This is a genomic window from Klebsiella sp. 141240 (genome assembly GCF_050600805.1).
Lineage (GTDB): Bacteria > Pseudomonadota > Gammaproteobacteria > Enterobacterales > Enterobacteriaceae > Klebsiella > Klebsiella aerogenes.
This window is the reverse complement of the sequence record NZ_JAQIRK010000001.1, coordinates 456990-514660: the sequence shown is the minus strand read 5'-3', so window position 1 is coordinate 514660 and position 57671 is coordinate 456990. Positions and strand designations below refer to the sequence as shown.

The window sequence follows — 57671 nt, the reverse complement described above, 5'->3', positions numbered from 1 at the left end:
GCGGGGCGATACCGGTGGCGAGGATCGTCTCATCGAACGCCAGCAGATCGTCTGCCGTGACGCGGGTGTTCAGGCGTAGATCGACACCATGAAGATCGAGCATGGTGCGGTAGTAACGCAACGTCTCGTGAAACTCCTCTTTGCCGGGGATCTGTTTGGCGATATTAAACTGGCCGCCGATCTCAGAGAGCGCATCGAACAACGTGACGTGATGACCACGGGCGGCGGCGTTAACGGCGAAGGCCAGACCGGCAGGCCCGGCGCCGACGACCGCCAACCGTTTAGGCGCGTTGGCGGGCTGGACCGGCATCAGGGTTTCATGACAGGCGCGCGGGTTGACCAGACAGGAGGTGACTTTGCCGACGAAGATCCGATCGAGACACGCCTGGTTGCAACCGATGCAGGTATTAATCTCCCCGGCGCGATCGCGCTGCGCTTTCGACATAAATTCAGCGTCTGCAAGGAAAGGGCGGGCCATCGATACCATATCGGCATCGCCGCGGGCGAGAATATCCTCTGCGACCTGCGGATCGTTGATGCGGTTGGTGGTGATCAACGGGATCGACACCGCGCCCTTCAGCTTGCGGGTGACCCAGCTGAAAGCTCCGCGCGGTACCGGCGTGGCGATGGTCGGAATGCGCGCTTCGTGCCAGCCAATCCCGGTGTTGATAATTGTCGCCCCCGCCGCTTCAATCGCTTTGGCCAGTTCGGTGACTTCCGCCAGCGTGCTGCCGCCGTTGACCAGATCGAGCATCGACAGGCGGTAGATGATAATGAAATCGTGGCCGGCGCGCTGGCGCACCGCCTTAACCACCTCTACGGCGAAACGCATGCGCCTGGCATAATCGCCGCCCCAGTGGTCGTCGCGCTGGTTGGTGCGCGTGGCGAGAAATTCGTTAATCAGATAGCCCTCAGAGCCCATCACTTCAACGCCGTCATAGCCCGCTTCGCGCGCCAGCTGGGCGCAGTGGGCAAAATCATCAATCAGCGTCAGGATCTCATCGTGGCTCAGTTCATGGGGCGTAAAACGGTTAATCGGCGCCTGTAGCGCCGAGGGGGCCACTAGCGCGGGCTGGTAGCTGTAGCGCCCGGTATGCAGGATCTGCAGGGCGATTTTGCCGCCTTCCTGATGGACCGCGTCGGTAATATGGCGATGGTGCGCCAGATGGCTGGCATCGTTGAGTACCGCGCCGCCGGCCATGGTCACCCCGGAAGGCGCCGGAGCGATGCCGCCGGTGACGATCAGCGCCACGCCGTGACGGGCGCGTTCGGCGTAAAAGGCGGCCAGCCGCTGCGCGCCGTCCGGTAACTCTTCCAGGCCGGTGTGCATTGAGCCCATCAACACGCGGTTTTTGAGCGTTGTGAAGCCCAGCTCAAGCGGGGCGAAAAGCGACGGATAGCGGCTCATAGTGGCTTCCAATGTAAAATTATTGTTATGTGGTCGGATGAGTTACTAATTTAGCCGTCGCGGAGAAAAAGGGAAAAGGGGAGTGCGGTGATTGTGATGGGATTCAAAGAACGGAACACGTTGTCCCTCACCCCGGCCCTCTCCCAAAGGGAGAGGGGGAAAGGCGGATCGGTACCGGTGGTTAGGGTGACGGGGAAGACGCTACGCGCTGGCGGCGCTCCAGGCCCGGTGCCTGCCACATCGATGTTGTCAGCCCGCTATCGACAAGGCCAAGCTGATCGGCGTACACCGTCTGCCACTTGCTCATCATCTCCTGATACAGCTCGCGATGCTGCGGATTTGGGGTGAACTCGCGGTGCCAGCTCACTAACCGTTCTCCTGTACTGGCCATATCGCCATACAGTCCGGCGCCGGTTCCGGCGGCGATGGCGCAGCCCAGAGCGGTGGCTTCGCGGACGACCGGCACCCGCACCGGCAGGCCGGTGACGTCGCTGAGGATCTGGCTCCACAGCGCGCCTTTAGAGCCGCCGCCGGCAAACACCAGGCTCTCGAATGTTACCCCGGAGAACTGCGAAATCTGGGCCAGGTTGCAGGCGGAGACAATCGCCGCGTTCTCCTCCAGCGCGCGGAACAGGGTCGCTTTATTGCACTTTTCCGGATCGATGGAGAGGTTAATAAACGACGGCGCGGCGTGGTACCACTGCTTAAAGTGCATGGCGTCGGAAAAAATAGGCATCACGCCGTGGGAACCGGCGGGCACGCGGCTGGCCATCTCCTCCAGCAGCGAATAGGCATCGACGCCGAGCCGCTCGGCAATCAGTTTTTCTTCAGCGCAGAAGGCGTCGCGAAACCAGCGCATGGTCAGCCCGGTAAAGAAACTGATCGATTCCGCCTGCGCCATGCCGGGAATGACATGAGGATTGACGCGAATATTCATCTGCGGATCGGTACGCACCTGCGGCAGGTTGACCACCTGCTGCCAGAAAGTGCCGCCGAGTACCGCGGTTTGCCCTGCGCGCACCACCCCAAGACCCAGGCAGCCGAGCTGGACGTCGCCGCCGCCCATCACCACCGGTGTCCCGGCGCGCAGGCCGCTCTGCTGCGCCGCCGCTTCGGTGACGGCGCCCAGCAGGGTACCGGTCTCTTTGACCGGCGACAGCATATCGGCGCGCAGCCCGGCCATATCCAGCAGCGCCGGGCGCCAGTCGCGGCTGAACAGGTCGAGCATGCCGGTGGTGCCGGCGTTTGACGGGTCGACCGCCAGCTCGCCGGATAGCTTCGCCGCCAGCCAGTCGCTGATCATGGTGATGGTTGCCGCTTTGCGGTAGATATCGGGGCGGTGGTGCGCCAGCCACAGCAGGCGCGGCATGGCGCTAAGCGCCAGGGTTTGTCCCGAGACCTCGTATACCTCGGATTCAAAACGATAGTCGTGGATCTCCTTAAGCTCCGCCACTTCGCGGCTGGCGCGGGCATCGACGTTGGCGCAGGCCCAGATGGCCTCGCCGTTGCGGTCATAGAGGACGATCCCTTCGCGCATCGAACAGCAGGCGACGGATTGAATGTCGGCGGCAGAGAGCCGGGCGGCGTCGAGCGCCTGGCGAATGCACTGGCAGGCCAGCTGCCAGTTGGTGGTAAGGTCGAACTCCATTGAGCCGGGGACGTTATCGACGCTCAGGTGTTTCCATTCGGCCTGGCCTACCGCCAGCTGGCGGCCATTAAGATCGAAAATGACCGCCCGAATGCTGCCGGTCCCGGCATCTAACGCTAACAGGTAACTCATGACATGCGCCTCGCTGTTGTCGCGCGGCGCCAGGCCGTCAGGAGGCCAGTGCGAGCACCGCGCGTGCTGTTGTCTCTTCCGTTACCAGGCCATTAATGCGCTTGCCGATCAGAGCGGCATGAATCGCCTGCGCTTTTTGTTCTCCCCCGGCGACGCCGACGATGGTTGGCAGCTGCGCCAGCTCATCCAGGGTTACGCCGAGCAGTTCCCGATGGATCTCCAGTCCTTCTACCGGCCGGCCGTCGGCCTGCAGGAAATAACCTAAAATGTCGCCGACCGCGCCTTTGCGCGCGTACATCAGCTGTTCGCCCTCGCTGATATAGCCGGAGCGTAAAATGGTGGCGTCCCGCCGCTGATCGATGGCGCCAATGCCAACCACCGCCGCGTCCGCCGCCGTCGCCGCCAGCATCACGTCGCGCACGCTCGACTCGCGTCGCAGGATCTCGGCGACCTCCGCCGAAGAGACCCGCAGCGGCGCCGGAATAATGCTGACGCTGCAGGCGGCATCAAGCTGGCCGATGCCGGTCATATAGGGGCCGACGCCGCCGGAGAGGGTCACCAGCCGCACCTGCTGCGAGCCGATAAAGCCGCTGAGATGCTGCAGGCAGCTCATGGTGGCTTCGCCGAAACCGACTGCCAATAATTGCCCCGGTTGCAGAATGCCCATCAGAGACTGCGCCGCGCCGATACCCAGCCGGGTATTCATCGGCGGGGTGTTGAGCGCCGGCAGCACGCGGGCAATCTTGAGGCCAAAACGCTGCTGGAGTTCACTTTCCAGCGCCAGACAGCCCTCATAGCGCGAGTTGATCTGCACGCGGATCACCCCGGACTGACGGCCTTTCTCCAGCAGGCGAGAAATCTTCAGTCGCGGCAACCCTAAACGCTCGCCGATGTCATTTTGCGTCAGGCCGTCGTGGTAGTAGCACCACGCCACCCGCGCCACCAGCTCTTCCTCGGCTAACGCCAGCCCGGCGTAGCGGTTCTCTTCCGTAATGCGTTTTTCGCTCATAAATTGAACTCTTATAAAAATTTAGATCATATGTTCGCTATTGCGCGGTCGGAAAGTGTGAGCCGACTGGCAAAATGGATCTTTCATCGCTGGCGCCTTTTTTCCTGACGATCTAAAGCGCCAAACTGTGATCTTCGCACGGTTGTAAATATAGTTCACGGTCTACGCTTTTGAACATTATTAAATCTAAAAATCATTTGTTCAATCGAGGCGCGACGATGAAGCCACTGCTTGAAGCTCGCCAGATTTGCAAACAGTTCTCCGGCGTTGCGGTGCTGAAAGGCATCGATTTCACGCTAGGCGCGGGACAGGTGCATGCGCTGATGGGGGGGAACGGCGCGGGTAAATCGACGCTGATGAAGATCATCGCCGGTGTTGAAACGCCGGACAGCGGTGAACTGACGATCGGCGACCGCGCGTTTGCGCGCCTCAGCCCGGCGCTGGCGCACCAGCTTGGCATCTATCTGGTGCCGCAGGAGCCGATGCTGTTTCCCAACCTCAGCGTGCGCGAGAACATTCTCTTCCGCCTGCCGAAGCGGGCGGATACCGCCGCGCGGTTGCAGGACAAACTGCAGCAGCTGAACTGCCAGATCAACCTCGATGCCAGCGCCAGCACGCTCGAAGTGGCCGATCAACAGATGGTCGAGATCCTGCGCGGGCTGATGCGCGAGGCCAGGATCCTGATCCTGGATGAACCCACCGCCTCTTTAACGCCGGGTGAAACCGAGAGGCTCTTTAGCCAGATCCGCGCGTTACAGGCGCTGGACGTTGGGATCGTCTTTATCTCACACAAATTGCCCGAAATCCGCCAGCTTGCCAGCCATATTTCGGTGATGCGCGACGGCGCGGTGGTGCTGAGCGGCGAGACCGCGGCATACCGCGACGAGCAACTGATTAACGCGATGACGCCGGTCAGCCGCGACCATACGCTGAGCGACACGCAAAAGCTGTGGCTGTCGCTACCGGGTAACCGCCGTACGCAACCGCAGGACTTTCCCGTGCTGCGGGTGGAAGATCTCACCGGAGAAGGTTTTATCGATCTCAATCTGGAGATCCGCGCCGGAGAGATCGTCGGTCTGGCCGGGCTGGTGGGATCCGGGCGCACCGAATTTGCCGAAACCCTATACGGCCTGCGCCCACCGCGCGCCGGGCGGATCTGGCTGGAGAACCGCGAGATTAGCCGCGACAGCACCCGCGCCAGGTTGGCCAGCGGACTGGTTTATCTGCCGGAAGACCGTCAGGTCTCGGGGCTGTTTCTTGATGCGCCGGTGCGCTGGAACACGGTGATGTTCAATCAGCCGTCATGGTGGCAGCAGGGGAAACGGGAGGCGGCGGTGGTTGAGCGCTATCACCGGGCGCTGGGGATCAAGCTGGCCGATGGCGATCGGCCGGTGCGCACGCTCTCTGGCGGCAACCAGCAGAAGGTACTGCTGGCTCGCTGTCTGGAAGCTAATCCGTTGCTGCTGATTGTCGATGAGCCGACGCGCGGCGTGGATGTCTCAGCCCGCGCCGATATCTATCAACTGCTAAAAAGCGTTGCCGCGCAAAACGTGGCGGTGCTGATGATCTCCTCCGATCTGGATGAGTTCGTCGGCCTTGCCGACCGGGTGCTGGTGATGCATCAGGGCCGCTACAGCGGCGAGCTGGCGCGGCAGGCGGTGACCGTCGATCGCATGATGACCCTGGCCTTCGGAGGGCAGGCATGAAAACGTTACTGAAGAATCGCGAACTGAGCGCCTTCTTTGCCATCGTGGCGCTTTTTATCGTGCTGGTGGCGCTCAATCCAGCCTATTTCAGCCTGCAGACCCTGGCGATGATTTTCGCCAGCTCGCAGATCCTCTGCCTGCTGGCATTGGGCGCGACGCTGGTGATGCTGACCCGCAATATTGATGTGTCGGTAGGCTCGACCGTTGGGCTGTGCGCCATCGCCGTCGGCGTGGCGCTGAACAACGGTTACGGGCTGGCGACGGCTATCGCCTTCGCGCTGACGATTGGCGCGCTGGCCGGGGCTTTTAACGGCCTGCTGGTCGTGGGGCTGCGCATTCCGGCGATCGTCGCGACGCTCGGTACGCTGGGGTTGTATCGCGGAGTGATGTTGCTGTGGACCGGCGGGAAATGGATCGAGGGCTTGCCCGACAGCCTGAAATCGCTCTCGGAGCCCGCGTTTATTGGCGTGTCGCCGCTGGGCTGGCTGGTGCTGGCGCTGCTGCTGGCGGGCGGCTGGCTGCTGTCGCGCACCGCCTTTGGTCGTGATTTTTACGCCGTTGGCGATAATCTCGCCGCCGCGCGTCAGCTGGGCGTGGCGGTCAACCGCACGCGGATGCTGGCCTTTACCCTCAACGGCATGCTGGCGGCCTGCGCTGGGATCGTCTTCGCCGCGCAAATTGGTTTTGTGCCTAATCAGACCGGCAGCGGGCTGGAGATGAAAGCCATCGCCGCCTGCGTACTGGGCGGGATCTCGCTGCTCGGCGGCACCGGTACGCTGCTCGGCGCGTTTCTCGGCGCCTTTTTCCTCACCCAAATCGACACCGTGCTGGTGCTGTTCCGCCTTCCCGCCTGGTGGAATGACTTTATCGCCGGCCTGGTGCTGCTCGGCGTGCTGGTGCTTGATGGCCGCCTGCGCCAGGCGCTGGCCCGCCATCAACGGGCGCTAAAGTACAGCCGTTTCCAGCCCGGTAACAAAGGGGGCAAACAGATTGCCCGCTTTCCCGAACGCAAAAGCAAAGAGGTGGCTTAAATGAAGCTGAAGCTTAACTGGGAAAGCGCGCTGCTGGCGTTACTGATCGCGGAAATCCTGCTATTCGGCGCGTTGAATCCGCGCATGCTGGATCTCAATATGCTGCTCTTTAGCACCAGCGACTTTATCTGCATCGGCATCGTCGCGCTGCCGCTGACGCTGGTGATCATCAGCGGCGGGATCGATATTTCGCTGGGCTCGACCATCGGCCTGTGCGCCATCGCCCTCGGGGTGATGACCCAGGCGGGCTGGCCGCTGTGGCTGGCGGTATCGCTGACGTTGCTATTGGGGCTGCTGTGCGGGTTACTCAACGCCGCGCTGATTCACTACACCGGCATCAGCCCGCTGGTGATCACCCTCGGGACGCTGTATCTGTACGGCGGCGGCGCGCTGCTGCTTTCCGGCATGGCCGGCGCGACCGGTTACGAGGGGATTGGCGGCTTCCCCGATAGCTTCACCGCCTTCGCCAATTTAACTTTCACCGGACTGCCGCTACCGCTAGTGCTGTTCGCGATTATCACCTTTTTCTTCTGGCTGCTGGCCCATCGCGGTCGCTTTGGCCGCCATCTCTTTTTACTCGGGCAAAATTCGCGCGCCGCGCGCTATGCCGCGCTGTCGGTGAACGGCATCCCGTACGTGCTGTATGGCCTGGTTGGCGTCGCCTCGGCGGTCGCGGCGCTGGTGATGGTCTCCTATTTCGGTTCGGCGCGTTCGGATTTAGGCCGCGACCTGCTGATGCCGGCGCTGACCGCGGCGGTGCTCGGCGGGGCCAATATATACGGCGGTTCGGGATCGATACTGGGTACCGCGCTGGCGGCGTTGCTGGTGGGGTATCTGCAACAGGGTTTACAGATGGTCGGCATCCCCAACCAGGTGTCGAGCGCGCTGTCAGGGGCGCTGTTGGTTGTGGTGGTGATGGGGCGTTCGCTGAGCCTGCACCGTGAATGGGGGCGCGCGACCTGGCGGCGTCTTTTCTCGCATAAAACAATCGGAGCATAAAATGAAATTAAAACTGATCGTGCTGGCGTTGGCGATGAGCGTAGTCACCGCCCAGGCGGCGGACCGCATCGCCTTTATTCCTAAGCTGGTCGGCGTCGGCTTCTTTACCAGCGGCGGCAACGGCGCGAAAGAGGCGGGGAAAGCGCTGGGCGTGGATGTCACCTATGACGGTCCCACCGAGCCCAGTGTCTCCGGCCAGGTGCAGCTTATCAACAACTTCGTCAACCAGGGCTACAACGCGATTATCGTCTCCGCCGTCTCGCCGGACGGCCTGTGTCCGGCGCTGAAGCGGGCGATGCAGCGCGGGGTGAAAGTCCTGACCTGGGATTCCGATACCAAGCCGGAGTGCCGCAGCATCTATATCAACCAGGGCACGCCGCAGCAGCTCGGCGGCCTGCTGGTCGAGATGGCGGAAAAGCAGGTCAGCAAACCTGCCGCCAAAGTGGCGTTTTTCTACTCCAGCCCGACGGTGACCGACCAGAACCAGTGGGTGAAGGAAGCCAAAGCCAAAATCGAAAAAGAGCATCCGCAGTGGCAAATCGTCACCACCCAGTTTGGCTATAACGATGCCACCAAATCGCTGCAAACCGCCGAGGGGATCTTAAAAGCGTATCCGGATCTCGACGCCATTATCGCGCCGGATGCCAATGCGCTGCCGGCGGCGGCGCAGGCGGCGGAGAACCTCAAGCGTCAGGGCGTGGCGATCGTCGGCTTTAGTACACCGAACGTGATGCGCCCGTACGTTGAGCGCGGCACGGTGAAAGCCTTTGGTCTGTGGGATGTGGTTCAGCAGGGCAAAATTGCGGTTAACGTCGCCGATCGATTGCTGAAAAAGGGCGATCTTAACGTAGGCGACAGCGTTGAGGTGAAAGATATCGGCCCGCTTAAGGTCGAGCCGAACAGCGTACAGGGTTACCAGTATGAGGCGAAGGGCAACGGTATCGTGCTGCTGCCGGAACGCGTGGTGTTCAGCAAAGAGAACATCAACAACTACGACTTCTGACGGAGGATGAGATGGCTGATTTAGACGACATCAAAGAGGGTAAGGACTTCGGTATCGACCGCCCGCAGCAGAACACGCTGTATACCCTGAAAGGCTGCGGCTCGCTAGATTGGGGCATGCAGTCGCGGCTGGCGCGCATCTTTAATCCGCACAGCAATCGCACGGTGATGCTGGCCTTCGATCACGGCTACTTCCAGGGGCCAACGACCGGGCTTGAGCGTATCGACCTGTCGATTGCGCCGCTGTTTGCCGACACCGACGTGCTGATGTGCACCCGCGGCGTATTGCGCAGCCAGGTACCGGCGGCCACCAATAAGCCGGTGGTGCTGCGCGCCTCCGGCGGTAATTCGATTTTGAGCGAACTCTCCAACGAATGCGTGGCGGTGGCGATGGAAGACGCGCTGCGTCTCAACGTTTGCGCGGTGGCGGCGCAGGTCTATATCGGCAGCGAATACGAACATCAGTCGATCAATAACATCATCAAACTGGTGGATGCCGGTAATCGCTACGGTATGCCGGTTCTGGCGGTTACCGGCGTCGGCAAAGAGATGACCCGCGACGCGCGCTACTTCTCGCTGGCCAGCCGGATTGCCGCCGAAATGGGGGCGCAGTTTGTGAAGACCTATTTCGTTGAGGAAGGCTTTGAAAAAGTAACCGCCAGCTGTCCGGTGCCGATCGTCATCGCCGGCGGTAAAAAACTGCCGGAGCATGAGGCGCTGGAGATGTGCTGGCGGGCGATCGACCAGGGGGCGTCCGGGGTGGATATGGGGCGCAATATCTTCCAGTCCAGCGCCCCGCGCGCGATGCTGAAGGCGGTGAAAAAGGTGGTGCATGAGAATCTGAACGCCCGCGAAGCGTATCAGTTCTGGCAGGAAGAAAAACAGGGAGAGCTGAAATGAACGTCACGCTGGTGGAGATCAATATTAAACCCGAGCGGGTGGATGAATTTCTCGAGGTGTTTCGTGCCAACCACGAAGGCGCGCTGCGGGAACCGGGCAACCTGCGCTTTGATGTCCTGCAGGATCCCGAGGTGAAAACTCGCTTTTTTATCTACGAAGCCTATAAAGACGATGAGGCGGTGCTGGCGCATAAGAAGACGCCGCACTATTTAGCCTGCGTCGAAAAGCTGGAGGAGATGATGTCGCAGCCGCGGCAGAAACGCAGCTTTATCGGCTTGTTACCGGCGGTGTGAGGTTCCCTCTCCCTGTGGGAGAGGGTTAGGGTGAGGGGAAAACGCTAAGGCTTACGGAAAAACTCGTTATACAACATATATAAATGCGCCGCGCTCCATGAGAAGTTGGGCGCGCCCTGCTGGGCGCCAGTCAGCGGATTGTAGTTCTCCTGAATCGGGCCATCGGCGGTTAATCCTTTGGCGTGCTGGAAGAAGGCGTCCGCCAGCTTCAGCGCCTCATCGCGATGGCCGTAGCGCTCCATTCCCTTCAGGCCGAACCAGAACTGATCCACCCACACTCGTCCGCGCCAGTAAATATCGGCGCCAAAGGCCGGGTTGGTCAGCGCGGCGGTACCCAGCGGCACAAAGGTGTTGAACTCTTTCGGGTCGAGCATCACCGAAACCACATCGTCAGCATGTTGTTGCGTCGCCGCGCCATTAAACAGCGGCGACCAGCCTTCCGGCCCTTTGCCGCGCTCGACGATCGGTTTACCGGCGCAGCCGTTGGCCAGCGGTTGTTCTTCGATACGAATGTCGTAATAGAAACGAGTCTGCGGGTCGAACATGCAGGTATTGATATAATCCGCCAGCTTCGCCGCCAGCGCCTGATAGCGCTTTGCTTCCTCCGCTTTGCCAAGAATCGTCGCCATCTGCGCCAGATAGTGGTTATCGCTGTACATATAGCTGGCCTGATCGACCGATTCCTGGAGCAGCGAATACCCCAGCAGGTTGCCGTCACGGTCGCGGTTTTCGGCGAATTTCACCGTCCAGTCGCTGCGTTTGCCGCCGTTGGCGACGTATTTATCCAGCTGTTCTTTATCGATAAAACCAAATACCGCCGCATCGTCGCGCCCGGACTCCCACGACGCCGCTACCTGCGCCGGAATTTCGAGGCTGTCGTAATCGCCTTTGGCCGTCACCTGTTCGTAGGCGCTAAGGCCGGAAAGCGTCTGCTCGGTTTGCCCTTTTTTCACCGTGAACAGCATGGCGCCGTCGGCGGTGTTGTGCGCCTTATCGCGGGTCGCGCCATATTCCGGCACGCCGTTACCGTTATGGTCGCGATTGCGCAACCACCAGTCGTGATAGGCCACCAGCTTCGGATACATCTCTTCCAGCCACGCTTTATCTTTGGTGACGTTATACACCTCCATTACCGACCAGGCCGCGAGGCTTGGCTTGGTGTTGCGTTCGTTCCAGTTGCCGCCGTCGCCGCCGCGCTCAGGGCTCAGGTTCCAGGCAATCAGGTCGGGCACAAATCCGGCATCCTGCGGGCGCACCTTATCATTGGCTTTAATCTGCCAGGAGAAGACGGCGCGGATATTCTCTTTGGCGATATCCGGGTTGAAGTGGGCCATGGCGTAGGCCTGTTTCCAGGTATCCCACGGCCAGGTCTGGTTGCCGGAGAACCAGCGGCCGGTCACGGATGGGGTGACGGTGTGGTAATGCACCGCGCCGCCCGGCGCGCGCCAGTTGCCGTTGAGCGTCTCAATGGCTTTCACCGCAACACGGGTCTGTTCGGCGGTAGCGTCGGGGTTGCTGAGCCCTTTTTGCAGATAGCCGTCCCAGCGCTGTTCGGAGGCGGTGAGATAGTAAGCCGGCCGCGCCAGAATATCGCGGATCTGCGCTTTTTCCCGCCGCGCTTGCTCCGCGGTGAGCAGGTGCGAATAGGTGGTGTAGAGGGTGGTGGAGCCGCGGATCTCCGCGCTGCTGGTAAAGCGGTGGCCGTCGATACGGGTCTCGGTTACCAGCGAACGGTGGATCTGATACTGCGATTCGCCGGAGGTCATCAGGTCGGAGGCGGCGCGAACCTTGCCAAAGCTGACCGTCAGGCCGTCGGGCGTGGCGCTCAGACGGCGCTGATAGTCCGGGAAGGCTTCATCAATGGTTTTGTTCGATAGCGCTTTACCCTCTTTGGCGGCCAGTTTTTCCAGCAGTTCGCCATCCCACACCAGCTTCAGCGGTGTGTTGCTGGTGATTTTGGTCTCCAGCAGTGAAGTGTGGGCGCTGGCGAAGCGTAGCGTCATCTCCACCTTCACGCCGGGGGCGGTCAGCGTTTGTTTCAGCGCGCCGGGCAGGCTCCAGGCCTGCAGGGTGAAATCGACTTTTTTGCCGTTCTGATACACCGTCAGGCGATCGAAGTTGGTGGCCATAAAGTTGATGTACTCTTCGGTCAGCAGCGCCGGGCCGGGGAAGCCGCCCATGGTCGCCGGGCCGTCGGGCAGCAGGTGGCCGTGCCACGCCCCGAGGTCGAAAAAGGGGTTGAAGCGCTGGTGGTCGTCGGCGTCGAAATCCTGCATATACTGCGGCGCGCCGCTGCGGTCGATGACGTTTTTAAACGCCTGCGCGGTGACGGCGTGGGCGGAAAAACTCAGCATCAGCGCGCAGGCCAGCGGCGTCAGCGTAGTGGTGAGGTTCATGGTATCTCGGCTCCTTGTTACCAGTAGAAGTATTGCATCAGGAAAATTTTGTCGCTCGGGTCGCCGCTGGCGTTGCTGGTGTAAAAACGGCTGTCGGCGGCGGTGGCGAAACGCCCGCCGCCGTATTCGTACCAGATGCCAAATTGCATAAATGCGGTGGTTTCATCAGCGGCGTGGTCCGGGCGGTGTTTGGCGTAGCTGTATGCGGTGGAGAAGTAGAGCCCGCTTAAGGCTTCATACATGGCGCTGGCCATAAAGCCGGTTTCACTGCCGGGAACATCCAGCCCTTTGGCGCGGCCGGTATGGTGCCAGGCGCGGAAGGCCAGATTGGGCGACAGAACGCCGGTCAGGAATAGCTGTCCGGTGCCGTCGGTCACTTCAAGGCCGTTCATCCAGGTGACATCTTTGACGATGTCGTACTGCACGTAGCCGTTGACCATTGCCGGGTAGGTGTACTTATCGTCATAGCGATCATATTTGCCGAAGTGCAGCCAGGCCTTGCTTTCATCGTGATGCCCGGCCGGCGTGGCGGTGACGCTATAGCGGAAATCGCCGCTGCGGTTTTGTACCTTCAGCGCGTACATGATGTCGCGGGTATTGGGGATCACATAACCCAGATCGGGGGTAAAGTCGCCCCACCACTGCAGGTCGTCCAGCGACGAGTCCTGGCGCAGGCTGAGCATGATCTCGGTGTTGTTATCGGTTTTATAGCCGCCATAGAGGCGGTTAAGGCCGCCTTCCACGCCGCCCCAGCTGTGGCCGGGCGTCCAGGCATTGCCCTGGCTATCGGCCTGTACCGTCCAGGCTTCGCCGTAGATCAGCCCGAACCAGTGGCCGTTTTTGACCTCCAGCCCGCCCTCGATATAGGTGCCATCGCTGTATTTATGTTTGTCCTCGCCTTCTAAATCCATGTAACCGCCAACCCCCAACTCGCCGTAAAAGCGATAGGAGGTGGTGGTTAATTCCGGCGTTTTGGTATCGTCGTGCTCGGCCGGATGGACGGTCTCAGCGGCCGCCGCAGGGACGCAAAAAGCCAGGGCAACGAGTGCCCCGTATAAGTAAGTGTGAGTTTTCATTTTTTTAAGGTATTTAAGAGGTATGGGAAGCCGGAGCCGCTTCTATTTGTTGTTGTTCCTGGGTTAATCCTTTGACGTATTTGCTGTATTTCCACCACGCGAAGCCAAGGAAAATCACGATCCCGCCGACGTTGTAGAAAATAATGGTCAGGATGTTGCCGCCGGTTGGGAAGGTTGAGGCGACGAAACCGATGGCGAAAATCACAATCAGCATGGATACCACCACGATGCCGGTAGTACGCGAGCCCATGCGGAAATCGCGCGGCAGATGGTCGAGCTTGCGGCGCAGGTTGAGGTAGGCCAGCATGATGAACAGCGGCGGCAGCATGGAAGCGGCGGCGGTCATGTTGATGATGGTGTTCATCAGATCCTGCACGGTGTTGGATCCCAACGTCGGGATGATCATCAGCGGAATGACGATCAGATACTGGATCCAGGCCGCGCGCGCCGGGACGCCGTTCTCATTGAGCTCGACGGTTTTTTTACCAAAGATGCCGGAGGGAATTTCCGAGAAGAAAATTTTAACCGGGGTGGCGGTCCACATCAGCAGCGAGCCAAACATCGCGGTAAACGAAACGAGGCCGACGAAGCGGTTCATCAGAATTTCCGGCAGGCCAAAATAAGCCGCCAGGCCGTGGAACACCTGCACCGATCCGCCGGTAAACTTCAGCTCTTTGCTGCTGACGAAGACGTTGATCAGTACGGAGGAGATCGAGTACAGCACGCCGATAAAGATCCCGGCGAGAATGATCACTTTGACGAAGGATTTAGAGCCGCCTTTCACATCGTTGACGTACACCGCCACCGATTCCGCGCCGCCCGCCGCCATAAAGATCCACGTGGTAATACCGAGGAACGCCCAGTTGAAGTTAGGGATCATCGCCTCGACGGTGATCGGATCCGCTGGCTGTACGCCGCCCGCCAGCGCGGTACCGGCCAGCAGAATATAAGAGAGCGTCAGCAGCAGCATCAGCGATGAGGTGACGGAGGTGATAGGCCCCAGCATTTTCGCGCCGTTGGTGGAGATCCAGGTGGAGAAAGCGAACAGCGCCATGCTCAACACGGTGGTGGCGAACGGCGTCAGAATGTATTCGTAGCCGAGGAAGGCGTAAGAGGCATAGGCGATTACGCGCGGCAGCAGCGAGGTGAAGAAAAACAGGTTTACGAACCAGTAGGTATAGGCGGTGATAAACGCCCAACGGCCGCCGAGCGAACTTTTCACCCAGGCGTAAACTCCGGCCTCGGAGTTTTTATTCAGTGATACGAACTCGGCGATAATCAGGCAAAACGGAATGAAGTAGAACAGGGTGGCGAGGAAGAACATCGGCGCCGACGCCAGCCCCAGTTCGATATTGTTGTTGATGACGTTATTGAAACTGTAAACGGCGGCAAAGGTTAGCGATAACAGGCCGAACTTGCCGATGGTATTACGTTTAGTATCAGACATAACACATCTCCACACATTGTCCTTCAGAGGGTCGCTGAAGGGGGTTGTGTTGTTTGTAGGGTAGAGGTAGTTAAGAATTAATGTCGATTTTAGTAAAAGTTTTAGTAAATAGAAGTAAAGAAACCGAATAGCTTTAACTCGATCACGAAAAAGGTTGAGTAATACGTAATCAGGCGAGGGATAAAAAAATCCCGCCAGCCGACGAGGGGCTGACGGGACGACAGGAACGTTATTTACCGGCGGCAGCAGCGTTAACCGGCGCCGCGGCGCGCAGACGTTGCTGCTTTTTTTCAAAGCGGGTGATCCACCACCACGCCAGGCCGGAGAAGACCGCGGTCATAAAGACGTTGATAAAGAAAGCGTTAACCAGATCGACGCCCGGCGGGAAGGCCGAAGCAGTCATGCTGATGACGAAAATGACCATCAACATGGTGACTATGCTCATGCCCACTTTTCTTGAGCCCATACGGAAGTCGCGCGGCGTGTCATCGTGTTTCCAGCGGAAGACGAAGTAGGCGGCCATGATGAACAGCGGCGGCAGCATGGCGGTACCGGCGGTGAGATTAATGGCGGTGTTCATCATCTGCTGCACGCTGGCGGAGCCGAAGCCGTTAACAATCAACATCAGGAAAACGAACAGGAACTGCCACCAGGCGGCGCGTACCGGCACGCCGTGGGCGTTCAGCTCGGTGGTTTTCTGGCCGTAGATACCCTTCGGGATTTCCGAGAAGTGGATTTTGACCGGCGCGGCGGTCCACATCATCATGCTGCCGAAGATAGCGATAAACAGGATGATGCCGACGAAGCGGCCCATCAGCGCTTCAGAAATGTGGAAGTAGGCGCCGAGACCGGTAAAGATTTCCACCATTCCGCCAGCGTAGGTCAGGTTTTCACGGGCGACAAAGACGTTAACCAGCAGCGAACCTAAGGCGTACATACCGCCAATCAGCACCCCGGCGGTGATGATGACTTTAATAAAGGATTTCTGCCCGCCCTTGGTGTCGTTGAGGTAGGCGGCAACGGTTTCCGCGCCGCCTGCGGCCTGGAAAATCCAGCACATAATACCGAGCGTCGCCCAGTTGATGGTCGGCTCCATCGCCGCCAGGGTAATCGGCTGCGCCGGGACGTGACCGGAACCCAGCGCGGTCAGCGCGCCGACGACGTAAATCGCGAACAAAGCGAACACGCCGTAGGCCACACATTCGGAAATTTTCCCCAGCCAGGTCGCGCCCTTGGTCGAAATGTGGGTGGCCATGGCGAACAGCACGATGGAGATAAGCGAGGTCACCATTGGCGAGAAGGGGATCGCGTAACCGGTGATCGCATACGAGGCGTAGGCCACCACGTTCGGCAATAGCGAGAGGAAAAAGAACAGGTTCACAAACCAGTAGAGGAAGGAACCAAGATAGGCGGCGCGGGTGCCCAGCGGCTGCTTCAGCCACGCGTACATCCCGGATTCAGAGTGTTTATTGGCCGAGACGAATTCGGCGATGATAAACACGAACGGGATAAAGTAAACGATAGTGGCAAATAAGAAGATAGGCGCGGAACTGAGCCCTAACTCAATGTTATTATTGACGATATTTCGCACGTTAAAGACGGCGGTAAAGGCCATCGATAGCAGCGCGAACTTGCCGATTTTGGCACGTACAGATTCGGACATACGTCCTCCAATCATTCATCTACCCGCCGCAGCGGGCTGGAACCGAAAGGCCAACGGGCGTACCCGTTGACCTCCCTTGTCGCTTAACGCGGGTTTACTTATTGAGGAAGTAGCCGTCTTCAACCGTGACTCGCAGCACCACTTTTTTTACCGGCGCATCGCAGATAAAGCGGTAGGCTTCGTCGATATCGCAAATCACCATCTGCCCTTCATGAACCTTCACCGTTTCACCGATCCCTTTCAGGTATTCGCGATCGGTTTCGTCGCGGTAGCAGGCGACGGTTTGCAGATTTTCTTTGGCGGCAAACTCGATTTTCTGCTGCCCTTGCAGGTAATAGTGCACCTCAAAGTAGCGGCGGTTGCCGACAAATAGCGCATCGGTCGTACTATCGGTTTCCACCCGATAGGAGAGCGAATCGCCAATGGAATGCGCCACGCCCGGGCGGATGTTGTCGATGTTATTGATGGCTTCCACGCAGCGCTGCCATTTGCGGCCGCTATGATAAACCTGCTTAAACTGTTCTAAATTATCGAGAATTCTCATTGTTCAGCCTCGCTGTGTGCAACGGGGGAAAAGAAACCGGCGCCGAAGCTATGGTTCGCCAGTACCTGCGAGGTGCCGCATCCGCCCTCCAGCGGCAGCAGCGTAAAGCCATAGTTGAAGGTGTTGAGCCAGACGCGCCAGCTATCCAGCACTTCGCTGCCCCAGGAGTTGGAGCCGAGGCCGAGCAGTTGCGCATCGATATTCAGGGTGATGTCATCACTGCGCTGCAGTTCGTTGCAGTGCTGGGCGGCGTGCAGGTTTTCTGCCGTAAAGTGCCAAGCGCTGACGTTGAGCGGATTGCGCGGAACGACCAGCAGGCCGCTGCCGTGGCGGTCGCTGAACGATGCCCAGCGCACGTGCTGACGATTACCGTTGTTCTGCGGGAATGGATAATTGACGAACATATCGTCGACGGTGGTATGCCAGATATCAATGATGTTGCTTTGCTGGCTGTCGGCGTAGTTCTCGCCCGGCCCGCGGCCGTAGTAGTTCACCTGGTCGAACTCACCGTTAATGCCCAGCATAAAGCCGATGCACGGGACGATGTGCGGATAGTCGCCGTAGCGCTCGCCGGCCAGCTCAACGTTGATGTGGCCCTGCGGGGTAATCTGCCAGCGATAGGTACAGCGCATACCGAAGTCGAACACCGGCGGCGCAATCACGCTGCGGGTGGTGATCACCACCGTTTCGCCCTCTATTTCAGCGCTGAATTCGCGAAGATGCTCCTGCATTATCTGCAGGTGGGCCGGCTGCCACAGCCCTTCGTATTCCTGTTTATGGTTGTCAATCATTGGCTTGAAGAAGTTAATCTTCGGCTCGCGGGTTACCTGATCGACGCCGTTGACCTGCCATTCACTGAGTTTGCCGCTGACCTTGCTGAATACCACGCGGAAGTTATGGCCGCTGATGGTGTAGTTCAGGCGTTCATCGGCAATCTGCAGCGGGGTGGCGCTGGCGTTTAACAGCGGAGTTCGCGCGGCGGTCCGCGCCTTAAGCGGGAACTGATAGACGGCGATATCGTGATTGGCTTCGCTATACGGGGTGCGCGAATCTTTGGTCACCATGATGTTGACGAAAGCTTCACGCTCGTCGAGTTGCGGCAGGGCGATTTGCAGGTCGCGGCCGCTGTTCGGCGCCAGGTCTTTCACTTTCAGCAACTGGCTGGAGAGCGTTTCGCCCTCGGCGCGGACTTCTACGCGCAGGGTGTAGTCATCGAGAGTGGAGAACCACAGTTTGTTTTCCACCCGCAATTCGCCGCGGCAGATATCCCGCGCCTGTACTTTTACCGGGGCGATGACCTGTTTATATTCGCGCAGGCCCGGCCCCGGCGTTTGGTCGGAGAAAATCAGCCCATCAAGGCAGAAGTTGTAGTTGTTCGGGTAGTCGCCGTAATCGCCGCCGAATTTGTACCACACCGCGCCGTTATCGTCGGTGGCCTGAATCCCGTGGTCGCACCATTCCCACACGTAGTGGCCCTGGATACAGTCGTGCTGGTAAAAAACGTTCTGATATTCAGTTAATCCGCCGGGACCATTGCCCATCGCATGGGCGTATTCGCAAATAATGCGCGGTTTTTCATGCGGATGCTCGCCGAATTCGTTCATCAGCGGTACGCGGGTATACATCGTGGAGATAATATCCACTACTTCGGCATCGCGGTCCTCTTCGTAGTGCACCAGCCGGGTATCATCCAGCGCTTTGGTGGCGTGGTACATAGCGTGGATGTTGCAGCCGTAGCCGGATTCATTACCCAGTGACCAGATGATGATAGACGGATGGTTTTTCTGTGCGTGAACGTGGCGCACGATGCGCTCAACGTAGATATGTTCCCAGGCCGGATCGTCGGTGATGGCGCTGAGGTTGCCGACGTTGGCGAAACCGTGGGATTCCACATCGGTTTCCGCCATCACGAACAGCCCATAAATGTCGCACATTTCATAGAAACGCGGGTCGTTCGGATAGTGAGCGGTGCGCACCGAGTTGATGTTGTGCTGCTTCATCAACAGCAGATCTTTTTCCACGCGATCCATGCCGACCGCGCGGCCTTTCAGATGGTCGTTATCGTGGCGGTTTACGCCGTGCAGCATTACGTAGCGGTTGTTGATGTAGAACAAGCCGTCACGCACTTTGATATCGCGGAAACCGACGCGCTGCGGAATGATTTCCAGCACCTCGCCGGCGGCGTTCTTTAACGTCAGCACCAGATGATAGAGATACGGGCTTTCCGCCGACCACTGCTGCGGCGCGCTCACATCAATCGTGAAGCCGGTGTTTAGCTGCTGGCTGACCTGCAGTTGACCAACGTTGCCCGAATAAAGCGCCTTTTCGCCGTCGAACAGAGTATATTCCAGCGTCGCCGCCGCCGTCTGCGGAGCCAGGTTTTCCAGCGTCAGCTGGCAGGAGAGGGTCGCGTCGATGTAGTCATCGTTAAAATCGGTGCGCACGGTGAAATCCTGCACGTGCAGCGGATTTTTCCCCACCAGATAGACGTCGCGGAAAATGCCCGCCGACCACCACATGTCCTGATCTTCAATATAGGTGGAGTCCGCCCACTGCATCACGCGCACGCACAGCAGGTTGTCGCCGGTTTGCACCACCGCGCTGATATCGAACTCGGCGGTCAGGCGGCTGCCTTTGCTAAAGCCGATGTACTGGCCGTTAACGTAAACTTCGAAATAGGTTTCGACGCCATCGAATTTGATGATGGTTTGTTTGCCCTGCCAGCCGTCGCCGAGGGTGAACAGGCGCTGGTAGGCGCCGGTCGGGTTATCGGTCGGGACATAGGGCACGTCGATGGGGAAGGGGAAACCTTCGTCGGTGTACTGCAGCTGGCCGTGGCCTTCCATCTGCCACATGCCCGGTACGGTAATCGGCCCCCACTCGTTCTGATAGCATGAGGTAAAGCTCTCCGGTACCAGCAACGGGTTGGTGAAGAAGCGGAAGTTCCACTGCCCGCTGAGGGACAGGAAGCGGCTACTGGTTTCGCGGGCGAAGGTCCGCGCCTGGGCCAGTGAGTCGTAAGAGAAGAAATACGCCCGCGGCGGCAGCCTGTTTTCATGAGTGAGTTGAAGGTTTTCCCAGCGATTCATATCGCCTCCCTGAACGGCTTAATAAGATAAAACTCATTTTAGTAAAACTTTTACTAAATAAAATCGCCAGGGATGATTTACTTTAACTCGATCACAAAATGAACCGCTTTGTGTCGGGTAGCGGCTTCGCCTTACCCGACCTACAGAATGGCGTTCCGACCAGGGCTGGTAGCCCGGCCAGGCGCAGCGCCGCCGGGTAACAAGATGCGGGTAGCAGCTTCGCCTTATCCGACCTACAGAATGGCGTTCCGGGCAGGAGCGGTAGCCCGGCCAAGCGTAGCGCCGCCGGGATGTGGTTGGATTAACGGGTGGTGCCGCGCAGCTTCAACACGCTGGGAACAAAAACGTTAAGCGGCAGGGCGCGGCCATCGCGGGCCTTCTCTATCAGCAGGTTCACCCCCTGACTACCCATCATTTCGGAGTGGATCCGCACCGTTGACAGCGGCGGGAAGGTAAAGCGCGCGGTGGGGATATCGTTGACGCTAATCAGCGAAATATCTTCCGGGATCGCCAGCCCGCGTTCGTGAATGGCGCGCAGCACGCCGATGGCGATGGAGTCCGAGGCGACAAACAGCGCCCGCGGAAACTCCGTTTGCGCCAGCATCTGCTTCGCCAGCTCATAACCGGAAGAACTGGAAAAACCGCCGCGCCAGATATCATCGGCTGAAACCACGCCCTTCAACTGACCGTACTCCACAAACGCCACTTCGCGAATATCGGCCTTGCCGGGCTGGTCCTGGCCGCCGATAAATCCAATACGCGACGCGCCCTGCTGGATAAAGAAGTCGACCACCTCTTTAGCGATACGTACCAGGTCGATATCCACCGCATCGTACGGGCTGCCGGCTTCGTGGAAATCAATAAAGCAGATATTGTCGGTCAGCGCGCTGGCGGTTTCGCGCAGCTCGCGCGTCGGCTGGCCGATAATCAATACGCCAGTGACCTTTTTCAGCTCTGGCAGGGTGTTATTGAGATAGCAGTTGGTGAGTTCGATAGCGAGCTTTTCGCACTGTGTTTCAATACCGTGGCGAATGGCGAGATAGTAAGGGTCGTTAATTTCCAGCTCTTGCTGGTAGCTGTACAGCGCCAGGATATGATGATGGCCGACGGGTAGGACCTGCGTTTTACGCGCGCTGCTGCTTTTATACTCCAGCTTCTCCGCAATCTCGAGAATGCGATGCTTGGTCTCTTCTTTTACGTTCAGGGTGGGATCGTCGTTTAACACCCGGGAAACCGTCGCCAGCGAAACACCCGCTTCGGTCGCAATGTCTTTTAGCGTTGCCATCTTTTTCCTTTATCGGACGTTGCCCATGTTTGCTCATCTATTGTAAAGCAAGCGTCGCGTCCTGCACCTTATTTCAGTAAAAAACGCCAGCGCGCGAGGGCCGTTTTCCCCGGCGATAGCGTGACAGAAGTAGCATTATTATCAGCATTATGCAGACGAACGGCAAAAACTTGCTATCTTTTAGTAAAAATTTACTGGAGGTGAGAGATGGATACCGTAGCTTACGCTGATTTTGCCAAACTGGAGATGCGCGTCGGCAAGATTGTCGAGGTGAAACGCCATGACAATGCCGACAAGCTGTATATCGCGCGGATTGATGTCGGCGACCGCACGCTGCAGACGGTCACCAGCCTGGTGCCCTACTATAGCGAAGAGGAACTGCTGGGGAAAACGGTGGTGGTGCTGTGTAATCTGGCGAAAGCCAAAATGCGTGGCGAAACATCTGAGTGCATGCTGCTATGCGCGGAAACCGAGGATGAAAGCGAAAGCGTGCTGTTGACGCCGGAACGCGTCATGCCGGCGGGCGTGCGGGTGGTATAACGCGAAAATACCCTCTCCCGACGGGAGAGGGTCGGGTGTGAATTATGTCTCTTCGACCGAAACGCGCAGTGCCGCCAGCGCCTTGCGCGCTGCCTTCAGTACCTGCTCGCACTGCTCGAGGGTGAGCGTCAGCGGCGGTTCAACGCGGATCGTCTTGGCGTTGTTTAACGTCCCGGCGACCAGCACCCGCTGTCTGAACATCTCGCTGGCAAAGTTGTAGCCAATCTCGTTATCGACAAACTCAATGGCCATCAGCATGCCTTTGCCACGGACTTCATTCACCAGATCCGGATATTCGCGCGCCAGTTGACGGAAGCCGTCCAGCAACAGATCGCCTTTCTGCTCAGCCTGCGCCGGCAGGTTCTGTGAGAGCAAGACGTTGATCGTCGCCAGCGCCGCCGCGCAGGCCAGCGGGTTGCCGCCGAAGGTGGTGGTGTGCAGGAATGGGTTATCGAACAGCACCGAGAAGACCTCTTCCGTCGCTACCGTCGCGCCGATCGGCATTACGCCGCCACCGAGCGCTTTAGCCAGACACAGAATATCCGGCTGCACGTTTTCATGCTCGCAGGCGAACATTTTGCCGGTGCGGCCCATGCCGGTCTGTACCTCGTCGAGGATCAGCAACGCGCCAAACTCGTCGCACAGTTTACGGACCGCCGGTAAGTAACCCGTCGGCGGCAGGATCACGCCGCCTTCGCCCTGGATAGGCTCAAGGATCACCGCCGCGACGTCATCACCGGTTTTCTTGCATTCGCTCAGAATGGAACGCATGGCGTTAATATCGCCGAACGGCACGTGACGGAAGCCCGGCAGTAGCGGCATAAACGGTTTACGGAAGGTCGATTTCGCGGTGGCCGACAGCGCGCCGAGCGATTTACCGTGGAACGCGCCGCTGGTGGCGACGAAGGTAAATTTGCCGCGCGGAGACTGATAGGCTTTTGCCAGCTTCAGCGCCGCTTCCACGGATTCCGTGCCGCTGTTGCAGAAGAAACTGTATTTGAGCTTACCGGGCGTTAAGGCCGCCAGCGTTTTCGCCAGCATCGCCCGCAGCGGGTCCAGCAGCTCCTGGCTGTGAAGCGGTTGTTTCGCGAGTTGATTTTCGACGGCGGATACCACAACTGGATTACGGTGCCCTACATTGAAGATGCCAAACCCACCAAGGCAGTCGATAAACTCCTGTCCCTGGGTGTCGACAAGCGTATTTAACCCTCCCGCTTGCCACTCTACGGCTCCGTAATCCCCGCCGGCTGTGACCGATTTTCTATACTCCAGAAACCCCGGGTTCACATGTTCTTTAAAGTATTCTCTCACCTCCTGGTTCAGTGCTTTCATTTCGTCATGGGAGAGCGATTGCTTCTCAATGAGATTCAGTGCGTGCGCGCTGCAGGCCAGAGCCGATGCGCTGGAAGGTAACCTGTTCAAAATGTGCTCCTGGGGGGGGCGTATCACATGATACTGAATTAAGTATTGCAGGGATTACGCCAGCCTGGCAGCGACGATGAAAATCGGGATAAACGCAAAGTTAAGGCGCAAATGTGCAAAATTTAATCTCATAACTTAATTATTGGCACGTTTTATTCCTGAGGCCGCAAGATAAACTGCCGTTGGGGTGTGAAGCGGTATGAATTGGGGTGGTGCAGGCTGCCGCGTGATGGAGCAGCCTGGGAACTATTGTGGTGCGAGAGGTTAATCGAGCTGGGAAATTTCCATCGCCGCGCGGTCAATCACGCCGATAATCTGTTTCAACTGCGCGTCGCTGATGCTCTGCTGGTTGACCTTCAGGTCCAGCACCGCTTTAAAGTTTTCCAGCGCGCGTTTCATCTGCGGATTTTTGCGCAATTCGCAGCCGACCATGCGTTCCTGCAGGCGCGTCTGAATTTGGCTTAACTGTGCGCCGCTTTCGGCGCACAGGCGGCGTCCCTCTTCGGTGATAGCGATTTTTTTACGCCCATTTTCCTCTTCTACGCTAATCAATCCCTGATCCTGCAGCAGGTCGAGCGTCGGATAGATAACGCCGGGGCTGGGGCTGTAATTGCCCTGCGTCAGCGCCTCAATCTCTTTAATCAGCTCATAGCCGTGGCTGGCGTTGCGCGAAAGGATATCGAGGATCACCAGGCGCAATTCGCCGTGGCCAAAGAAACGCTGGCGGCGTCCGCCGCCGCGACGGCCCTGTTCGCCGTGGCCCTCTTCGTGATGATGTCGCATCGATACCTCCTGTCTTTTTGATATATCTAATTTATATCTAAAAAATAATAAAAGACAATATTTTATTTTTAATTGATTGATTTAAATGAATTTGTTTTTGATTTTTGCTTTATTGTGACTTTCTCTCGCTTTATATCAAAAAAAACTTGCCATTTTTATTAATGGCAATCATTATCATTTGCACTGAGTTTAGATATATCTATTTACCCTTCACCAAGGCGACGACGGATGACCACAATTAATCAAGTAAAATATCCGCAGCGCGTGCGTAACGAACTACGTTTTCGCGAATTAACCGTGCTGCGCGTTGAGCGTATCGGCCAGGCGTTCCAGCGGATCGTGCTGGGGGGCGAGGCGCTGGATGGCTTTGTTTCACAAGGTTTTGACGACCACACCAAACTGTTTTTCCCGCAGGCGGGCAGCGTATTCACGCCGCCGGAAGTGACCGACGAAGGCATTAACTGGGGCGAGGGCGTGCGCCCGGCGACCCGCGACTACACGCCGCTGTACGATGCCGAACGCCATGAGCTGGCTTACGATTTTTATATCCACGATGGCGGTATTGCCAGCCGCTGGGCGCTGGAAGCCAACGTCGGCGATAAGCTGGTGATCGGCGGGCCGCGCGGTTCGCTGGTGGTGCCGGAAGATTACGCCTGGCAGCTTTACGTCTGTGACGAGTCGGGCATGCCGGCGCTGCGCCGTCGCCTGCTGGGATTACGTCAGCTGCCGGTAACGCCGCAGGTAACGGCCATCGTCACCGTCGCGGATGCTTCGTATAAAGATTATCTGGCGGATCTCGACGGCTTTAATATCGAATGGGTGGTGGGCCACAACCCGGGGTTCGTTGCCGAGCGTCTGGCACAGGTTAAGGTGCCGTCAGACGATTATTTTATCTGGCTGACCGGAGAAGGCGCAGTGGTGAAATCACTGCTGGCGCGCTTTGAGGAGCCGAGTATCGATCAGCAACTGGTGCGCTCGCAGGCGTACTGGCATAGCAAATAATAGATAGAACGGTAAACCCGGATAGCGGCGCGTTGCGCCTTATCCGGGCTACCTTTCAGTGGTGTTATGTCGCCCCGGTAAGCGCAACGCTACCGGGTGAGGCTTAGCGTTCAGCCAGCGCTTTAAACACCATTGCCACCGCGTGGGCGCCGGGGTCCATATTGCCGAGCAGGCTCTCGCTGTTGAGATAGGAGGCGCGCCCGGCGCCGGCTTTGCTCGACTGGCAGGTGCGATCCGCGCCGGCCTGCGCCGCGACGAAAGCGGCCTGCAGATTATCCGGCTCGGCCAACAGCGCCGCCAGCGCCGGCTGCAGGGCATCAATCATCGTCCGGTCTCCCTCATCGGCGCCGCCGTAAAATTTCATCTGCCCCAGACCGGCATTCAGCGCTTCCGCCATGCTGGCGCCTTGCTCCAGCTTCTGTCCGGCGGCGGTGAAGAAAATCGACATCAAGACGCCGCTGGAGCCGCCCATTACCACCGTCAGGCGTTCGCCAATCAGTGCGAACAGCGTGGGTAAATCATTTAACGGCAGTTGCTGGCGTTGCAGCAGAGCGGCAATCTCGCGCGCGGCGGCGGCGAAAGTGGAGCCGGTATCGCCGTCGCCCACTTTGGCGTCCAGCGCGTTGAGATGGGCTTCGAGGCCGGAGAGGGTGCTGGTCACCTTCGCCACGTAATCGCCAACCTGCGGGTTGGTCGATGGCGTAAAGGCGACGCGTGCGCTGGCGAGCGCGGATGGCATGACGTTAACAGCCCGCGGCTGCACCGGCTTCTGCCAACTGGCGGTTTCGACATCCGACAGCAGCGCCTTTTCAATACTCTCTTCCAGCACGATAGTCGTCAGCGAGAAGCCTTTCATATCCAGCGCCGTTACCAGTGAAGCCGGGCCAATCAGCCAGTCAACGCGCGCGTGCAGCGGGGTATTAGCGAGTTCGCGGGTCAGGATCGCCATCTCGGCCACCGACACGCCGCCGAGGTTATTGAGCATCACCGCCAGCCGGCCGGTTTCGGGTAGGGCGGCGGTCAGCTTCTCTACCATAATCTGCATGATTTCCGCGCTGTTATGGGTCGCGATCGTTGAGGCCCCCGGTTCGCCGTGGATGCCCATCCCCAGCTCGGCGTGGCCGGGCTGATGGCGCGGCGCGCTTTCCGCTTCCTGCGGCAGGTGACAGCTGGCCAGCGCCACCCCAATGCTGGCGGTATGGTTGGCGGCGTATTGCGCTTCACGCAGGACGGTGGCGAGGTTGAAGCCGCGCTCGGCGAAATAGCCCGCCACTTTATGCACCAGAATGGTCCCGGCGATGCCGCGCGGCTGTTTGTTATCCGGCAGCGAAATATCGTCGCCGACGATCAGCATCTCTACGTTGTAGCCAAGACGGCGCGCTTTCTCCGCCGCGAGGCCGAAGTTAAGCCGATCGCCGGTGTAGTTTTTAACGATCAGCAGACAGCCCGCCTCGCCGGTCACCGCCTGAATCGCGGTGAGTACCGCGTCGACGCTCGGCGAGGCGAACAGATCGCCGCAGACCGCGGCGGTCAGCATGCCTTTACCAATAAAGCCGACGTGCGCCGGTTCATGGCCGGAGCCGCCGCCGGAAATCACCGCCACGTTGTTTTTATTCAGATCGCGGCGCACCACCACGCGGATCGCCGGGTCGCTCTCCAGCCTGGCGAGGTTGTTCCACGGGCTGGCAATAATGGTTCCCTCGATCACGTCGTTAACGAGGCTGGCGCGCTGGTTAAAAAAGAATTGAGACATAGTGGTTCCTGATCAGTAAGCGAAAACTCACCCTCCGGAGGTGGGTCTCCGGAGGGGTAATGGTCAAAGTGGATTTAGCGACGAATAAGACGTTGCTGACGCATATCGAGCGTGATGGCTTCGCCAGGCTCAATATCATTCAGCGCTTCGCCCTGCTGGCATAGCCAGGCGATCCCCGCCGCGCGGGCGATAATCGCGCCGTGGGCCTGTTCGCTGCCGTCGCGCAGGCACAGGCCGGTGATCTTGCTGGCATCCAGTTGGAGTACGGTCGAGGGATAAATATTGTCGGCGATAATAATCGTCGGCTCACTGGGAGTTGGCAGTATTTCCTTAATACCCTGCAGATGGCGTAGCGTGCGCTGCAGAATATCTTCGATATCGATATAGCGCGCCTGCAGGTAGGCGTCATCCAGCTGGCGATACTGTTGGCTGAGCTCCATCAGCACCTGATGCCACGCCCATTCCGCCGAGCACTGTTCGGTGAGCAGGCGATCGTTGGCGGCATCAAACAGATCTTCATCGTCGAGCAAGGTGTGATGGCCGGCGAAGATCGCCGCGATATCGGCGTTAAATTTGTTTTCCGCCAGCTCGGTGAGAGCATTGAGATCGACCAGCGTCTGGTCGATCGCCTGGCGCAGGCGCTGCTGCTCGCGGGCGATGTCGGCCGCGGTGGGGAGCGCCGGTTGGATCGCCGCCAGCGGATAAAGCAGGGCGACGCCTTCAACACGCGCAGGTATGGCGGGTTCCGCTGTCGGTTGCGCCTCCGGCGACTCGCCGAAGTTATCGGCGGCCAGCGCCTGAAACGCCGCCAGCGCGGCATCGGCGTCCGGACCACGAGCCAGCAGGCGCAGCTTATCGTGGCGGCGCACCTGCAGCAGAGCGATTTGATTCAGACTGTCCGGGGTGACGCATTTGCCGTTTTTCTCCAGTACCAGGTCGGCGTTAAAACCCGCCAGCGCGGCGACCAGCTTTGATGCCGGACGCACGTGCAGGCCGTTGTGATTGTTAATAATGACTGAAACCGATTTAGCGTCGCCGTCGTCAGCAAACGTTGGGGCGGCGGCGTCAGGCGTGTGCGAAGGTAAACCCAGCTGAACCCGCTTAGCTTCCAGGGCGTTCATGGCATCGGCGATAACTTTGTCGATTCCGGCGCCGGAGGCGGCGCTGACGGTGGCCGCCAGCGTCCCTTCGACCAGCGGCGCGGCGCACAGCCGCACTTTTGCCGCAATCGCCGGATCGAGTAGATCGAGGGCGGTTTCGGCGCTGAGCAGGGCGCTGCCGATATCCATCATCACCAGTACATGGTCGGTGTCGGCGACGGACTCGATCGCCTCCATGACTTTAATCGGATCGGTGCCGATGGGGCTGTCGGGATCGTCGATCCCGGCGGCGATCGCCAGTTTACAGCCATCGTTCATTAACATCTGCCGGGCCAGTTCTCCGACACCTTCGCCCAGCCGGGCGCTATGAGAAACAATAACCAGGTTTACCATCGCGATTTCCTTACTCTTTGGCGGCGGCAGCCAGCATCTGAACCATAAACAGCACCGAGGTCGCGCCGGGATCCTGATGCCCGATGCTGCGCTCGCCGAGATAGCTGGCGCGGCCTTTACGCGCCTGCATGGTGATGGTGGCGTGGGCGGCGCGCTCGGCCACTTCACAGGCGGCATCCAGCGCGGCAGGGATAGACAAATGCTGCTCGCTGGAATGACGCAGGGATTCCACTACCGGCAGCCAGACGTCGCACATCGTCTTATCGCCCGGCTCCGCTTTACCACGGTTGACGACGCCGTCCGCGCCTTCGCGGATCATCTGATAAAGTTCGTCGAGGGTCAGGCTTTGATGCGCCTGGGTGACCTGGGCGGCGCGGATAAAGAAGGTGCCGAACAGCGGACCGCTGGCGCCGCCGACGTTGGAAAGCAGCGTCATCCCGGTATTCTTGAGAATAAAACCAATGTCTTTATCGGCGATCGACGGCAGCTTTTCGACCACTTTGCTGAAGCCGCGGTGCATATTGAGGCCGTGGTCGGCATCACCGATCTCTTTATCAAGGCCGGTGAGAAAATCGCTCTGTTTGGTGAAAATGTCGCCGCAGCGGTACAGCCAGTCGACGATTTGCGTTCTGTTCAGTGACATGTCGTGCTCCTTATTTTCCCCAGTTCAGCGCCGGGGTATGGACCGGGGCGTCCCATAACGCCAGCGTGTCATCATCCGCTTTCAGCAGGGTGATGGAGAAACCCGCCATATCCAGCGAGGTGCAGTAGCTGCCGATGAGGTTGCGTTCAATCACAATGCCGGAGGCTTCGCAGCGCTGGGCGAGGCGGTTGTAAACGCCGTATAGTTCGGAAAGCGGGGTGGCGCCGAGGTTATTGACCAGCGCGATAACCCGATCGCCGTTTTGCAGCGCGGTTTTGCTCTGTTTCACTTCCTGCCACGCTCCCTTGACGTTATCCCACTGGCGCAGCGTGCGGCTGTATACGCCGTTTTCCAGCAGGGTATCGAACATCTCATCGACGGTTTGGTCGAGCGAGCTGAAGCGGCGGCGGTCGATACCCGGCTCGCCATGGATGCCGACGCCGAACTCCATCTCATCGTCTTTCAGGGTAAAGGAGGGCTGTCCGGCGGCCGGTACGGTGCAGGCGCCCAGCGCGATGCCAATCGAGTGGCCAAGGTTATTTAAACGGCGGCCCAGTTCAGCGCAGGCTTCCAGCGAGTCGCCGCGTTCGGCGGCGGCGCCGACCAGTTTTTCAATCAGCACGGTATTGGCGACGCCGCGGCGTCCGGCGGTATAGAGACTATCTTTTACCGCCACGTCGTCATCCACCACGACGGTGGTGACCTTAACGCCGCTTTCGTGCAGCAGCTCGGTAGCGGTCTCAAAATTCAGGATGTCGCCGGTATAGTTTTTGATAATCAGCAGGACGCCTTCGCCGCCGTCAATCTGCATCGCGCATTCGAACATTTTGTCCGGCGTCGGCGAGGTGAAAATTTCCCCCGGGCAGGCGCCGGAAAGCATGCCCTGGCCGATGTAGCCGCAGTGCATCGGTTCGTGTCCGCTGCCACCACCGGAGAGCAGCGCCACTTTGCCGGCGACCGGCGCATCGGCGCGGGTGACATAGACCGGGTCCTGGTGCAGCGTCAATTCAGGATGCGCCTTCGCCAGGCCGATAAGCTGTTCACTCAGTACATCTTCCACACGGTTAATCAGTTTTTTCATTGTTTATGCTCCGTAGGGTAGGGGAGGTCGCCTGTCTATAAGGGTAGCCCGGCGATGTAATGATTCTGGCTGAGCGGGCGCAAAATAAAACGCTGTCAAAATGAGTTCCATAACGGAACGTAGAAAATGATTTTTGTTCCTTTATGGAACGTTATTCGCCGATAAACAGGAAAATTGCGAGCCAGCGCTAATAATGTGGCCGTGTTTTTCTGCTATCAGAGCGGGGCTGATGATGATTTTTTTCGCTATTGCGCCGCATTGAGGCGATTTTGTGCGTTAAAGAGGGGAGACGATAGCGGCTTTTTAGCCAAAATGAGCCGATCGCGATCGCAATCCGATCGCTTTCTCAGTCACATTGTTTCAATGTGAAACGCATTATTTTTTTATCTGTTTCAGAAGAGAACAAAAAAGGGAAAAATTTTTTTCGCCGTGGCTCGCCCTACAGTGGTTGCATCGCTCCGGCAGCGTGGCTGTAAGCGCCATTGATATCAGGCGCCGCGGCATGACGGCCTGGGCTCACGTGTCAACATACGCACTTATTTGAGGGTGAAAGGAATGCTAAAAGTTATTCAATCTCCAGCCAAATATCTCCAGGGACCTGATGCCGCCATGCTGTTTGGCGAATACGCTAAAAACCTGGCCGACAGCTTTTTTGTTATCGCCGATGACTTCGTGATGAAGCTGGCGGGCGACAAAGTATTGAACGGCCTGCATAGCCACAATATTAGCTGCCATGCGGAACGGTTTAACGGCGAGTGCAGCCATGCGGAAATCAACCGTCTGATCGCCATTCTTAAGCAGCACGGCTGCCGCGGCGTGGTGGGTATCGGCGGCGGGAAAACCCTCGATACCGCGAAGGCTATCGGCTATTACCAGAAGCTGCCGGTGGTGGTGATCCCGACAATTGCCTCAACCGATGCGCCGACCAGCGCGCTGTCGGTTATCTACACCGAGGCGGGCGAGTTTGAAGAGTATCTGATCTACCCGAAAAACCCGGATATGGTGGTGATGGACACGGCGATTATCGCCAAAGCGCCGGTACGCTTGCTGGTGGCCGGGATGGGCGATGCGCTCTCCACCTGGTTTGAAGCCAAGGCCTGCTTCGATGCGCGAGCCACCAGCATGGCGGGCGGGCAGTCCACGGCGGCGGCCTTGAGCCTGGCGCGCCTGTGCTATGATACGCTGCTGGCGGAAGGCGAAAAAGCACGTCTGGCGGCTCAGGCTGGAGTGGTGACCGATGCGCTGGAGCGCATTGTCGAAGCCAACACCTATCTGAGCGGTATCGGCTTTGAGAGCAGCGGCCTGGCCGGCGCGCACGCGATTCACAACGGTTTCACCATTCTTGAAGAGTGCCACCATTTGTATCACGGCGAAAAAGTCGCCTTCGGCACCCTGGCGCAGCTGGTACTACAAAACAGCCCGCTGGAAGAGATCGAAACCGTGATGGGCTTCTGTGAAAAAGTCGGCCTGCCGATCACCCTTGCGCAGATGGGCGTGAAAGAGGGTATCGAAAGCAAAATCCACGCGGTCGCGAAAGCCACCTGCGCGGAAGGCGAAACCATCCACAATATGCCGTTCCCGGTCACCGCGGATAGCGTCTATGCCGCCATCCTTACCGCTGACCTGCTTGGGCAGCAGTGGCTGGCGCGTTAATTCGTTTTCGCCTGACCGAGACGCCGCAGCATAATGCGGCATGAACTTTCCCCTCCGGCACCCGCTGCCGGAGGGTTTTGTCGTTTTAACTGTGTTAACTCCAGCGGAAAAGGGATATGACAGCTCAGACTCAGGGCGCGGAAAATGAAGTTTCAGCCGTTATCAGCCAGTCGTGGCATCGCTGCAGCAAATTTATGCAGCGGGAAACCTGGCAGGCGCCGCATCAGGCACAGGGGCTGACCTTTGAATCGATCTGCCGTCGCAAAACCGCGCTGCTTACCATCGGCCAGGCAGCGCTGGAAGATGCGTGGGAGTTTATGGCCAACCGCCCCTGCGCGCTGTTCATCCTTGATGAGTCGGCCTGTATTCTGAGCCGCTGTGGCAATCCTCAGACCCTGGAACAACTGGCGGAGCTGGGATTTCGCGACGGCAGCTACTGCGCGGAGAGCATTATCGGCACCTGCGCGCTGTCGCTGGCTTCGATGCTCGGACAGCCGGTCAACACCGCGGGGGACGAGCACTTTAAGCAGGCGCTGCGGCGCTGGTCGTTCAGTTCGACGCCGGTGTTCGATAACCATGGCCGTCTGTTTGGATCGATTTCGCTATGCTGCCTGCGCGAAGAGTGGGCCCCGGCGGATCTGTCGCTGACGTTGGCCATCGCCCGCGAAGTGGGTAACTCGCTGCTTACCGACAGCCTGCTGGCGGAATCTAACCGCCACCTTAATCAAATGTACGGCCTGCTGGAAAGTATGGACGACGGGGTGATGGCGTGGAACGAGCAGGGAGTGCTGCAGTTTCTCAACGTGCAGGCGGCCACGCTGCTGCATCTCGATACCCAGGCCAGCCAGGGGCGAAATATCAATGAGCTGCTGACCCTGCCGGCGTTGCTGCGCCGCGCGATTAAACAGGCCCGCGGCCTTAATCATGTGGAAGTGACCTTTGAGAGCCAGCATCAATTTATCGACACGGTGATCACCCTGAAGCCTATCGTGGAGGAGCAGGGCAATAGCTTCATTTTACTGCTCCACCCGGTGGAGCAGATGCGTCAATTAATGACCAGCCAATTGGGCAAAGTGAGCCATACCTTCGAACAGATGTCGGCGGATGACCCGGAAACCCGCAGGCTGATCCACTTTGGCCGTCAGGCGGCGCGCGGCGCTTTCCCGGTGCTGCTGTGCGGCGAGGAAGGGGTGGGTAAAGAATTACTGAGCCAGGCGATCCATAACGAAAGCGAACGGGCGCCGGGCCCGTATATTTCGGTTAACTGCCAGCTGTACGCCGACAGCGTACTGGGCCAGGATTTTATGGGCAGCGCGCCAACCGACGATGAAAATGGCCGCCTCAGCCGACTCGAACTGGCCAACGGCGGCACGCTGTTCCTGGAAAAAATAGAGTATCTGGCCCCCGAGTTGCAGTCAGCGCTGCTGCAGGTGATAAAACAGGGCGTGCTGACGCGTCTTGATGCCCGGCGGCTGATTCCGGTGGATGTGAAAGTGATCGCCACCACCACCGTCGACCTCGCCAACCTGGTGGAGCAGAACCGCTTTAGCCGCCAGCTTTACTATGCGCTACATTCGTTTGAAATAGTCATTCCGCCGCTGCGGGCGCGGCGCGGCAGTATTCCTTCGTTAGTGCATAGCCGTCTGCGTCGGCTGGAAAAACGCTTTTCATCGCGCCTGAAGGTGGATGACGACGCGCTGGCGCAACTGGTGGCCTACCCGTGGCCAGGCAACGATTTTGAGCTTAATAGCATTATTGAGAATATCGCGATGAGTAGCGATAACGGTCATATCCGCTTAAGCAATCTCCCCGAGCATCTCTTCTCTACCCGGCCGGGCAGCGAAACGGCGTCCTCATTACTACCATCAAGCCTGTCTTTCAGCGCCATCGAGAAAGAGGCGATTATCCAGGCGGCGCGAGTCACCAGCGGCCGGGTACAGGAGATGTCGCAGTTGCTGAATATTGGCCGTACCACACTGTGGCGCAAGATGAAGCAGTACGACATCGACGCCGGGCAGTTTAAGCGCCGGGGGCAGGATAAGAGTTAAGCCAACGGCGTTAATATTTTTCCGGCAGCTCGTTGACAATATCGACGAGCTCGCCGTTTTTCATCGTGATATAGCCGCCGTTTTTCAGATCGGAAAGTACCTGAAACAGATAGCTACGCGACATTTTGGTGCGTCGCAGGATAAAGTTCGCCAGGCTCGGATCGTGTAATACGCCTTCATTTTTCTGTTTGAGATAACGATAAATCATGGAGCGAATGACAAAATAGCGGGTGCCAATAGCTCTTTCGTCATGCGCATCGAGCAAAAACGCCAACGTGATGGCCATCATGTTCATCAGAAAGGTAAATTTATCGGGCTGGGTAAAATGTTTCTCAAAGTATTCGAGATTACAGCTGAACACTTTGACATTTTTTTTGGCGGTATAGTGCAACTGAATGCCCGGACCATAATTCTCGACGATACCGAAAAACATCCCTTTGATGCCTTTACCGATCTGAAACAACTTTTTCGGCTGGGTTTTTGCTTTTCCTGGGGCGACAATAAAGTTGTGCTCCTGCATCTCAACGGCAATAACGCCTTCAAGAACAATAATAATCTCGCCTGTACTCAGAGTGAAATGTGTTTCATCGGCAATCTTGCGGATATTATTGCTGAGAGCTAACGAGTCTATCGCCTTTATATTCTTTGAAATCATCTTATTATATTCATCGATGATGTGGGAATAGGGCGTTTGAATACGACTCATCTTCTCTCCAGACTCAATTCTACCGCTTAATTACTCTTTGCTATTTTGCAGTGGCGATACTTTATATTTTAACGGCGCGGAATTACGCCTGATACAAAATATCTAAATTTAAAAGCTGGCGCCAGATAGCAGACGACACTTTTAGAGTCCGTTAACGGACTGATCTATCGCTCTTTTTAAAACACTCACTTAGACTGTTTTAGTGGGTAGTTGGGCTTCTATTTTTAGTAACTAAGAATCCACTTAAATATTGAATGGTAATATTGCTTTTGCGGCGGGTTTCTTTAGCGAAACGGTGATAGTGATGCGCTTTGCATAAATTAAAAAATAAAACCAGAACCTGTGGATTTTTATTGCTTTCTCTACTTCACTTAAGCGCAATCGCCTCAGTAGCGACAAGAATATTTGCCGATGTCGCTCATCTCATATTGAGACTTATCTAATCTGACAACGCCTGCCTGACTTTAGCTAAATCGTAAGTTAAATCAGGCGCATTCTGAGCAATGAGGTTTGAAGATGAATAAAAAATACAAGGGTATCGGCGTGCTGGCATTTGCCGCCGGTTCGTTATTACCCGGCGCGACGGCCAATGCCGCCGATCAAAATGCGGCTGGCTCCAGCGATGGTGCGGCAAAGAAGCCCAATATTATCCTGATCGTCTCTGACGATACCGGCTATGGCGACCTCGGCGTCTACGGCGGCGGCGAAGGCCGCGGTATGCCGACGCCAAACCTCGACAAAATGGCCGATGAGGGGATGACCTTTTTCGACTTCTACGGCCAGCCGAGCAGCACGCCGGGCCGCGCGGCGATGCAGACCGGGCGCATTCCCAACCGTAGCGGTATGACCACCGTGGCTTTCCAGGGGCAAGGCGGCGGTTTACCGAAAGAAGAGTGGACGCTGGCCTCGGTACTGAAAACCGGCGGCTATAAAACCTTCTTTACCGGTAAGTGGCACCTCGGCGAAGCCGATTACGCGTTACCAAACGCGCAGGGCTACGACGAAATGAAATACGTCGGCCTCTATCACCTGAACGCCTATACCTATGCCGACCCGACCTGGTTCCCGGATATGGATCCGCAACTGCGTGAAATGTTTGCCCGCGTCACCCGCGGCGCGCTCTCCGGCAAGGCGGGCGAAGCGCCGAAGGAAGAGTTCAAAATTAACGGCCAGTATGTGAATACCCCGGTCGTTGATGGCAAAGAGGGCGTGGTCGGGATCCCATTCTTCGACCGCTATGTCGAGAAGGCCTCGCTGGACTATCTCGAAGCAAATGCAAAATCTTCCGAACCGTTCTTCATGAGCATCAACTTTATGAAGAACCACCAGCCGAACATGCCGGATCCGGATTACGTCGGCAAGTCGATGTCGAAGAGCAAATACGCCGACTCGATGGTGGAAATGGATGCTCGCGTAGGCCATATCATGGATAAGCTGCGCGAGTTGGGGATCGATAAAAACACCCTTGTGGTATGGACCACCGATAACGGCGCCTGGCAGGACGTTTATCCGGATGCCGGCTATACGCCATTCCGCGGTACCAAAGGCACTGACCGCGAAGGCGGCAGCCGCGTTCCGGCTATCGCCTGGTGGCCGGGCAAGATTAAAGAGCACAGCCGTAACCACGATATCGTTGGCGGCCTCGATCTGATGGCAACCTTTGCTTCAGTGGCCGGCGTTAAATTACCGACCAAAGACCGCGCCGGGCAGCCGATTATCTTCGATAGCTACGATATTTCACCGGTACTGTTTGGCACGGGTAAAGATCCCCGTACTTCCTGGTTCTACTTCACTGAAAACGAGCTGACCCCGGGGGCGGCACGCGTCGGCCACTATAAGGCGGTGTTTAACCTGCGCGGCGATAACGGCGCGAAAACCGGCGGCCTGGCGGTGGATTCCAACCTCGGCTGGAAAGGACCGGAGTCCTATGTCGCGACGGTGCCGCAGATTTTCGACCTCTGGCAGGATCCGCAGGAACGCTACGATATCTTTATGAACAACTATACCGAGCATACCTGGACGCTGGTGACCTTCAATGAAGCCATCACTAAGTTGATGAAAACCTACGTCGAGTATCCGCCGCGTAAGCCGCAGAGCGAAGCCTACAGTGGGCCGATTACCCTGTCGCAGTACCAACGCTTTAGCAATATCCGCGAGCAGTTACAAAAAGAAGGGTTCCAGTTGGCGATGCCGACCGGTAATTAAAATGACGTTGGCCCGGGCGAGATGTCCGGGCCTTTTGCTGTTGTGAGCATTCTAGAGATAGGTTCTGGTCGATGAAAAAAAGCACCACCATTCCATTAACGCCATTACAGAACCAGGGGCGCTATCTGCCCGCCTATAAACGTCGCTATCACATGATGGCGAAACCCAGCGGCTCTACCTGTAACCTGGACTGTCAATACTGTTTTTATCTGCATAAAGAGCAGCTTTTACATCAGCCGCACGACAAAGGAATGAGCGACGAGGTACTGGAGAATTTCATTCGTCAGTACATCCAAAGCCAGGACGGCGAAGAGATTATTTTCTCCTGGCAGGGCGGCGAGCCAACCCTGATGGGGCTGGAGTTTTTCGAAAAGGTCGTTGAGCTGCAAAAGAAATATCAGCCGAAGCACCAGCGCATTGAGAACGATCTGCAGACCAATGGCGTGCTGATTAACGATAAATGGGCGGCCTTCTTAAAGGCGCATAACTTCCTGGTCGGGGTATCGATCGATGGCCCGCGCGAGATCCACGATCGCTTCCGCGTGACGCGCAGCGGCAAGCCGACCTTCGATAAGGTCATGGAAGGGGTCGCGGCGCTGAAGCGCCACGGCGTGCCGTTCAACGCGCTGGCAGTCGTTAACCGGGTGAATGCCCGTTTCCCGCGCGAGGTATATCGTTTTCTTACCCGCGAACTCGGCGCCACCTATATCCAGTTTACGCCTTGCGTAGAGGCCGCCGAGTTTAAAACTACCGCGCCGCAGTTCTGGCGCGAAGAGACGATCCCCATCACCGGCAGCCGCCGGGCGAAACCGGGCGATCTGGATTCTATCGTCACCGACTGGTCGGTGGATCCGGACGATTGGGGACATTTTCTGACCGAAGCTTTTGATGAGTGGGTGACCTACGATCTGGGCCGCGTGCAGGTGAATTTGTTCGAAACCGCCGTGGTACAGACTATGGGGCTTCCATCCCAGTTATGCATCACCGCGCCGTTTTGCGGTAAGGCGCTGGCGATTGAGAAAAACGGCGACGTCTACTCCTGCGATCACTACGTCTACCCGGAATATAAGCTTGGCAATATTAAGGCGCATAAGCTGGCGCATATGGTCTTTTCCGAGCGGCAGAAAGTGTTTGGGATGGGCAAGAAAGAGACGCTGCCCGCCTACTGCAAAAGCTGCCCGCATCTGAATTTATGCTGGGGCGAATGCCCGAAAAACCGCATCGTGCGCGCCCCGGACGGCGAAGAGGGGCTCAATTATTTGTGTCCTGGCTTTCGCCATTTTTACGCGACGGTTAAACCTACGCTTGAGAAGATTGCCGCCATGCTGAAGTAGGTCTGGTTTTTGGCGGTGGAATAAGAAGGAAAAACAATGAAAAAAACAGTACTGCTCAGCATGCTGCTATTGAGCTTCACCAGCGCGGCAGCCACCGATATGCTGCCGGCATGGAAAGATACCCCTGCTAAACAGGCGATTGAGCAATGGGTGCAGGGGGCGACGCGTGAAGGCGGGGCGGACTTTATTCCGCTGGATAAGCGCTATGTGGTTTTTGATAATGACGGCACCCTGTGGCCGGAAGCGCCGCTGACTTTCCAACTGCAGTTCGCGGTGGATGAAGTGAAAAGACTGGCGCCGGAACATCCGCAATGGCAAAAAGATCCGCTGGTGGCGGCGGTACTGAACAATGATTTGAAAACGGTAGCGGCGGGCGGTGAAAAAGGGCTACTCAAGCTGCTGGCGTTAACCCATAGCGGCATGACCACCGAAGAGTTTAGTCAGCGAGTCAGCGCATGGTTTGACAGCCATCAGGATAAACGTACCGGCTGTCGTTACGACCAGTTGGGATATCAGCCGATGCGCCAGTTGCTGGACTATCTGCGCGCCAATGGTTTTAAAACGTGGATCGTTTCCGGCGGCGGAATTGACTTCATGCGCGTAGTGTCGGCGAAAATGTACGGTATTCCGCCGGAGCAGGTTATCGGTTCGTTCGCGCTCAGCGAGTTTAGTCTGACGGACAATGGCACCCAGCTTCGCAAAACGATGAAAGGCGCATTTAATGATGACGCCGCGGCCAAGCCGGTGGCGATCCACCTGTTTATGGGTCAGCGCCCGGTTGCGGCTTTCGGCAACAGCGATGGCGATCTGGCGATGCTGCAGTACACCGCAGCCAACCCGAACTATAAAACCTTTGAGCTGCTAGTCCACCATACCGATGCGGCGCGGGAGTACGCCTACGATAGCCATCCTTCCGCCAGCGGCAAGCTGGTGAAAGGATTGGCCGAGGCGAAACAGAAGGGCTGGACAGTCGTCGATATGCAGCAGGACTGGAAGACGGTATACGACCCGGCGCAGTGTAAGGCGAAATAAAAAACGCCGGAGGGCAATGGCGGTGAGTTCGGAACCGTATTTTTGCCGGATGGCGGCTGCGCCTTATCCGGCCTACGAATAGTATCCGGTCAACCGCCGGGAAGTGCTTTGCCTAAGGGGCCAGCGGCGGCAACGGCTGCGGCTGCCAGAAACGCCGCCAGCGCCGATTGATGCCGAGAAGCGTTCGATAAAACCAGCGGCGGCCAAACCATCCCCCACCGGCCGCCGCGGCAGCAATCATTATCCACATCAGGCTCTGCCAGGAGACCATTCCCGTGGTACCGCGCAGCGTTTGCTCCGCGCCGCCTTGTCGCGCCGCGGCGACGTTCAACGTTTCTCCCGTCAGCTTCGCCGTTCGCCATTGATGATTAATGGTATCCCACCAGCGCAAGCTAATCGGCGGTAGCGTCAGCGTGCCGCTATGGCTGGGCAAATAGCGCAGCCGCTCCACCCGGTGGGCGCCGATAACATCGCCGCGCTCGCTTTTTAATGGTTCACTGACCGGCGCCAGACGCTGGCTCTCGCTACCGCTAATGGCGTACAGCAGCGGTGGAATTTGCCCCGGCAGCGCATCCCGCGCCTCGACGGTCACGATACGGTCAACGGCATCGCCGACCCGCAGCGTGGCGTCTTTCCCCGCGTGGTACTGTTGAATTTGCTGGCTGAGCGTCAGCTGGCTGGCCGGTAAAAAATGGTCCGCCTGAGTGGTATTGGCAGGCCAGTGTACCGGGCGTTCCAGCGCCGGAAGATGCACCGTGACCGGCGCCTGATTGGCGGATGACGCGGTAATGTCGATTGCCGGCAGGCGTAGCACGCCCTGCTGCCAGGCGCTGACCTGACGTTCAAGGCGAATGCCGCTCCAGACGATCCCGTTCTTTTTGCGCGTCACCAGCTGTGAAGGCAACGCAGTATTCAGGAGTTCGCCGTTTTTGACGGCAAACTCGGGCCACTGCGGCGGCGGGTTAAACCAGCTATCGGTCCACCAGGTGATCGCCACCCGAACCGGCTGGCCGGGGACGATCTGCGTCGGCGCTTCCAGTTCACGGGTGATGTCCATCGCCGCATGCGCCGGCAGGGTGGCGGCCAGCAGAAAAAGTAGCGCTTTGTTCATGGCGTGGTCTCTCCTGAGCCGTTGCGATACAGGCTTTTCAGTAGCCCGGTAGGCGAAACCTCCAGTGCATCAAACCATTGATTAACCTGCGGACTCACCCCGGCGATAGCGCCGATTTGCTGCTGATCGATGCCCTGATTTTTCTGCAGATCGTGGACCAGCTTATCCGGGCCATCGTCCATCGCATCGCCCTGCGCCTGTTGGCGCTCTCGCTCCTGCTGACGAATGCGCATTACGATCTGCGAGATTTTGTCGCGATTTTGCAGCGCCATGGGCCAGTCAGGGTGTAGGTAAAGGGCGCGATCGTAGCTGTCGAGCGCCTGTTGCCACTGCTTTTGCTGAGCATAGCTGTTACCCAGCCACAGCAAGGTTTCCGCGCTTGGCGGCGCGGCGCGAAACGCGCTGGCGGCGGCAGGATAGTCGCCTGCCCGATACCAGGCGATACCTTGCCATAACGGATCGCGATAGTGCCCGGCGGCAGCGGCGTAGTCGCCGCGGTTAAAGGCGTGCTGTCCCAGGATATCCGGGCGAACCCAGGCATCGAGCCAGGCGGCATCGCTGTGCGGCGACCACAGCAGCGCGGGAAATAGAAGCGCTACCATCAGTAACTGGCGTCGCCAGAACAGCAGCAGGAACAGCATCGGCGCGATCAGCAGGTAGCCGCTGTTTTTCCAGTGCAGATCCTGGCGGGCATTATTTTGCTGAGTCACCGATTGTTGAATGTGGCTGGCGATGATCGGCAGATCGTCGCCATCATCGCTGGCCAGCGTCACCGGGATCCCGGCGTCGCGCAGCTGACGGAAACGATCGACGTTTAGTCGGGTATCGATGCCGAGGCTGGCGTACTTATCCGGCAGCGTGCCGCCCGCGGCGGTGCCGGGGACCCAAATTTGCAGCGGTAGATGTTGCCCTTTCAGCCAGGTGATATCGGCAGGCGACAGGGTATCGGCAACGAGGATTAGGCTACGCGGGCTGTCTTTGGCTGTAGGCAGATTTTTTAACGCCAGTGCGACGGCCTGCGGCAGGGCGGAACCGCTACCTTCCGGCAGCAAAGAGGGCGACTGGGCGTTGAGAAACAGCTGATAAAACTGCGGATCCTGCGTCAGTGGCGTCGTGAGAAAGGCCTGGCTACTGTAAACCACCAGACCATAATGTGAACCGGGCTGCCGTTGCATCAGCGCGGCGATTTTATGCTGCATGCGCTGATGGCGCGAGGGGGGAAGATCCTGGGCATACATCGCCAGATCCTGCTGCAGTATTACCATCACGTTGCTTTGCGGGGTGAGCGCCGCCGGTAGTTCACGCTGCCAGCTCGGGCCCGCCAATGCCACGACGCCGAGTGTGAGTAGCCACGGCAGCAGCCGGGTTAGCCTGCGACGGCGTTGAATAATCAACGCACGAAAGGGTTTATCCATTAGCGTGGACCAGGCGGAGGCGCCGTAGCCAGGAAGCCAGGCCACCAGCAGACACAGCAGCAGCGCGGTTAAGCGCCACGGATAGAGAAAGTGAAAATCGCTCATGCCATTTTCTCCCTGAGGACACGGCCGCAGGCGGCCAGCAGTAGCAATAGCAGCGCGACGGCGAGCGGCCACGGATAGAGCGCCTGATGCCAGGACCAGCCGAGGCTTTTGACCTGCGCCGGAGTGAGGGCGTCGATTTGTTGCCAGACGCTATCCAGCGCGCTGCCGGAATGCGCGGCGGTCCAGCTCTGGCCGCCGGTGGTTTTCGCGATGCGCTGCAGTAGCGGCAAATCGACTTTGTCTTTGCTGGTATCGCTGAGGTCGCCAAAGGCGATGGTATGAACCCGGACATGGTGATCGGCGGCAAGCTTTGCCGCCAGTTCAGGCAATAGCTGCGAAGCGGTATCATTGCCATCGGTGAGTAAAATCGCCAGCTTATCGGCCTGCTTATCGGGGCCATTTTCCAGCACCTTAACCGCCACGCCCAGCGCATCGCCGATAGCGGTTTGCTGGCCAATCATGCCCGGCGCTAGCTGATTGATGCGCGTTTGCAGCGCCTGTTTATCTTCGCTTATCGGGGCGAAGGGCCAGGCCTTGCTGGCGAAGATGACCATGCCGATGCGGTCGGATTGGCGGGCGGTGATAAACTTGCGTACCGATTGCTGTACCGCCTGCAGACGCGTATTACCGCCCTGGACGTCATTTTTCGCCATTGACCCGGAGACATCGAGGATCAGCACGATGTCGCGCATCGGCCTGGTAATATATTGTGGCGGCGTCAGGTATTCCGGCCGCGCCAGCGCGCAAACCAGCAGCGACCAGATAAGCCAGAACAGCACGGCGCTGGCCCCATTTCCGCGTTTTGGCCGGGTATCGAGCTGTAGCGCGTCAATGAGCGAGGGTAAAAACGGTACCCGCACGCGCTCGTCGGTGGTTTTTGCCGGTAGCGGGAGAAAACGAGTGAGCAGCGGCAGCGCCAGCAGTAGCGCGGCCCAGGGCCAGGCGAAATCAATGTGGGCGAGCCATTCAGACATGTGGAAGCTCCTTTAGCCACTGCGCCAACTGAGCGCGAAGCCGCGCCGTCTGCTGGTCGTTCAGGGCGTTGTCGGCCCGGCAGTAGCGGGCGATGAGCTGGTCGCGCAGGTCAGCATCCAGCGTCAACGACGCCAGCACGGCTTCCGGCGCCAGCGTTTGGCTAACCATCTGGCGCGGCTGGTGGACCATCTGCACGCGTTTAATCAGCTGCATCCAGCTATCGACGGTATGCGGATGATTGAGCGCCAGCAGCGCTTCTCGTCGCCAGCGGTTGCGCCGCCAGCGGGCGTAGCGGATAAGCAGGAACAGCCCCGCCAGGCCTACGGCAATCGCGAGCAGAATCAGCCAGCCGATTGGTAGCGGAAACCAGCTGGGGGCGGGGGGCAGCGCGGGCGTTAGTAGCTCCGGCACCGCATAGCCTTTCTCAAACATTTAAAGCCCTTTTTGTAACTGGCGCAGCAGGTCCTGAGTTACCGTCAGATGATTAACCCGAATACCCAACTGGTTAAGTTGCTGCTGCTGACGCGCCAGCCGACCGATGATGTGTTGACGAATATCGGTGCTGAGCGCGGAGGTGAGGGTGACGCTGGCGCTGCGCCCGCCGTAGCAGGCGGCCAGCGTGCCGGAGCGCGGCAGGCGAAGATGTAAGTCGTCGAACAGCACAAATGCGCTGACCTCGCAGCGACGGCGCAGATGCGCCAGCATGGCCTGAGCTGGGGCGTCGAGATCGTGAAAATCGCTGAGGATAGCGACCCAGGCGCCGCGCGGAATCGTGCTGACCGCGCGCTGTAGCGCCTGCGAAAGCGTCTGCGTACGCTCCGGCTCGAGAGGATATTGCTGCGCCAGCAACTGGTTGTAATGCGTCAGATCGTCCAGCAGCGCGGGTAGAGAGCTACGCGGGGCGCCGCACGGGTGTAGCGCCAACGTGGTATCGTTAAATACCAGGCTGCCGAGGCGATCGCCATCGTGATGGCTACGCCAGGCCAGCAGCGCGGCGGTTTTGGCCGCGGCGCTGGCTTTAGTTTGCCCGCGGGTGGCGAAATGCATATCTAATCGCTGGTCGACCAGCAAAAAGACCGGGCGTTCACGCTCTTCATTGTACTGGCGCACCCACGGCGTACGTAGACGGGCGGTCGTCTGCCAGTCGATCATGCGTATGTCGTCGCCGGGTTGATAACGACGCAGGCTGTCGAAGTTGAGCCCACGCCCCTGCTGGCGGGAGGCGCGTTCGCCGGACAACGCCCCCGGCGGGATCTGTCCCGGTGGGTTAACCATCAACCGCGCCTGCGGCGCGAGGTCGAGCAGCATCTGGCGATTCACGCAGAGGTCGCTCATCAGATCACCACGGCGTTGAGCAGCATGGTAATCACATCGTCGGCGCTGCAACCATCGGCGCTGGCCTGATAGCTTAGCATCAAGCGGTGGCGCATCACCGCCGGCGCGATAAAGCGCACGTCTTCCGGGCGAACCGCGTCACGTCCCGCGAGCCAGGCCTGCGCGCGGGCGCAGCGCTCCAGCGCTAAGGTGCCGCGCGGGCTCAGGCCGTAAGCCAGATAACTGGCTAATTGTTCGCTGATGTGCTGCGGCTGGCGGCTGGCGTTGACCAGTTCGACTATCCAGGTTTCGATAATCGGCGCGACGTGGATGGCGCTTATCTCCTGCCAGCAGGAGGCGATCTCTTGTTGGCTGAACCGCAGTGATTCCGCTTCTGGCGCGGGGGTGGTTTTTGCCGCTACGCCATATTTTGTCTGCTGCTCGGCGCGAACCAGCTGCATCACCTGCTGCTCATGCTCTTTCGATGGATAGTCGACCTGTACCTTCATCAGAAAGCGGTCGAGCTGGGCTTCCGGTAGCGGCCAGGTTCCTTCCTGGTCGACGGGGTTCTGCGTCGCCAGCACCATAAACACGCCCGGCAGCGGCCAGCTTTTGCCCGCCACGGTGACGTGGCGCTCTTCCATCGCCTCCAGTAGCGCCGACTGCACGCGGGCCGAGGCGCGGTTGATTTCGTCCGCCAGAATCACGTTGCCGAATACCGGTCCCGGGCGAAAACGAAACTGCTCCTCTTCGCGGCTGGCATTTTGCTGATAAATCTCGCTGCCGGTGATATCCGAGGGCAGCAGATCCGGAGTGAACTGAATACGGCGAAACTCGCCGACGATATGCCGCGCCAGCTCGCGGACGGCGCGGGTTTTCGCCAGCCCCGGCAGCCCTTCGAGCAGGATATGCCCATCGCAGAGCAGGGCGATGAGCAGCATCCGAACGACGTTTTCCTGGCCGAGCACCTGCGCATTCATGCGCTGCTCCAGCCATAGCATTTTATCGCGAAGATTCATCGGCTAACTCCTTTAAAATCGCGTTTCACCAGCGTGACGATGCCCGCCAGAATCGGCTCGGCATAGTTGAAAAAGGCTTTAATGCCCGGGCAGAGATAGTTCAAACCGGCTTCGCCGTCGGTGGTGAGCACCAGACGGTTTTTCGGGCACTCGCCGTGGCAAAGCTTCAGGTAAGGGCACTGCTTGCACTGCTGGGGCAGCGTGTCGCATTTACCCATACCGAAAGCCTGCTGACGTTCGGAGAAAGCCATTCGCGCCAGGCTGTTATCGGCGATATTGCCGATTTGATACTCCGGATAGACGTAGTGGTCGCAGGAGAAAACGTCGCCGTTTTTCTCGACCGCGAGCCCTTTGCCGCAAAACTCCGCGGTGGTGCAAATTTGCGCCGGCATGCCCATCATCTGGGCGACGGCGGTTTCGAACAGATTGACCTGGACGCGGCCAAGGTCGTTGTTCACCCACTCTTCGAAAGTGGCGATCAGGAAGCGTCCCCAGTCGTCCGGGTCGACCGACCAGTCGGTGACGATGGAGTCTAAATCGCCGGGGCGCGCGCGGCGGCTGCCGACGGTGGGGATACTGTCATCACGCCAGAAATGGGGCGCGGTCTGGGTAAAGTCCACCGGTTCGACGCAGGGGTTAAACTGCACGTAGGTCGCCCCCAGTTCGCGGGTAACAAAGCGGTAAACCTCTAACGGGAAACGGGCGTTGGTACGGTTGACGGTCACCAGCGCATTGAATGGAACGCCGTGGCGTTTCAGGGCGTCGACGCCGGCCATCACTTTATCAAATGTCGGTTTGCCGCTGCGGGTGATGCGATAACGGTCGTGCAACTCTCGCGGGCCGTCAATCGACAAGCCAACGAGGAAATGATTCGCTTTGAGGAATTCAGCCCAGGCATCGTTAATCAGAATACCGTTGGTCTGCAGATCGTTTTCGATCCGCTGGCCGGGCTTTTTATATTGCTGCTGGAATTTCACTACTTTATGGAAAAACTCCAGTCCCATCAGGGTCGGTTCGCCGCCCTGCCAGGAGAAGACCACCTGTTCTCCATCCTGTCCGTCGATGTACTGGCGGATAAAGTTTTCCAGCGTTTCATCGCTCATGTAGCGGCGTTTTTCCTGCTGGAGTAAGTGTTCTTTGTGCAGGTAAAAGCAGTAGCTACAATCGAGATTACAGGCGGAGCCGGTGGGTTTCGCCATCACATGAAAGCGACGTTGGTAGGCGGGGCCGTTACCCGCGTACTTTTCTGCCGAAGGTAATGCGTTAACAGGCACGGTGGTGCTGTGTTTCATAAATAACTCCCGGGTTAGTCAGGTCGAGGGTAAAGCGAGGAGAAAAACAGGGCGGCGGACCGCCCTGGGAGATGGACTACCGTTACTTACCGGTGCTTGCGCTCTTATCGAGCATTGCGCTGACATCGGAGACGGTGAAGGAGCCCGGCTTCTGACGCGGCGGGAATTCTTTAAACGTCGCCAGCATATCTTTTGCCGACTTCTGCGCGCCGCCCAGCAGGAACAGACGATCGTAGAACCAGGTGTCGTAGCCCATGCCGTCGGAACCTTTCTCCAGCGGATCGACTTTCAGATCGAAGATCAGCGGAGTACGCAGTTTGGTGAACGGATAGCGCCACAGATCGAGACCGGTGTGTTCCTGGATCATAAAGTGGATCTTCCAGCGGCCCTGACGCATCGCCAGCAGATCGCCGTCATCGCTCCAGTAGAAGAATTCGTTACGCTGGTCTTTCCCTTTACCCTGCAGGAAGTCGAGCTGGTTATAGCCATCAAGGTGAACCTTGTAGGTGATGGACGGCGTTTTATACCCTTTCAGCATTTCCTGTTTGATGTTGCTGTCGCCGGCGGCGGCAACCAGCGTCGGGAACCAGTCATAGCTGGCGAACATATCGTTCACCACGGTGCCCGGTTTGATGTGGCCTGGCCACTTGATCATCGCCGGTACGCGGAAGCCGCCTTCCCAGCCGGTGTTTTTCTCACCGCGGAACGGAGTTTCGCCTGCGTCCGGCCAGGTGGCGGTCATCGGACCGTTGTCGGTGGTGTAGATAACGATAGTGTTATCTTCGATACCGAGGTCTTTAATCTTCTGTAGTACCTGGCCGACGATTTTATCGTGCTCAACCATGCCGTCGGCATAGGTTCCCAACCCGGTGACGCCAACGCTGTCGTCTTTGAGGTGGGTTTTGTTGTGCATGCGGGTGGTGTTGAACCAGGTAAAGAATGGCTTACCGGCTTTCACCTGGCGCGCCATAAAGTCGTTGTTGGCGGCCAGAGTCTCTTCATCTACGGTGCCCATACGCTTCACGGTCAGCGGTCCGGTATCTTCGATCTTGCCGTCAGCGGTGCTCTTAATCACGCCGCGCGGGCCAAACTGTTTGCGGAAGTTGGGATCTTTCGGGTAATCCGGGTTTTCCGGCTCTTCTTCGGCATTCAGGTGGTACAAGTTGCCGAGGAACTCATCGAAACCGTGCGCGGTCGGCAGGAATTCATCGCGATCGCCAAGGTGGTTTTTACCGAACTGGCCGGTGGCGTAGCCCAGCTGCTTGAGGACGTTGGCGATGGTCGGATCTTCTTTCTGCAGACCCTGTGGCGCTCCCGGCATACCGACTTTACTCATCCCGGTGCGGAACGGCATCTGGCCGGTAATAAACGCGGAACGACCGGCGGTGGAACTCTGCTCGGCGTAGTAGGAGGTAAACTTCGCGCCCTGCGCGGCGATGCTGTCAATGTTTGGCGTCTGGTAGCCCATCAGACCCTGATTGTAGGTGCTCAGGTTCAGGTAGCCGATATCATCGCCAAAGATAACTACGATGTTAGGCTTTTTAGCATCCTGCTTCTGCGCTGTTGCGTCGGCTGCGTGAGCAACGGTCACCGCGCCGGAAGCTAATGTCAGCATACTGGCCAACATTGTTCTCTTAAAGGGAATATTTTTAAACATAGCTCGCTATCCTTTTATTTTTCCGGCTTTCTAAATGGTTTGGAAAAATAGATTGTTAACGAAGCGTCTAATTTATTTTTAAATTACAAGGGTGTTTATTATTAAAAATAAATTAGACGCTTCAGTGGGCGAAACCGGGTTAGGGTTCTCGTCGGTGTTGGTATTTTATTCAGGCATCCAGATTGATACGAGAGAGGAGTCTCTAAACGGACTGAAATAAATGGCGGGATGAACTAAAAATGCTATCTTTAATTGACAGGGTTAACTTTATCAGACTATTTTTGCATGCATTAAATAAATGCTAATTAATGAGGCAACATGAAAACGACTTATGCCGACGTTATTGATCAATATAACCATGTTGTCGCCAGCGACCTTGAGTTGATTCAACCTCTGATCTCGGCAAACCAGCCGCGAATCATCAAAGACAATGGCGTTTTCAGAATTGAGCCTGGCGAAGTCGTCATTGTAGTGGAAGGCATTATTGCGATAGAAGTGGAATACAACGTGGGCTTTGGCTCCGCGAGTAAACGCGGTGTCCTGAGTAAAACGCGAGATATGCTGCAGGTTGGCAAAGGGATACGCGGTATGATCTTTGGGATTATTGAAAACTATGGTCCGGCGCTATCGCTAAAATATACCGCAAAGAAAAATGTCAAAATAGTGACCTGCGATAAAGAAGCGTTTGAACACTATTTTATTCAACGCGAACGGTTTGCTTATCTGATGGAAATCATGGCATTTCAGCTATCGTTGATTATTGATGCACATCACGAAAAGAATTTACCTTCACGCTACGATACGATTAAATCGATGATCTACCGTTACAAAAAACAGCAGGATGAAGGAGTATTGCATGATAGAAGCCTGGCTAGCTTTATTCTGAAAAGAACCAAAATGTCGCGCAGCTACCTTTTTAAAATCCTTGCCGAGCTAAAGGAGGGAGGATATATCAAAATGGAAAACGGCGAACTGGTCGATATTGTGCACGATCTGCCGGAGAAATTTTAACCTTCTGTTGTTGCACGAACTTCATTTCAGGGTCGCAGAGACCGTCTAACAGATCCAGGGATTACTTTACTCTTCATTACGCTTGGCCGCTGGGAGGGGAAAAGGTTTCGCCGAAGCCAGTTACCGTGCGGGATCTTGCCCGTCGTGTTTCTTTTACCGCGATGAGAATGGGGCGATAGTTGCCCTGCAATGGCATTTGGCGGGTTTGATTTTGTCTGCGTATATCTCTAAAATGCAGTCAATTATTCTGTCATAAATTCATCCTGCTAGTGAAATAAACCATTGTTTTTTCGTTTTAAGGGATACGATTTTGCTGAGAAGGGAGGCTTCTTTGTGTTCAATGGTGCAGCGCGCTCTGACGTAAACAACTTCATTAATATAGAAAAGGGAAGGCGCGGTAGAAAGAGTCAGCCGTTTATCTCTTTCTCCAAAAATGGGGGGCATGTCAGGATCGCGGCTTTTATTGCTCGTCACGGAGAACATGTTGATATTCAAATAGATTATTCCACCAGAACCATTCGGGTTAAGAAGGTTGAGCACAACGGCGTGCGGATTAACGTCGGCGGCGTTTTTACCCGTAAGGTACTGGTGAAGCAGTTTCAGTTTGGCGAGAAGAAGACTATCCGCGTCGATCTCACCCAACAGGACGATGGCTGGTTTTATGGCGACTTGCCGGTAGAGTTCACGGCCAATTGCGCATAGTGCGTTATTGCCTGAATTAGCCATTATCCAACTATGTTGATACGGAGATAGCGGATAATGGCTTTTTTATATCAATGAGATATAAATACGAGTCATTATAGTTTCGTATTAAAAATTTATTTTTAAGTAAATAAGCACCATTAAATCCTATTAAATAATAGTTATTTCCAATGATATCTTTGCAATAATTAAGGGAAAATAGAGACTCAAAAAAGGAAACGATAATTAATGGAACATTTACTCAGACATTGTGAACAGGTTGTAGTTGGCCCCTATAGCCGCGACGCCCGGGCGCTGGCGCATGAAGTGATCGATACCATCTCGGCGGGCGTTCCGCCGGAGCAACTGATTCTCCCCTGGATGTCGGTTAAAGAGGGGCTGCCCGACGCTAATAGCGGGCGCTACGTGTGCGCTTATACACCAGCGAAATCTCAGGACCGCCGCTATCAGCTGGTCTCTGCTGCGATGTTCCGCACCGTTTGTCGGGATGCCACCCACTGGTTTTATATGTGGGAAGCGCTATAAGTGAAGGAGGCTGAATATAGAGTATCGGGTGTTTCGATAATCTTTAGGGCTGATAATATAAATATTATATTTATAAATATGATGGCAAATTTTTAAACAACAGAATAATCCACACCCTAATTGAATAAAAATATAATCATCGATATCAAAATCTTCATGCTGTTACAGGATTAGCGAGTGAGCGGTAGCAATGGCAGGATAGTGCGGCTGACGATCACAAATTCGCGATTCTTAATCGATGCCGGGTAAAAAATGGCTTATCGTGCCGTGGTGCGCGAAGCCGTTCGGGTAGCATCAATGGCTACACTGACTGCTGGCTATTATTCGCCAGTCGCGGCGATTTTCATTTTTACGCCGAGTAGCGCGCGGTGTCAGAAAGGATGAGAGATGAGTAAATCAGATAATCAGGCAGATCGCGATGCTGGCTATCGCCGCGTGCGGCTGGAGGATATCGCTACCCGTTGTCGTACCTCGCTCAGTACCGTGTCGCGGGCGCTATCGGGCGAAAAAGGGGTCAGCCACGAACTGCGCACGCGTATTCAGGAAGTGGCGCGGGCCATGCGATATACGCCGGCTCAGGAGCTGGGCGGCGCGCGGATTGTGCTGGCTATTTCACAAGTGGCGATGCTGGATTACAACCGCTATCAGTTTAGCTGGTACGTTCTGCAAGGGTTAAAAGAGCGAGCGAAGGTGCTGGGCGTTGATCTCATTACTCATCAGCTCAGCGATAATGACAACGGCGCTCTGCAGGCGCTGCTGGAAGAAGCGGACGTAGGTGGCGTGCTGGCGCTGACGGTGGACGACAGCGGCTTTCTGAATACGGTGGCGAACCTGAAAAAACCGGCGGTATTGGTGAATACCGACGATCCATTAATGCGCTTGTCCAGCGTGCTGCCCTGTAACCGTTCGGCCACGCGCATGGCCTGTGAATATTTGCTCGAGCGCGGCCACCGCGACATTCTTTTTTTAACCCACCCAGGCAGGCGAACCATTGAACAGCGTGAAGATGGTTGGCGGGAAGCGATGCGCGCTCGCCAGCTGTTGTGCGACGATTCGCGGATTCTGACGGTTACCGACTGGCTGCCGGAGCTGGCGGAGCAGGCGGTGATCGCGCGTTTCCGTGATACTCCGCGCGAGTGTACGGCGATACTGTGCGCCAATGATTCGCTGGCGATCGGCGCGATCAACGGCGTGCGGGCCTTAGGACTGCGCGTGCCGGAAGATATCTCGGTGGTGGGTATGAATAACCTGCCGCAGGCGGAGTTTGCCACACCGCCGTTGACCACCGTTCACCTTCCGGTACACGAAATCGGCACGCTGGCGCTGGAGCTGCTGCAGGATATGATTGCCGGTAGTGTCGAAATTCCAAGGCGGGTTGAGCTGGCGTGCGCCATCGTCGAACGTCAATCGGTGGCCCGTATCGCCTGATACGCGCCACCGGCAAAGGGAACGGGTTAGTCGAATTTAGCCCGTTCCATCTTCGGCACTAACAGTAAATACATAATCGCCCATGCCAGCAGATAAGCCACAGAGCTGATGGCGAACAGCGCCCAATAGTTACCAGAGGCTTCAAGCACGGCGCCAATCACCGTTGAGAAGATTACGCTGCCGATCATCCCGAAGGTACTGCCAATCCCTACGACCGAACCGACGGCTGCGCTCGGGAACAGATCGGATACCGAGGTCAGAATATTGGCAGACCACCCCTGGTGCGCCGCCGCAGCTAACCCGACCAGCGCGACGGCGGCCCACAGATTTTCGACTTGGGTGGCGGCGAAAATCGGCAGGACCAGGCAGGCGCAGATCAGCATTGTGATTTTACGTGCGCTGGCGGTGCTAAAGCCTTTACTCATCAATTTGCCGGGTAACCAGCCTGCGCCGAGGCTGCCGACGATGGCGAAGAGATAAATAACGATCAGCGGTAGACCCAGGCCTTCCATGTTGATACCGCGGGATTCGTTGAGCCACTTCGGTAGCCAGAAGAGAAAGAACCACCAGATTGGGTCGGTCAACATTTTGCCTAATGCCACGGCCCACAGTTGGCGATAGCCCAGCAGATGTGTCCATTTAATGGCCGAAACGCTGACGGCTTCTTCTTTATCCTGAGCAATCCAGGCCTGCTCTTCGGCGCTGGCCTTCGCTTTCACCGGACCAAAGGCAATGAACCAGGGAATCAGCCAAAGTAAGCCAATGGCGCCGAGAATTAAGAACGCGCCGTGCCAGCCATAATGCACTGCGATAAGGGGGATCAGCGCAGGTGAGATAACCACGCCGATATTGACCGCGACGCCAAGAATGCCGGTCGCCAGCGTGCGTTCCTTTTTAGGATGCCACTCGGCAATCACTTTCATCGCCGCCGGGAAGTTAGCGGATTCACCTAGCCCAAGCAGGACGCGAACCAGCGCGAATCCCGCTACCGACCCGACGACGGCATGCGCCATCGCCGCGACGCTCCAGACGACCATCGCCGCCGCATAGCTGATTTTGGTCCCCAGTTTGTCGATAATTCGCCCGCATACCAGCGTGCCGACGCCATACGCGACGGTAAATGCATTAACCAGCCAGCTATATTCCATTTGCGTCCAGCCGATATCTTTTTGCAGCATCGGCGCCAGCAAGCCGAGGATCTGGCGATCCATATAGTTAACCGTCGTGGCAAACACCAGCATGGAACAGATGACCCAGCGATAGTTGCTTTTCGGTTTAGCCATTTCGCGAGCGGGATTGTGCAGCGTATTCGGATTAACATCATCAGCGGCCTGCCCGGAGGGCACAGCCTGTTTGTCGATTTGCGTATCCATTATTATTTTCCTTGCCCGGTCTCTGCCGGGCGTTGGTTACAGAGGAAGTTCACGGCTGCTGCCCACGACGCTCCACTGCTGTGGGTCCAGCGTGCGGTTTTCGGCGCTCACTCGTCCATCGGCCAGGAAACGCACCGTTCCGTACAGCGGGTCGTTCACTTCGATACTGCCGTCCTCGTGCTGCATCATGGTCAGGTCGCTGAAACATGCGCTGAAGGATTCCAGGGAGCTATCGACCCGATCGTTGATGCGAACCAGCCAGCGGGTTTGTTGCCCGTTAAGGCGTATTTCGCAGCCGCGGGTTGGCCCCGTATTCACCGTTTCAAATGGCTGATTGCCCACCAGTAGCGCCATACCGTTACCGCTGCGTACCGCCGCGCGCTGGCCGCTAATGACGACCTCATCAAACTGGCTTTGCGGCAGCCAGGCATGAGTAAAGCCAGGCTGATCGGCGTGCAGATTGAAAGTCAGCACCGCCAGTCCGCGATATTGCTGCACGCGCGGCAGCGTGCCGCACCCGCCCCAGTAAGAGGGGCGACCGAATCCGCCGTGCAGGGTCTCGCCTGGATGGTTGATCCAGATCTGCGCTTCAGGTTGGTTGCCCAGACGTAAATGGAACGGCGTCTCCTGATAGCCCCATTCTCCCCAGCGATAGCCGGCGATGGACCCCATCGCCGCATGGCGGTTTTTGTAGTGATAGAGTTTAGCGATCCGGTTGGCGCCTTGGGCAAAACACCACTCAATGGCGCTCTCTTTTTGCCAGGCGGCAACTTCTGCTAGTTCCGCCGGAAGGGTGAGCAGGCCATCACGCAGCAGCAGGGCTAATTGCGGCAGCGCATGGAAACGACAACCATAGTTACCTTTGCCCCACAGCAGACGCGAAATCGCCGCCAGTTCCAGAGAGCGTCCGGCGCGTAGGGTGTGTTCGTAAGAACGTCCCTGCGAGGCGGTCAGAAAACCCTGGTGGGCGGAGCGGGCAATCTGCGCCAGCAAGCGTGTGATTGCCGCGATGGCGCGCTGGCTTATTTGCGCGTCGCCGGACAGTGCCGCCAGTGCGGTGAGACCTTTTAAATCAATGGGGAAGTAGGGCGCTGAGTTCCATTCGGCCATTTCACACTGCTCGAAATGGTCCAGCCAACTGATAACCCGCGCTTTACCCGCCGCCGCCTGCTCGCGTCCGCTGCGCCCGGAACGAGTGAAAGTCGCGTCCGGGAAGAGATTGCCCGCCAGCAGCGCCGCAGTGTGGAACAATAGGGCGTGGTTCTCAGAGAAGTACCACTGTACATCGTTGCCGGGTTCGTCCATCCAGTAGCGGAAACGCAGTATGGCGTCATCGATGCGCCCGCGAACCTCCGGGTCGATCTTGTCGCCCCATACCGTCCGGCACCACAACAGCGGCACAAGCGTAAAGTCGGCACAATCGTGGCAGTCGAGCACCGACGGCAGAACGCCATCCAGCATCTGCTGGGTTTGCTCATCGTTCAGGCCGCAGGCCAGGCGCGCTAGCGCTTTGACGCTGCTATATTCACCTTCATGAGCGACCACCTCCAGCGCTTGCGCAATACGTGCTTCCAGCGTTGCCGGGATCGCCGTTTGGCGGTCAGCGTGGCAGATTTCGACGCCCAGCGTGCGGCTTATCTTGAACCCTTCACGTTGCAGCGTGATGTGGAAATTGCGGAAGTCCGCGGGGATAGCTTCGCTTTCGGCAATGGCGACCAGCGACTCGCCGGCGGACAGTCGGCTATCGAGCGTGACCGGTTCATCCAGCGAGATAAAATCCCCCAGCACGTTGACATGCAGGCCGTAGTCCGTCGACGCGGGCTGAGGAAATACCAGGCGAATGGTGCCGCGGTTATATACCGGATGCTCAAAGGAAACGCCGTCCAGGAGCTGTTCCATCTCTTTGACCTGCGCATCGGTTAGCGGCGTTGCCAGCGCAATACGCAGCGGCTCGCCGGCGAGGTAGTCGAGTTGGAAAAAGAAGCGAATATCGCGTTCGGCTAAGTCATCAAACCACAGCTCCAGCTCATTTTTCCCCGCCTGTAACGACAGGCTGAATTCACGCTGGTTTTCCAGGTTGCGCTGATAATCCGCCATCCAGAGCACTTCTTCGCCGTTCAGCTTTAGCAGCGCGCCGCCACAGGTGGAGAGGCGAAAACGATACTCGCCCGCCTGTGGGCAATCGAGAAGCGTTCTGGCCCAGGCGCCGACCCGAGTTGGACGGAACCAAAAGCCGGAGAGATCGACTCTGTCGGAAGCAAAAGGGAACCACCAGCGTGAGTAGTTTGCGCTGGCGAAAGGCTGCGGTTTTTTTTCAGCAAAGTGCTGGCGAAAATCGTCGCGGCACGGGTAGGTATGTGGAATGAAGTTTTTATGTTTGCTTAAAAAGAAAAACGGGTCCATTTCGCCAGCCATCGGCGTGTCCACCGTGTCATAGCGTAAACTGGTAATATCGGATAGCTGCCAGTAGCGCACGGCGTTACCCGCCGTTAAATTAAAATTACTATATTCGATAGTCATTATTACTTTCTCCAAATAGAGAAGGAATCTATTTTATTTATTATCAGTCAGGCGCAAACCTTCGCTCAGGCATAATATTGCTAAGGCCTGCCCATAACCGGTAGGTTGTAATGGAATGTCTTTATAAAATTGCAGGGTGCGCCCCATTCGCGTGCCATAAGAAACATTGTGCACCGTTCCTGCGGCATCAATATTATCCTGAACAATCGCCAGTGCTTTCATACCCGCCTGTAGCCATCGTTCATCGCCAATGCCAAGACGGGCGCCTTTTAATAAGCCATAGCCAAAACCGGCAGTCGCGGAAATTTCAATGTAAGAGTCAGGATGGTCGAGCAGGGTGTGCCAGGCGCCATTAGCAGCCTGCAGATCGATTAACGTATTAACCTGCTTTTTCAGGCACTCTATCAGGTACTCCCGAACGCCCGCGCCTACGTCGGCTAGTTCCAGTAATTCGAGTATACCGACGGTGATCCACGCATTACCACGCGCCCAGCGGGCTTTGGCAAAGTTGCTGTTCTCGACAAAGCTCCAGCCGTGGTACCACAGGCCGGTCTGCGGATCGTTGAGATAGCGCGCATGCAGCAGAAACTGCCGAACGGCTTCATCTACCAGCTCCTGGCGCCCGGAAACCGTACCGTAGTGCGCGAGGAACAGTACCACCATAAACAGCGTGTCGTCCCAGATCTCCATGTCGTTAATGCCGTCGGAGACCACATGCTGGAAGCCTTGTTCCGGCGTACGCGGTAGTTCCGTCATCACGCGGTTTGCCCAGTTATCCAGCACCTGCTGGTAGTGCGGTTGCCGATGATGGGACCAGAAAAGCGAGAGGGGAAGCATCGGCGCGGTGGTATTGACGTTCAGGCCTGGTAGACCTTTTTCGATATTTCCCTGAAACCACTGGTCGATAATTTGATATAGCTCATCAGACTTCGTATTTTCCCATAAACGTACCAGACCAAATAGCCCTACGCCCTGCGGCCATTCCCAACTGGAAAATGAAATATAATCGCCGGCGCTACCGTCAAGATTGGGTTCATTAAACCGCCCGTTATCTTTTAATTCAGTAAATCCGCGCAGCAGTAAATCAATATTTTTATTCAGTGGACGCTTTTCCATTTTTATTCTCATTCTATCTGTAAGGATGATTTGGCTATAAGAATTAAATCACTACGCATTTCATATGCGCAATACGAAAAAATTTTGCGTTTATATTTTGTGAGCCTTGCCGATATTTTATTGCCCTGCGAGGACGTCGTTTTTTGCGAAAAAAAGGCAGGAATTGTTGATAAAACAAGAGGTTGTTGGAACGATGTTTCACTTTTGATTTTGGAAGCGCTAAAATTTTTTGCGTGAACAGCAAAATGGCTGGAGACAATCGCACAACCATTACTGAATTCAGGAAAAAACCTACTTCGTGGAGTGGCTTAATTGTATGATTTTAAAACTAAAATGTGTCGTGTTTGGTGTGGGGACAATAAGCCGGATGTTCTGCTCGCGTGAATGCGTCAGGAGTAGGTCGCCTCAAAGAAGAGTCGTCGGAAATGTTTGAGATCGCCATTTTGCTGCCAATTGCGAGCCAGAAAAGAAAAAGCCACTCTTTCGAGTGGCTTAATTATATGATTTTAAAGCTAAAATTTGGTGGCCCCTGTTGGGTTTGAACCAACGACCAAGCGATTATGAGTCGCCTGCTCTAACCACTGAGCTAAGGGGCCGTGGCGAGGGATTATAATGTAACTGCACGCTGCAATCCAGCGTAAAGCGCTCGGCTGCTGTTTTTATAAACAATGCATTTTCAATCCTTTATAATCAGCTTTTTAGTCATTCAGCCGGAGAAATTATGATTAGCGATATCCTGGCGCCGGGGCTACGGGTGGTCTTTTGCGGCATCAATCCGGGGAAGT

General features: G+C 57.2%; 46 protein-coding genes and 1 tRNA gene (2 of these 47 cut by a window edge). 17 read left to right on the top strand and 30 right to left on the bottom strand.

Annotated elements, in window-relative coordinates; translation table 11 throughout:
- The 3 genes from PGQ95_RS02385 to lsrR form a co-directional block, all read right to left on the bottom strand.
- On the bottom strand, window positions 1-1408 hold the 5' portion of the coding sequence (locus PGQ95_RS02385; RefSeq protein WP_430916884.1) for an FAD-dependent oxidoreductase. 614 nt of this gene lie to the left of the window's left edge; only the first 1408 of its 2022 coding nucleotides appear in the window; the start codon lies at window positions 1406-1408; its stop codon lies off the left edge, out of view.
- Window positions 1409-1589: 181 nt separating this feature from the next.
- Window positions 1590-3188, bottom strand: coding sequence for an autoinducer-2 kinase (gene lsrK, locus PGQ95_RS02380; RefSeq protein WP_004210520.1), 1599 nt, complete (start codon window positions 3186-3188; stop codon window positions 1590-1592).
- A gap of 37 nt (window positions 3189-3225) precedes the next feature.
- The gene (gene lsrR, locus PGQ95_RS02375) at window positions 3226-4197 is read right to left on the bottom strand and encodes a transcriptional regulator LsrR (RefSeq protein ID WP_004174223.1); all 972 of its coding nucleotides are present in this window, start codon (window positions 4195-4197) and stop codon (window positions 3226-3228) included.
- Between the two features lie 218 nt (window positions 4198-4415).
- On the opposite strand from lsrR, the gene lsrA reads away from it, so the two are divergent.
- The 6 genes from lsrA to lsrG are packed head-to-tail and all read left to right on the top strand — an operon-like array spanning window position 4416 to window position 10128.
- Window positions 4416-5903 (top strand): autoinducer 2 ABC transporter ATP-binding protein LsrA, encoded by a 1488-nt coding sequence (lsrA, locus tag PGQ95_RS02370; protein WP_430916882.1) that lies wholly within the window; start codon window positions 4416-4418, stop codon window positions 5901-5903.
- Window positions 5900-6934 (top strand): autoinducer 2 ABC transporter permease LsrC, encoded by a 1035-nt coding sequence (gene lsrC / locus PGQ95_RS02365; RefSeq protein WP_113373115.1) that lies wholly within the window; start codon window positions 5900-5902, stop codon window positions 6932-6934. The genes lsrA and lsrC overlap by 4 nt, the downstream gene beginning before the upstream one ends.
- The gene (gene lsrD / locus PGQ95_RS02360; protein ID WP_430916879.1) at window positions 6935-7933 is read left to right on the top strand and encodes an autoinducer 2 ABC transporter permease LsrD; all 999 of its coding nucleotides are present in this window, start codon (window positions 6935-6937) and stop codon (window positions 7931-7933) included.
- A gap of 1 nt (window position 7934) precedes the next feature.
- A complete protein-coding gene (lsrB, locus tag PGQ95_RS02355; RefSeq protein ID WP_113373114.1) occupies window positions 7935-8936 on the top strand; it encodes an autoinducer 2 ABC transporter substrate-binding protein LsrB in 1002 nt (333 codons plus the stop codon).
- A gap of 11 nt (window positions 8937-8947) precedes the next feature.
- Window positions 8948-9835, top strand: a complete 888-nt coding sequence (lsrF, locus tag PGQ95_RS02350) for a 3-hydroxy-5-phosphonooxypentane-2,4-dione thiolase (RefSeq protein ID WP_002917724.1) — start codon at window positions 8948-8950, stop codon at window positions 9833-9835.
- Window positions 9832-10128 (top strand): (4S)-4-hydroxy-5-phosphonooxypentane-2,3-dione isomerase, encoded by a 297-nt coding sequence (lsrG, locus tag PGQ95_RS02345; RefSeq protein ID WP_045392277.1) that lies wholly within the window; start codon window positions 9832-9834, stop codon window positions 10126-10128. The genes lsrF and lsrG overlap by 4 nt, the downstream gene beginning before the upstream one ends.
- A 44-nt stretch (window positions 10129-10172) precedes the next feature.
- On the opposite strand, the gene ygjK is transcribed toward lsrG, so the two are convergent.
- From ygjK to ebgR, 7 genes are all read right to left on the bottom strand, one after another.
- Window positions 10173-12524: an alpha-glucosidase gene (gene ygjK / locus PGQ95_RS02340; RefSeq protein WP_430916877.1), complete on the bottom strand. Its 2352-nt coding sequence runs from the start codon at window positions 12522-12524 to the stop codon at window positions 10173-10175.
- A 17-nt stretch (window positions 12525-12541) separates the two neighbouring features.
- Window positions 12542-13600: a protein YgjJ gene (ygjJ, locus tag PGQ95_RS02335; protein WP_430916875.1), complete on the bottom strand. Its 1059-nt coding sequence runs from the start codon at window positions 13598-13600 to the stop codon at window positions 12542-12544.
- 13 nt (window positions 13601-13613) lie between these two features.
- Window positions 13614-15047, bottom strand: coding sequence for an amino acid permease (locus PGQ95_RS02330; protein ID WP_430916871.1), 1434 nt, complete (start codon window positions 15045-15047; stop codon window positions 13614-13616).
- Window positions 15048-15276: 229 nt separating this feature from the next.
- On the bottom strand, window positions 15277-16710 hold the full coding sequence (locus PGQ95_RS02325) for an amino acid permease (protein WP_087859875.1): 1434 nt from the start codon (window positions 16708-16710) through the stop codon (window positions 15277-15279).
- A 94-nt stretch (window positions 16711-16804) separates the two neighbouring features.
- Complete coding sequence (locus tag PGQ95_RS02320; RefSeq protein ID WP_004900777.1) at window positions 16805-17254, bottom strand: beta-galactosidase subunit beta; 450 nt, start codon at window positions 17252-17254, stop codon at window positions 16805-16807.
- Window positions 17251-20343, bottom strand: coding sequence for a beta-galactosidase subunit alpha (gene ebgA / locus PGQ95_RS02315; RefSeq protein ID WP_087859874.1), 3093 nt, complete (start codon window positions 20341-20343; stop codon window positions 17251-17253). Before ebgA ends, PGQ95_RS02320 begins: the two co-directional genes overlap by 4 nt.
- A 301-nt stretch (window positions 20344-20644) precedes the next feature.
- Complete coding sequence (gene ebgR / locus PGQ95_RS02310; RefSeq protein WP_113373109.1) at window positions 20645-21628, bottom strand: transcriptional regulator EbgR; 984 nt, start codon at window positions 21626-21628, stop codon at window positions 20645-20647.
- A 207-nt stretch (window positions 21629-21835) separates the two neighbouring features.
- On the opposite strand from ebgR, the gene PGQ95_RS02305 reads away from it, so the two are divergent.
- A complete protein-coding gene (locus PGQ95_RS02305) occupies window positions 21836-22168 on the top strand; it encodes a tRNA-binding protein (RefSeq protein ID WP_015369597.1) in 333 nt (110 codons plus the stop codon).
- Window positions 22169-22210: 42 nt separating this feature from the next.
- On the opposite strand, the gene ygjG is transcribed toward PGQ95_RS02305, so the two are convergent.
- Window positions 22211-23590 carry a putrescine aminotransferase gene (gene ygjG / locus PGQ95_RS02300; RefSeq protein WP_113373108.1) on the bottom strand — a complete coding sequence of 460 codons (1380 nt, stop codon included), beginning with the start codon at window positions 23588-23590 and terminating at the stop codon, window positions 22211-22213.
- A gap of 264 nt (window positions 23591-23854) precedes the next feature.
- Window positions 23855-24373 carry a PadR family transcriptional regulator gene (locus tag PGQ95_RS02295; RefSeq protein ID WP_087859873.1) on the bottom strand — a complete coding sequence of 173 codons (519 nt, stop codon included), beginning with the start codon at window positions 24371-24373 and terminating at the stop codon, window positions 23855-23857.
- A gap of 228 nt (window positions 24374-24601) precedes the next feature.
- Between PGQ95_RS02295 and PGQ95_RS02290 the strand changes: the two genes are divergently transcribed.
- A complete protein-coding gene (locus PGQ95_RS02290; RefSeq protein WP_271032083.1) occupies window positions 24602-25375 on the top strand; it encodes a siderophore-interacting protein in 774 nt (257 codons plus the stop codon).
- Window positions 25376-25478: 103 nt separating this feature from the next.
- On the opposite strand, the gene PGQ95_RS02285 is transcribed toward PGQ95_RS02290, so the two are convergent.
- The 4 genes from PGQ95_RS02285 to dhaK form a co-directional block, all read right to left on the bottom strand.
- Window positions 25479-27128 carry a glycerone kinase gene (locus PGQ95_RS02285; protein ID WP_430916868.1) on the bottom strand — a complete coding sequence of 550 codons (1650 nt, stop codon included), beginning with the start codon at window positions 27126-27128 and terminating at the stop codon, window positions 25479-25481.
- A gap of 74 nt (window positions 27129-27202) precedes the next feature.
- Window positions 27203-28621 carry a dihydroxyacetone kinase phosphoryl donor subunit DhaM gene (gene dhaM, locus PGQ95_RS02280; RefSeq protein ID WP_430916866.1) on the bottom strand — a complete coding sequence of 473 codons (1419 nt, stop codon included), beginning with the start codon at window positions 28619-28621 and terminating at the stop codon, window positions 27203-27205.
- Window positions 28622-28631: 10 nt separating this feature from the next.
- A complete protein-coding gene (dhaL, locus tag PGQ95_RS02275; protein ID WP_007372179.1) occupies window positions 28632-29264 on the bottom strand; it encodes a dihydroxyacetone kinase subunit DhaL in 633 nt (210 codons plus the stop codon).
- Window positions 29265-29274: 10 nt separating this feature from the next.
- Window positions 29275-30345: a dihydroxyacetone kinase subunit DhaK gene (dhaK, locus tag PGQ95_RS02270; RefSeq protein WP_113373104.1), complete on the bottom strand. Its 1071-nt coding sequence runs from the start codon at window positions 30343-30345 to the stop codon at window positions 29275-29277.
- Between the two features lie 555 nt (window positions 30346-30900).
- On the opposite strand from dhaK, the gene PGQ95_RS02265 reads away from it, so the two are divergent.
- Window positions 30901-31998: a glycerol dehydrogenase gene (locus PGQ95_RS02265; protein ID WP_007372182.1), complete on the top strand. Its 1098-nt coding sequence runs from the start codon at window positions 30901-30903 to the stop codon at window positions 31996-31998.
- A gap of 116 nt (window positions 31999-32114) precedes the next feature.
- Window positions 32115-34046: a dihydroxyacetone kinase operon transcriptional regulator DhaR gene (dhaR, locus tag PGQ95_RS02260; RefSeq protein ID WP_430916864.1), complete on the top strand. Its 1932-nt coding sequence runs from the start codon at window positions 32115-32117 to the stop codon at window positions 34044-34046.
- Window positions 34047-34056: 10 nt separating this feature from the next.
- On the opposite strand, the gene PGQ95_RS02255 is transcribed toward dhaR, so the two are convergent.
- Window positions 34057-34752 carry a helix-turn-helix domain-containing protein gene (locus tag PGQ95_RS02255; RefSeq protein ID WP_063446155.1) on the bottom strand — a complete coding sequence of 232 codons (696 nt, stop codon included), beginning with the start codon at window positions 34750-34752 and terminating at the stop codon, window positions 34057-34059.
- A gap of 516 nt (window positions 34753-35268) precedes the next feature.
- Between PGQ95_RS02255 and PGQ95_RS02250 the strand changes: the two genes are divergently transcribed.
- The 3 genes from PGQ95_RS02250 to PGQ95_RS02240 all read left to right on the top strand — a co-directional run bounded on the left by PGQ95_RS02250 (window position 35269) and on the right by PGQ95_RS02240 (window position 39323).
- Window positions 35269-36957 (top strand): arylsulfatase, encoded by a 1689-nt coding sequence (locus PGQ95_RS02250; RefSeq protein ID WP_113373102.1) that lies wholly within the window; start codon window positions 35269-35271, stop codon window positions 36955-36957.
- Window positions 36958-37028: 71 nt separating this feature from the next.
- Window positions 37029-38291 carry an anaerobic sulfatase maturase gene (locus PGQ95_RS02245; RefSeq protein WP_113373101.1) on the top strand — a complete coding sequence of 421 codons (1263 nt, stop codon included), beginning with the start codon at window positions 37029-37031 and terminating at the stop codon, window positions 38289-38291.
- 36 nt (window positions 38292-38327) lie between these two features.
- Complete coding sequence (locus tag PGQ95_RS02240; protein WP_087859865.1) at window positions 38328-39323, top strand: HAD family hydrolase; 996 nt, start codon at window positions 38328-38330, stop codon at window positions 39321-39323.
- Window positions 39324-39435: 112 nt separating this feature from the next.
- Here the strand turns inward: PGQ95_RS02240 and PGQ95_RS02235 are convergent, their stop codons facing one another.
- The 8 genes from PGQ95_RS02235 to PGQ95_RS02200 form a co-directional block, all read right to left on the bottom strand.
- A complete protein-coding gene (locus tag PGQ95_RS02235; RefSeq protein WP_430916862.1) occupies window positions 39436-40434 on the bottom strand; it encodes an oxygen tolerance domain protein in 999 nt (332 codons plus the stop codon).
- Complete coding sequence (locus PGQ95_RS02230; protein WP_430916860.1) at window positions 40431-41954, bottom strand: VWA domain-containing protein; 1524 nt, start codon at window positions 41952-41954, stop codon at window positions 40431-40433. The genes PGQ95_RS02235 and PGQ95_RS02230 overlap by 4 nt, the downstream gene beginning before the upstream one ends.
- Complete coding sequence (locus PGQ95_RS02225; protein ID WP_316424693.1) at window positions 41951-42928, bottom strand: VWA domain-containing protein; 978 nt, start codon at window positions 42926-42928, stop codon at window positions 41951-41953. Before PGQ95_RS02225 ends, PGQ95_RS02230 begins: the two co-directional genes overlap by 4 nt.
- Window positions 42921-43361: a DUF4381 family protein gene (locus tag PGQ95_RS02220; protein ID WP_316424694.1), complete on the bottom strand. Its 441-nt coding sequence runs from the start codon at window positions 43359-43361 to the stop codon at window positions 42921-42923. Before PGQ95_RS02220 ends, PGQ95_RS02225 begins: the two co-directional genes overlap by 8 nt.
- Complete coding sequence (locus PGQ95_RS02215) at window positions 43362-44264, bottom strand: DUF58 domain-containing protein (protein ID WP_430916858.1); 903 nt, start codon at window positions 44262-44264, stop codon at window positions 43362-43364.
- Window positions 44264-45262, bottom strand: coding sequence for an AAA family ATPase (locus tag PGQ95_RS02210; RefSeq protein WP_430916856.1), 999 nt, complete (start codon window positions 45260-45262; stop codon window positions 44264-44266). Before PGQ95_RS02210 ends, PGQ95_RS02215 begins: the two co-directional genes overlap by 1 nt.
- Window positions 45259-46554 carry an anaerobic sulfatase maturase gene (locus PGQ95_RS02205; protein WP_430916854.1) on the bottom strand — a complete coding sequence of 432 codons (1296 nt, stop codon included), beginning with the start codon at window positions 46552-46554 and terminating at the stop codon, window positions 45259-45261. Before PGQ95_RS02205 ends, PGQ95_RS02210 begins: the two co-directional genes overlap by 4 nt.
- Before the next feature lie 82 nt (window positions 46555-46636).
- The gene (locus tag PGQ95_RS02200) at window positions 46637-48211 is read right to left on the bottom strand and encodes an arylsulfatase (protein ID WP_113373093.1); all 1575 of its coding nucleotides are present in this window, start codon (window positions 48209-48211) and stop codon (window positions 46637-46639) included.
- Between the two features lie 318 nt (window positions 48212-48529).
- Between PGQ95_RS02200 and PGQ95_RS02195 the strand changes: the two genes are divergently transcribed.
- Window positions 48530-49222, top strand: coding sequence for a helix-turn-helix domain-containing protein (locus tag PGQ95_RS02195; protein WP_430916852.1), 693 nt, complete (start codon window positions 48530-48532; stop codon window positions 49220-49222).
- 258 nt (window positions 49223-49480) lie between these two features.
- Here the strand turns inward: PGQ95_RS02195 and PGQ95_RS02190 are convergent, their stop codons facing one another.
- The gene (locus PGQ95_RS02190; protein ID WP_430916850.1) at window positions 49481-49948 is read right to left on the bottom strand and encodes a hypothetical protein; all 468 of its coding nucleotides are present in this window, start codon (window positions 49946-49948) and stop codon (window positions 49481-49483) included.
- 204 nt (window positions 49949-50152) lie between these two features.
- Between PGQ95_RS02190 and PGQ95_RS02185 the strand changes: the two genes are divergently transcribed.
- Together PGQ95_RS02185 and PGQ95_RS02180 are read left to right on the top strand one after the other, a co-directional pair.
- Window positions 50153-50449, top strand: coding sequence for a hypothetical protein (locus tag PGQ95_RS02185; protein WP_087859854.1), 297 nt, complete (start codon window positions 50153-50155; stop codon window positions 50447-50449).
- A gap of 387 nt (window positions 50450-50836) precedes the next feature.
- A complete protein-coding gene (locus tag PGQ95_RS02180; RefSeq protein ID WP_430916848.1) occupies window positions 50837-51877 on the top strand; it encodes a LacI family DNA-binding transcriptional regulator in 1041 nt (346 codons plus the stop codon).
- 26 nt (window positions 51878-51903) lie between these two features.
- Here PGQ95_RS02180 and PGQ95_RS02175 read toward each other — a convergent pair whose 3' ends face one another.
- The 4 genes from PGQ95_RS02175 to PGQ95_RS02160 all read right to left on the bottom strand — a co-directional run bounded on the left by PGQ95_RS02175 (window position 51904) and on the right by PGQ95_RS02160 (window position 57482).
- On the bottom strand, window positions 51904-53250 hold the full coding sequence (locus PGQ95_RS02175) for an MFS transporter (protein ID WP_113373089.1): 1347 nt from the start codon (window positions 53248-53250) through the stop codon (window positions 51904-51906).
- A 36-nt stretch (window positions 53251-53286) separates the two neighbouring features.
- Complete coding sequence (locus tag PGQ95_RS02170) at window positions 53287-55770, bottom strand: hypothetical protein (protein ID WP_430916846.1); 2484 nt, start codon at window positions 55768-55770, stop codon at window positions 53287-53289.
- 33 nt (window positions 55771-55803) lie between these two features.
- Window positions 55804-56886 carry a glycoside hydrolase family 88 protein gene (locus PGQ95_RS02165; RefSeq protein WP_113373087.1) on the bottom strand — a complete coding sequence of 361 codons (1083 nt, stop codon included), beginning with the start codon at window positions 56884-56886 and terminating at the stop codon, window positions 55804-55806.
- A gap of 520 nt (window positions 56887-57406) precedes the next feature.
- A tRNA-Ile gene (locus PGQ95_RS02160) sits at window positions 57407-57482 on the bottom strand.
- A gap of 125 nt (window positions 57483-57607) precedes the next feature.
- Here PGQ95_RS02160 and mug point away from each other — a divergent pair.
- On the top strand, window positions 57608-57671 hold the 5' end (the start) of the coding sequence (mug, locus tag PGQ95_RS02155; protein ID WP_430916844.1) for a G/U mismatch-specific DNA glycosylase. The gene runs 443 nt beyond the window's last position; the window shows 64 of its 507 coding nt (coding positions 1-64); the start codon lies at window positions 57608-57610; the stop codon falls past the right edge of the window.

Coding starts and splice junctions, on each gene's coding strand:
- PGQ95_RS02190 (WP_430916850.1), bottom strand. CDS start 49,948: ATGGCTAATTCAGGCAATAACGCACTATGCGCAATTGGCCGTGAACTC.
- PGQ95_RS02170 (WP_430916846.1), bottom strand. CDS start 55,770: ATGACTATCGAATATAGTAATTTTAATTTAACGGCGGGTAACGCCGTG.
- ebgA (WP_087859874.1), bottom strand. CDS start 20,343: ATGAATCGCTGGGAAAACCTTCAACTCACTCATGAAAACAGGCTGCCG.
- lsrF (WP_002917724.1), top strand. CDS start 8,948: ATGGCTGATTTAGACGACATCAAAGAGGGTAAGGACTTCGGTATCGAC.
- PGQ95_RS02200 (WP_113373093.1), bottom strand. CDS start 48,211: ATGTTTAAAAATATTCCCTTTAAGAGAACAATGTTGGCCAGTATGCTG.
- PGQ95_RS02175 (WP_113373089.1), bottom strand. CDS start 53,250: ATGGATACGCAAATCGACAAACAGGCTGTGCCCTCCGGGCAGGCCGCT.
- PGQ95_RS02305 (WP_015369597.1), top strand. CDS start 21,836: ATGGATACCGTAGCTTACGCTGATTTTGCCAAACTGGAGATGCGCGTC.
- PGQ95_RS02235 (WP_430916862.1), bottom strand. CDS start 40,434: ATGAACAAAGCGCTACTTTTTCTGCTGGCCGCCACCCTGCCGGCGCAT.
- PGQ95_RS02290 (WP_271032083.1), top strand. CDS start 24,602: ATGACCACAATTAATCAAGTAAAATATCCGCAGCGCGTGCGTAACGAA.
- lsrK (WP_004210520.1), bottom strand. CDS start 3,188: ATGAGTTACCTGTTAGCGTTAGATGCCGGGACCGGCAGCATTCGGGCG.
- PGQ95_RS02205 (WP_430916854.1), bottom strand. CDS start 46,554: ATGAAACACAGCACCACCGTGCCTGTTAACGCATTACCTTCGGCAGAA.
- PGQ95_RS02295 (WP_087859873.1), bottom strand. CDS start 24,373: ATGCGACATCATCACGAAGAGGGCCACGGCGAACAGGGCCGTCGCGGC.
- PGQ95_RS02285 (WP_430916868.1), bottom strand. CDS start 27,128: ATGTCTCAATTCTTTTTTAACCAGCGCGCCAGCCTCGTTAACGACGTG.
- lsrC (WP_113373115.1), top strand. CDS start 5,900: ATGAAAACGTTACTGAAGAATCGCGAACTGAGCGCCTTCTTTGCCATC.
- dhaL (WP_007372179.1), bottom strand. CDS start 29,264: ATGTCACTGAACAGAACGCAAATCGTCGACTGGCTGTACCGCTGCGGC.
- ygjK (WP_430916877.1), bottom strand. CDS start 12,524: ATGAACCTCACCACTACGCTGACGCCGCTGGCCTGCGCGCTGATGCTG.
- PGQ95_RS02255 (WP_063446155.1), bottom strand. CDS start 34,752: ATGAGTCGTATTCAAACGCCCTATTCCCACATCATCGATGAATATAAT.
- lsrA (WP_430916882.1), top strand. CDS start 4,416: ATGAAGCCACTGCTTGAAGCTCGCCAGATTTGCAAACAGTTCTCCGGC.
- dhaK (WP_113373104.1), bottom strand. CDS start 30,345: ATGAAAAAACTGATTAACCGTGTGGAAGATGTACTGAGTGAACAGCTT.
- PGQ95_RS02325 (WP_087859875.1), bottom strand. CDS start 16,710: ATGTCCGAATCTGTACGTGCCAAAATCGGCAAGTTCGCGCTGCTATCG.
- lsrD (WP_430916879.1), top strand. CDS start 6,935: ATGAAGCTGAAGCTTAACTGGGAAAGCGCGCTGCTGGCGTTACTGATC.
- PGQ95_RS02265 (WP_007372182.1), top strand. CDS start 30,901: ATGCTAAAAGTTATTCAATCTCCAGCCAAATATCTCCAGGGACCTGAT.
- lsrB (WP_113373114.1), top strand. CDS start 7,935: ATGAAATTAAAACTGATCGTGCTGGCGTTGGCGATGAGCGTAGTCACC.
- PGQ95_RS02330 (WP_430916871.1), bottom strand. CDS start 15,047: ATGTCTGATACTAAACGTAATACCATCGGCAAGTTCGGCCTGTTATCG.
- PGQ95_RS02220 (WP_316424694.1), bottom strand. CDS start 43,361: ATGTTTGAGAAAGGCTATGCGGTGCCGGAGCTACTAACGCCCGCGCTG.
- PGQ95_RS02240 (WP_087859865.1), top strand. CDS start 38,328: ATGAAAAAAACAGTACTGCTCAGCATGCTGCTATTGAGCTTCACCAGC.
- PGQ95_RS02245 (WP_113373101.1), top strand. CDS start 37,029: ATGAAAAAAAGCACCACCATTCCATTAACGCCATTACAGAACCAGGGG.
- PGQ95_RS02180 (WP_430916848.1), top strand. CDS start 50,837: ATGAGTAAATCAGATAATCAGGCAGATCGCGATGCTGGCTATCGCCGC.
- PGQ95_RS02215 (WP_430916858.1), bottom strand. CDS start 44,264: ATGAGCGACCTCTGCGTGAATCGCCAGATGCTGCTCGACCTCGCGCCG.
- ygjJ (WP_430916875.1), bottom strand. CDS start 13,600: ATGAAAACTCACACTTACTTATACGGGGCACTCGTTGCCCTGGCTTTT.
- PGQ95_RS02320 (WP_004900777.1), bottom strand. CDS start 17,254: ATGAGAATTCTCGATAATTTAGAACAGTTTAAGCAGGTTTATCATAGC.
- ebgR (WP_113373109.1), bottom strand. CDS start 21,628: ATGGCAACGCTAAAAGACATTGCGACCGAAGCGGGTGTTTCGCTGGCG.
- PGQ95_RS02230 (WP_430916860.1), bottom strand. CDS start 41,954: ATGAGCGATTTTCACTTTCTCTATCCGTGGCGCTTAACCGCGCTGCTG.
- dhaM (WP_430916866.1), bottom strand. CDS start 28,621: ATGGTAAACCTGGTTATTGTTTCTCATAGCGCCCGGCTGGGCGAAGGT.
- PGQ95_RS02250 (WP_113373102.1), top strand. CDS start 35,269: ATGAATAAAAAATACAAGGGTATCGGCGTGCTGGCATTTGCCGCCGGT.
- PGQ95_RS02195 (WP_430916852.1), top strand. CDS start 48,530: ATGAAAACGACTTATGCCGACGTTATTGATCAATATAACCATGTTGTC.
- lsrG (WP_045392277.1), top strand. CDS start 9,832: ATGAACGTCACGCTGGTGGAGATCAATATTAAACCCGAGCGGGTGGAT.
- PGQ95_RS02165 (WP_113373087.1), bottom strand. CDS start 56,886: ATGGAAAAGCGTCCACTGAATAAAAATATTGATTTACTGCTGCGCGGA.
- lsrR (WP_004174223.1), bottom strand. CDS start 4,197: ATGAGCGAAAAACGCATTACGGAAGAGAACCGCTACGCCGGGCTGGCG.
- PGQ95_RS02225 (WP_316424693.1), bottom strand. CDS start 42,928: ATGTCTGAATGGCTCGCCCACATTGATTTCGCCTGGCCCTGGGCCGCG.
- PGQ95_RS02210 (WP_430916856.1), bottom strand. CDS start 45,262: ATGAATCTTCGCGATAAAATGCTATGGCTGGAGCAGCGCATGAATGCG.
- dhaR (WP_430916864.1), top strand. CDS start 32,115: ATGACAGCTCAGACTCAGGGCGCGGAAAATGAAGTTTCAGCCGTTATC.
- PGQ95_RS02185 (WP_087859854.1), top strand. CDS start 50,153: ATGGAACATTTACTCAGACATTGTGAACAGGTTGTAGTTGGCCCCTAT.